Annotated in this window: 54 protein-coding genes and 1 tRNA gene; 35 read left to right on the top strand and 20 right to left on the bottom strand. The window is 69.4% G+C overall.

From position 1 onward, the window contains the following. Positions 1-32: 32 nt before the first annotated feature. The 5 genes from V6V47_RS04545 (at position 33) to V6V47_RS04525 (ending at position 6,797) form a co-directional block, all read left to right on the top strand. Positions 33-1,583, top strand: a complete 1,551-nt coding sequence (locus V6V47_RS04545; protein ID WP_334626687.1) for a hypothetical protein — start codon at positions 33-35, stop codon at positions 1,581-1,583. A gap of 1,001 nt (positions 1,584-2,584) precedes the next feature. Continuing rightward, complete coding sequence (locus tag V6V47_RS04540; protein WP_334626686.1) at positions 2,585-3,751, top strand: protein NO VEIN domain-containing protein; 1,167 nt, start codon at positions 2,585-2,587, stop codon at positions 3,749-3,751. A 75-nt stretch (positions 3,752-3,826) separates the two neighbouring features. Beyond that, positions 3,827-5,260, top strand: a complete 1,434-nt coding sequence (locus V6V47_RS04535) for a DNA cytosine methyltransferase (protein ID WP_334627064.1) — start codon at positions 3,827-3,829, stop codon at positions 5,258-5,260. 106 nt (positions 5,261-5,366) lie between these two features. Then, a complete protein-coding gene (locus tag V6V47_RS04530; protein WP_334626685.1) occupies positions 5,367-6,323 on the top strand; it encodes a hypothetical protein in 957 nt (318 codons plus the stop codon). A gap of 6 nt (positions 6,324-6,329) precedes the next feature. Further along, complete coding sequence (locus V6V47_RS04525) at positions 6,330-6,797, top strand: very short patch repair endonuclease (RefSeq protein WP_334626684.1); 468 nt, start codon at positions 6,330-6,332, stop codon at positions 6,795-6,797. Between the two features lie 5 nt (positions 6,798-6,802). Here the strand turns inward: V6V47_RS04525 and V6V47_RS04520 are convergent, their stop codons facing one another. From V6V47_RS04520 to V6V47_RS04510, 3 genes are all read right to left on the bottom strand, one after another. Beyond that, the gene (locus tag V6V47_RS04520) at positions 6,803-7,300 is read right to left on the bottom strand and encodes a HEPN domain-containing protein (protein ID WP_334627063.1); all 498 of its coding nucleotides are present in this window, start codon (positions 7,298-7,300) and stop codon (positions 6,803-6,805) included. Between the two features lie 52 nt (positions 7,301-7,352). Next, a complete protein-coding gene (locus V6V47_RS04515; RefSeq protein ID WP_334626683.1) occupies positions 7,353-8,516 on the bottom strand; it encodes a DUF262 domain-containing protein in 1,164 nt (387 codons plus the stop codon). A 993-nt stretch (positions 8,517-9,509) separates the two neighbouring features. After that, complete coding sequence (locus V6V47_RS04510) at positions 9,510-10,754, bottom strand: XRE family transcriptional regulator (RefSeq protein ID WP_334626682.1); 1,245 nt, start codon at positions 10,752-10,754, stop codon at positions 9,510-9,512. 220 nt (positions 10,755-10,974) lie between these two features. On the opposite strand from V6V47_RS04510, the gene V6V47_RS04505 reads away from it, so the two are divergent. The 14 genes from V6V47_RS04505 (at position 10,975) to V6V47_RS04440 (ending at position 19,870) form a co-directional block, all read left to right on the top strand. Then, a complete protein-coding gene (locus V6V47_RS04505; protein WP_334626681.1) occupies positions 10,975-11,292 on the top strand; it encodes a hypothetical protein in 318 nt (105 codons plus the stop codon). A 299-nt stretch (positions 11,293-11,591) separates the two neighbouring features. Beyond that, positions 11,592-11,798, top strand: coding sequence for a hypothetical protein (locus V6V47_RS04500; RefSeq protein ID WP_334626680.1), 207 nt, complete (start codon positions 11,592-11,594; stop codon positions 11,796-11,798). A 93-nt stretch (positions 11,799-11,891) separates the two neighbouring features. Continuing rightward, positions 11,892-12,836, top strand: a complete 945-nt coding sequence (locus tag V6V47_RS04495) for a hypothetical protein (RefSeq protein ID WP_334626679.1) — start codon at positions 11,892-11,894, stop codon at positions 12,834-12,836. 88 nt (positions 12,837-12,924) lie between these two features. Further along, complete coding sequence (locus tag V6V47_RS04490; protein WP_334626678.1) at positions 12,925-13,794, top strand: FtsK/SpoIIIE domain-containing protein; 870 nt, start codon at positions 12,925-12,927, stop codon at positions 13,792-13,794. After that, positions 13,791-14,000 (top strand): hypothetical protein, encoded by a 210-nt coding sequence (locus V6V47_RS04485; protein WP_334626677.1) that lies wholly within the window; start codon positions 13,791-13,793, stop codon positions 13,998-14,000. Before V6V47_RS04490 ends, V6V47_RS04485 begins: the two co-directional genes overlap by 4 nt. Positions 14,001-14,088: 88 nt before the next feature. Then, entirely contained in the window at positions 14,089-14,487 is a 399-nt protein-coding gene (locus V6V47_RS04480) for a DUF6197 family protein (protein ID WP_334626676.1), read from the top strand. After that, positions 14,484-14,786: a hypothetical protein gene (locus V6V47_RS04475; RefSeq protein ID WP_334626675.1), complete on the top strand. Its 303-nt coding sequence runs from the start codon at positions 14,484-14,486 to the stop codon at positions 14,784-14,786. Before V6V47_RS04480 ends, V6V47_RS04475 begins: the two co-directional genes overlap by 4 nt. Before the next feature lie 29 nt (positions 14,787-14,815). Beyond that, complete coding sequence (locus V6V47_RS04470; protein WP_442934189.1) at positions 14,816-15,193, top strand: RRQRL motif-containing zinc-binding protein; 378 nt, start codon at positions 14,816-14,818, stop codon at positions 15,191-15,193. Next, positions 15,190-15,486: a hypothetical protein gene (locus V6V47_RS04465; protein WP_334626674.1), complete on the top strand. Its 297-nt coding sequence runs from the start codon at positions 15,190-15,192 to the stop codon at positions 15,484-15,486. Before V6V47_RS04470 ends, V6V47_RS04465 begins: the two co-directional genes overlap by 4 nt. Continuing rightward, positions 15,473-16,285 (top strand): DUF2637 domain-containing protein, encoded by an 813-nt coding sequence (locus V6V47_RS04460; RefSeq protein WP_334626673.1) that lies wholly within the window; start codon positions 15,473-15,475, stop codon positions 16,283-16,285. The genes V6V47_RS04465 and V6V47_RS04460 overlap by 14 nt, the downstream gene beginning before the upstream one ends. Next, complete coding sequence (locus V6V47_RS04455) at positions 16,282-16,548, top strand: hypothetical protein (RefSeq protein WP_334626672.1); 267 nt, start codon at positions 16,282-16,284, stop codon at positions 16,546-16,548. The genes V6V47_RS04460 and V6V47_RS04455 overlap by 4 nt, the downstream gene beginning before the upstream one ends. Continuing rightward, positions 16,548-18,341, top strand: a complete 1,794-nt coding sequence (locus V6V47_RS04450) for a replication initiator (RefSeq protein WP_334626671.1) — start codon at positions 16,548-16,550, stop codon at positions 18,339-18,341. Before V6V47_RS04455 ends, V6V47_RS04450 begins: the two co-directional genes overlap by 1 nt. Before the next feature lie 106 nt (positions 18,342-18,447). Continuing rightward, positions 18,448-18,627 (top strand): helix-turn-helix transcriptional regulator, encoded by a 180-nt coding sequence (locus tag V6V47_RS04445; RefSeq protein ID WP_334627061.1) that lies wholly within the window; start codon positions 18,448-18,450, stop codon positions 18,625-18,627. Between the two features lies 1 nt (position 18,628). Continuing rightward, positions 18,629-19,870, top strand: a complete 1,242-nt coding sequence (locus tag V6V47_RS04440) for a tyrosine-type recombinase/integrase (RefSeq protein WP_334626670.1) — start codon at positions 18,629-18,631, stop codon at positions 19,868-19,870. Between the two features lie 65 nt (positions 19,871-19,935). Here V6V47_RS04440 and V6V47_RS04435 read toward each other — a convergent pair. Further along, positions 19,936-20,007 (bottom strand) — tRNA-Lys (locus V6V47_RS04435). 297 nt (positions 20,008-20,304) lie between these two features. On the opposite strand from V6V47_RS04435, the gene V6V47_RS04430 reads away from it, so the two are divergent. Beyond that, the gene (locus V6V47_RS04430) at positions 20,305-21,387 is read left to right on the top strand and encodes an NAD-dependent epimerase/dehydratase family protein (protein ID WP_334626669.1); all 1,083 of its coding nucleotides are present in this window, start codon (positions 20,305-20,307) and stop codon (positions 21,385-21,387) included. Between the two features lie 250 nt (positions 21,388-21,637). Here the strand turns inward: V6V47_RS04430 and V6V47_RS04425 are convergent, their stop codons facing one another. The 4 genes from V6V47_RS04425 to V6V47_RS04410 all read right to left on the bottom strand — a co-directional run bounded on the left by V6V47_RS04425 (position 21,638) and on the right by V6V47_RS04410 (position 25,703). Then, a complete protein-coding gene (locus V6V47_RS04425) occupies positions 21,638-22,837 on the bottom strand; it encodes a hypothetical protein (RefSeq protein WP_334627060.1) in 1,200 nt (399 codons plus the stop codon). Between the two features lie 89 nt (positions 22,838-22,926). Continuing rightward, positions 22,927-23,676: a ZIP family metal transporter gene (locus tag V6V47_RS04420; RefSeq protein WP_334626668.1), complete on the bottom strand. Its 750-nt coding sequence runs from the start codon at positions 23,674-23,676 to the stop codon at positions 22,927-22,929. Between the two features lie 54 nt (positions 23,677-23,730). Then, a complete protein-coding gene (locus V6V47_RS04415; RefSeq protein WP_334626667.1) occupies positions 23,731-24,921 on the bottom strand; it encodes a GNAT family N-acetyltransferase in 1,191 nt (396 codons plus the stop codon). Positions 24,922-24,983: 62 nt separating this feature from the next. Further along, positions 24,984-25,703, bottom strand: coding sequence for a PP2C family protein-serine/threonine phosphatase (locus V6V47_RS04410; protein ID WP_334626666.1), 720 nt, complete (start codon positions 25,701-25,703; stop codon positions 24,984-24,986). A gap of 63 nt (positions 25,704-25,766) precedes the next feature. Here V6V47_RS04410 and V6V47_RS04405 point away from each other — a divergent pair, with 63 nt between their 5' ends. Then, entirely contained in the window at positions 25,767-26,801 is a 1,035-nt protein-coding gene (locus tag V6V47_RS04405; protein ID WP_334626665.1) for a helix-turn-helix domain-containing protein, read from the top strand. A 28-nt stretch (positions 26,802-26,829) separates the two neighbouring features. On the opposite strand, the gene V6V47_RS04400 is transcribed toward V6V47_RS04405, so the two are convergent. Next, the gene (locus V6V47_RS04400) at positions 26,830-27,390 is read right to left on the bottom strand and encodes a helix-turn-helix domain-containing protein (RefSeq protein ID WP_334626664.1); all 561 of its coding nucleotides are present in this window, start codon (positions 27,388-27,390) and stop codon (positions 26,830-26,832) included. 57 nt (positions 27,391-27,447) lie between these two features. Here V6V47_RS04400 and V6V47_RS04395 point away from each other — a divergent pair, with 57 nt between their 5' ends. After that, positions 27,448-28,713, top strand: a complete 1,266-nt coding sequence (locus V6V47_RS04395; protein WP_334626663.1) for a benzoate/H(+) symporter BenE family transporter — start codon at positions 27,448-27,450, stop codon at positions 28,711-28,713. On the opposite strand, the gene V6V47_RS04390 is transcribed toward V6V47_RS04395, so the two are convergent. The 4 genes from V6V47_RS04390 to V6V47_RS04375 all read right to left on the bottom strand — a co-directional run bounded on the left by V6V47_RS04390 (position 28,626) and on the right by V6V47_RS04375 (position 30,547). Further along, positions 28,626-29,000, bottom strand: a complete 375-nt coding sequence (locus tag V6V47_RS04390; protein ID WP_334626662.1) for a hypothetical protein — start codon at positions 28,998-29,000, stop codon at positions 28,626-28,628. The two genes, V6V47_RS04395 and V6V47_RS04390, sit on opposite strands and share 88 nt — an antisense overlap. Before the next feature lie 29 nt (positions 29,001-29,029). Next, positions 29,030-29,263, bottom strand: a complete 234-nt coding sequence (locus V6V47_RS04385) for a hypothetical protein (RefSeq protein WP_334626661.1) — start codon at positions 29,261-29,263, stop codon at positions 29,030-29,032. Between the two features lie 78 nt (positions 29,264-29,341). Then, a complete protein-coding gene (gene mscL, locus V6V47_RS04380; RefSeq protein ID WP_334626660.1) occupies positions 29,342-29,815 on the bottom strand; it encodes a large conductance mechanosensitive channel protein MscL in 474 nt (157 codons plus the stop codon). A gap of 39 nt (positions 29,816-29,854) precedes the next feature. Further along, positions 29,855-30,547, bottom strand: a complete 693-nt coding sequence (locus tag V6V47_RS04375; protein WP_334626659.1) for a FadR/GntR family transcriptional regulator — start codon at positions 30,545-30,547, stop codon at positions 29,855-29,857. A 50-nt stretch (positions 30,548-30,597) separates the two neighbouring features. Here V6V47_RS04375 and V6V47_RS04370 point away from each other — a divergent pair, with 50 nt between their 5' ends. Further along, the gene (locus V6V47_RS04370; RefSeq protein ID WP_442934183.1) at positions 30,598-31,878 is read left to right on the top strand and encodes an MFS transporter; all 1,281 of its coding nucleotides are present in this window, start codon (positions 30,598-30,600) and stop codon (positions 31,876-31,878) included. Between the two features lie 13 nt (positions 31,879-31,891). Here the strand turns inward: V6V47_RS04370 and V6V47_RS04365 are convergent, their stop codons facing one another. Beyond that, complete coding sequence (locus V6V47_RS04365; RefSeq protein WP_334626658.1) at positions 31,892-32,248, bottom strand: anti-sigma factor antagonist; 357 nt, start codon at positions 32,246-32,248, stop codon at positions 31,892-31,894. Between the two features lie 166 nt (positions 32,249-32,414). Here V6V47_RS04365 and V6V47_RS04360 point away from each other — a divergent pair, with 166 nt between their 5' ends. Genes V6V47_RS04360 through V6V47_RS04335 form a run of 6 tightly spaced genes read left to right on the top strand, consistent with a single transcriptional unit; the run spans position 32,415 to position 38,010 of the window. Then, positions 32,415-33,275: an STAS domain-containing protein gene (locus V6V47_RS04360; protein ID WP_334626657.1), complete on the top strand. Its 861-nt coding sequence runs from the start codon at positions 32,415-32,417 to the stop codon at positions 33,273-33,275. Further along, positions 33,275-33,685, top strand: coding sequence for an STAS domain-containing protein (locus V6V47_RS04355; protein WP_334626655.1), 411 nt, complete (start codon positions 33,275-33,277; stop codon positions 33,683-33,685). The genes V6V47_RS04360 and V6V47_RS04355 overlap by 1 nt, the downstream gene beginning before the upstream one ends. Beyond that, positions 33,682-34,101, top strand: a complete 420-nt coding sequence (locus tag V6V47_RS04350; protein ID WP_334626654.1) for an ATP-binding protein — start codon at positions 33,682-33,684, stop codon at positions 34,099-34,101. Before V6V47_RS04355 ends, V6V47_RS04350 begins: the two co-directional genes overlap by 4 nt. Continuing rightward, on the top strand, positions 34,098-35,111 hold the full coding sequence (locus tag V6V47_RS04345; RefSeq protein ID WP_334626653.1) for a SpoIIE family protein phosphatase: 1,014 nt from the start codon (positions 34,098-34,100) through the stop codon (positions 35,109-35,111). The genes V6V47_RS04350 and V6V47_RS04345 overlap by 4 nt, the downstream gene beginning before the upstream one ends. Further along, positions 35,108-36,469 (top strand): ATP-binding protein, encoded by a 1,362-nt coding sequence (locus tag V6V47_RS04340; protein WP_334626652.1) that lies wholly within the window; start codon positions 35,108-35,110, stop codon positions 36,467-36,469. The genes V6V47_RS04345 and V6V47_RS04340 overlap by 4 nt, the downstream gene beginning before the upstream one ends. A gap of 2 nt (positions 36,470-36,471) precedes the next feature. Further along, positions 36,472-38,010 (top strand): SpoIIE family protein phosphatase, encoded by a 1,539-nt coding sequence (locus V6V47_RS04335; protein WP_442934188.1) that lies wholly within the window; start codon positions 36,472-36,474, stop codon positions 38,008-38,010. A gap of 114 nt (positions 38,011-38,124) precedes the next feature. Here the strand turns inward: V6V47_RS04335 and V6V47_RS04330 are convergent, their stop codons facing one another. Next, entirely contained in the window at positions 38,125-38,961 is an 837-nt protein-coding gene (locus V6V47_RS04330; protein WP_334626650.1) for an AraC family transcriptional regulator, read from the bottom strand. Between the two features lie 31 nt (positions 38,962-38,992). Between V6V47_RS04330 and V6V47_RS04325 the strand changes: the two genes are divergently transcribed. Next, positions 38,993-39,571: a TIGR03086 family metal-binding protein gene (locus V6V47_RS04325; RefSeq protein ID WP_334626649.1), complete on the top strand. Its 579-nt coding sequence runs from the start codon at positions 38,993-38,995 to the stop codon at positions 39,569-39,571. 649 nt (positions 39,572-40,220) lie between these two features. Here V6V47_RS04325 and V6V47_RS04320 read toward each other — a convergent pair. Both V6V47_RS04320 and V6V47_RS04315 read right to left on the bottom strand, forming a co-directional pair. Continuing rightward, positions 40,221-40,403: a hypothetical protein gene (locus tag V6V47_RS04320; RefSeq protein ID WP_334626648.1), complete on the bottom strand. Its 183-nt coding sequence runs from the start codon at positions 40,401-40,403 to the stop codon at positions 40,221-40,223. 158 nt (positions 40,404-40,561) lie between these two features. After that, positions 40,562-42,658, bottom strand: coding sequence for a S9 family peptidase (locus tag V6V47_RS04315; protein WP_334626647.1), 2,097 nt, complete (start codon positions 42,656-42,658; stop codon positions 40,562-40,564). Positions 42,659-42,753: 95 nt separating this feature from the next. Between V6V47_RS04315 and V6V47_RS04310 the strand changes: the two genes are divergently transcribed. After that, positions 42,754-44,112, top strand: coding sequence for an FAD-binding oxidoreductase (locus V6V47_RS04310; RefSeq protein ID WP_334626646.1), 1,359 nt, complete (start codon positions 42,754-42,756; stop codon positions 44,110-44,112). A 55-nt stretch (positions 44,113-44,167) separates the two neighbouring features. Here the strand turns inward: V6V47_RS04310 and V6V47_RS04305 are convergent, their stop codons facing one another. Both V6V47_RS04305 and V6V47_RS04300 read right to left on the bottom strand, forming a co-directional pair. Next, complete coding sequence (locus V6V47_RS04305; protein ID WP_334626645.1) at positions 44,168-44,590, bottom strand: hypothetical protein; 423 nt, start codon at positions 44,588-44,590, stop codon at positions 44,168-44,170. A gap of 50 nt (positions 44,591-44,640) precedes the next feature. Further along, positions 44,641-46,713, bottom strand: coding sequence for a SpoIIE family protein phosphatase (locus V6V47_RS04300; RefSeq protein WP_334626644.1), 2,073 nt, complete (start codon positions 46,711-46,713; stop codon positions 44,641-44,643). 303 nt (positions 46,714-47,016) lie between these two features. On the opposite strand from V6V47_RS04300, the gene V6V47_RS04295 reads away from it, so the two are divergent. Further along, positions 47,017-51,384: a HAMP domain-containing protein gene (locus tag V6V47_RS04295; RefSeq protein WP_334626643.1), complete on the top strand. Its 4,368-nt coding sequence runs from the start codon at positions 47,017-47,019 to the stop codon at positions 51,382-51,384. Further along, on the top strand, positions 51,381-51,935 hold the full coding sequence (locus V6V47_RS04290; protein WP_334626642.1) for a response regulator: 555 nt from the start codon (positions 51,381-51,383) through the stop codon (positions 51,933-51,935). Before V6V47_RS04295 ends, V6V47_RS04290 begins: the two co-directional genes overlap by 4 nt. Positions 51,936-51,938: 3 nt before the next feature. Here V6V47_RS04290 and V6V47_RS04285 read toward each other — a convergent pair whose 3' ends face one another. Next, on the bottom strand, positions 51,939-52,436 hold the full coding sequence (locus V6V47_RS04285; protein WP_334626641.1) for a GbsR/MarR family transcriptional regulator: 498 nt from the start codon (positions 52,434-52,436) through the stop codon (positions 51,939-51,941). A 93-nt stretch (positions 52,437-52,529) separates the two neighbouring features. On the opposite strand from V6V47_RS04285, the gene V6V47_RS04280 reads away from it, so the two are divergent. After that, positions 52,530-53,423 (top strand): ABC transporter ATP-binding protein, encoded by an 894-nt coding sequence (locus V6V47_RS04280; protein ID WP_334626640.1) that lies wholly within the window; start codon positions 52,530-52,532, stop codon positions 53,421-53,423. After that, positions 53,420-55,033 (top strand): ABC transporter permease, encoded by a 1,614-nt coding sequence (locus tag V6V47_RS04275; RefSeq protein WP_334626639.1) that lies wholly within the window; start codon positions 53,420-53,422, stop codon positions 55,031-55,033. The genes V6V47_RS04280 and V6V47_RS04275 overlap by 4 nt, the downstream gene beginning before the upstream one ends. Positions 55,034-55,106 lie beyond the last annotated feature (73 nt).

The following is a 55,106-nucleotide window of genomic DNA, read 5'->3' as shown; positions in this document are numbered from 1 at the left end:
CCTCCGCCGCTCCGGGTCGCGCTGACGTCGTCGTGGGCGTCACGTCGGATCCGGGCGAGGTGGGGCTGGCCGGCGGGCGGGTCCGCCTCACCATCTCGGCACGCAACGCGGGGGGCGCCGCAGCCACCGGCACCACCCTGAAGCTGACCCTGCCGTCCGGTGCCACCCTCGACCTGGGTGGCTCCCTCGGCGGCTGGACCTGCGACGCCGCGGCCGCCAAGTGCAGGTACGGCACGCTCGCGGCCGGCGCCGACACCACCATCGTCCTGGGCGTGACCCTGCCGTCCGGCACGGACGGCCAGAAGACGACGGTGACCGCGACGGCCTCCACGCGAAGCCGCGAATCGTCCACCACGAACAACACCGCCTCGGCGACCATCGAGTACGGCGTCGCCAAGGCGGACCTCGCCTTCTCGTTCGAGTTCGCCAGCGGTGAGATCTCCTACCTGGGCGGCAACGGGGCCCGCGGCTTCGTCCAGGCCCGAGCGACCAACATCGGCACCAGCTCGGCCCCCGGCGCCCGCTTCACCTTCCAGATGCCGCCGGACGCCTTCGCCGGGTCCTGGACGTCGGACCCGGAGTGGAACTGCGACTTCTCCACCTCCACCTGGGTCTGCGAGAACGACCGGGAGATCGCGCCGGGCGAGTCGGCCTACCTGAACTTCTACCCCTACTTCCCGGCCGGGACGGTGGGCGACACCCGGACCGTGAACGCCTCGGTGTCAACCTCGGTCCCCGAGCGATCGCTGGCGAACAACAGCGGCACCACCACGTTCACCTACGCCGTGCCGCCCCCCAGTGACCTGGAGCTGTACGGGATCGCCGTGGTCGGCCGCGACCAACTGCGGGCGAACGAGGAGTTCGAACTTTCGGTCGCCGTCAGCCTCCAGGGCGGCACCCCCGTGGAGAACACCGCCGTCCGGGTGCCGCTCCCGGCGACGGTCGAGCCGACGTCCCTCGACCCCGGTGACACCAACTGGACCTGCCGACTCAACGACGGGGCGGACGGCCGCTTCGTCGAGTGCACCCGGCCCTTCTGGGACATCGGCACGCTGGGCGGTGATTTGCTGCTCAAGCTGAAGGCGAACGTCGGAACTCCCGACGGTCCGCTGGCCTTCACCGCCACCGCCTCCACGTCAACGGCTGAGACGTCGCTGGAGAACAACACCGCCACCGACAGCGTCACCTACGTCGCCCAGGGGGTCATCACCGGCCACGCCTGGATCGACACCGACCGCGACGGCCAGCGCGACGCGGACGAGCCGAACGCGTACGGGAAGATCGGCAAGATCGAGTTCGTGCTGGAGGGCACCGAGCCGGGCTGGGACGTGCCGAGGGGTTACATCAACGACCGCGACGGCACCTACCTGACCCGGCTCACGCCGGGCCGTTACGTAGCGAACGTCTACCTGCAGGACGGGGCGCCGTACGGCTTCACTACCCCCGACGTTGGCGACGACGCCACCGATTCGGACATTGTCGGCAGCACCGGCGGCTACTACAACCGGGGCTGGAGCGCCGTGGTCGAGGTGGACGACGCCGGGGAGGCCGTCGTCGACATCGGTCTCGCCCCGGCCGCGTAACCCTGACGCGTCGAACTGGCCCCGGCGACACATCGTCGCCGGGGCCGTTCGCGTCCAACGTGGTGTCCGTGTGCGGTGGAAGCGCCACTGCTGTGCTGCGTCGTGCCGGCTCCGATCGCGGCGAAGCGACCCCGGTTGGGGTTGCTGGCCTGCGGAGGAGTGGGCCGCCAGGGACTCGAACCCTGAACCCCTCCGGCGGTCGGTGGATCATCCCAGATCGGGCGGATCGGCGTCCTGACCTGCATGAGGGTTCTCGTTGCCTTACAGCGGTTGACAGCCCTTGTCGGCGTCAATTGTGCCCGGCTTGTGCCCGACGATCATGGCCATCCATCGCCTGCCGCCCATGTCCTGGCTCCGGCCTCGACCCCCGTCGGGGGGATGCGGTCTCAAGCTGTCGCCTGCTGCCAGCCGGTGGCGGCCCGCGCCAACGAGCAGGTGCGCGACCTTGTCGGTTGATGTGCGGGACCGACCTGCATCAAGGCCCGCGCTGCCTTGTTGCTGCCTCGCTACCTGACGGAGAGGGTCTTCGCTGCGCGAGAGCATCCCTCGGCTCCCTGACCCGAGGGACGTTCGGTGTCGCCACGCACGACCTCTCGGATCGGATCGCTGACGTCGCCTAACCGCAACGCGGAGGCCCCCGGCACCCTCAAGAGGAGGAAGCCAGGGGCCAAGCGCTAACGCGCTACTTGCGAACCCGGTCTGCAAAGTCAGCAGCCATCTCGCCGACCATCCGGATCAGGTAGGGCTTGGCGTAGTCCCAAGCCTTCGTGACAGGCGACCATCGGAAGAAGCTCTTCATCTTCCGATCCTTTCTCTTCGGTTGGTAGGTGATTTGAGACCCCTACTACCGAAAGGAGATCAACGGCGCGATCGAGCTTCGCCGTCAATCGAGTTGAGTCTAGCGGCCGAGAGCCGCATGCGGGAACGTCCATCGTCGGGATCCCCGTGTCGCGGCTATCCCCCGGACGTCACGCCGACCCCGACCCTGAGGGTCTGCACCGATGGAGGTCGACGAGCAGATGGCAAGCCTTCTCGGTTCGCGTTCGGCATCGCCGCGCACCGACGCTCGCAATGCCATCTTGCTGCCTCGCTGCCAGAGCCCTCGCATACCGTCGAACGTCTGTGCCAGAGTGACCAACGTGCGAATGACCGACGACCACGGCCAGGCGCTCGACGCCGAATACTCTGTCGAGCGCGACGGCGACTACCTTGCCGTCATCCTCGAAAGCATGAGTGGCCGGGCCGACGGCAGACCCCCACGGAACACCCACTACCGGCCTGCGCTTGAGCTGATCTTGAGGCGTCTCAAGGAACGCCGTGCTGTCATCGAGACGGCCATAGTCGATTCGCGGCGAACTCAGCTACTTCCCGAGTCGGGCCGTAGCCTCATCAGCGAGCCCGTCCGTCTGGCTGACGTTCCCGACCCTCATTTGCTACGACGGCGCCTGACCAACGCTCAGACCACGATAGGCCAAGCCCCCGACGCCCGGCGCCCAGGCAACAGCACCAAGCGGATACGGCTACGTCTCAGTGTCCCCGGCTACGACTCTTCCGACGCGGACCGCCTGGCGGTCGACCTCGCCGCGCGGCCATTGCCGGAGGCAGATGGCGAACCCGACCGTCGTCCGCTTCCGGCACGTCAGCCAACTGCTGGCGATGAGGTCACATCCCCAGGCAGAGATGGCCGGTCCGGCGGGTCCGGGTACATGACCGACCAGGTGCTCAAGGTTGCGCTTGAACAGCACGCGGTGCTGATCGCCATGGACCACTACCGCGACGTCGAGGGATATGACGTTGAGAACGTCGGCAACCGGAGAAGCTACGACATCCGGGCAATACGGGGGACCGAGGAACTGCACATCGAGGTGAAAGGCTCGTCAGGGCTAGCGGACAAGGTCGAGCTGACCTCTAATGAGGTCGATCACGCGCACGGTACTGATACTCACCTCGTCATCGTCGACGAGATCCGGTGGCGCAAGCTCCCCGACGGGACCGTCGAGACCAGCGGAGGACGAGCCCGCCGCTGGACCGCGTGGACCCCCGCGGAGGAGCACTTGACGCCAGCCCGTTACTGGTACCGCCCGCCAGCCCATGCCGACGAACTACCGTTGCCGTCGAGATCACAACCTGAACGGTTCGACTCCCCTGAGCCCCGAGGAGCGCGATGAGGTCGCCCGATTCTGGCTGCCAGGGTGCGCGGCAAGGAGACGTTGTCAGTCGGGTCAGCTAAGGTTCACCCGGTGATGGGCGAGATCCCTCCGGTTACCCTACGTGAGGATGGGGCTCACATGACGAGCAGAGCGAGTGAGCAACGCCCAGCGTCCAACGAGCCGCGCCATGCCCGTGCGCTGCGCGTTGTTGATCTATTTGCTGGTGCCGGCGGCTTGTCGCAAGGCTTTCGGCAGGCGGGCTTCGATGTTGTGGCCGGCAGCGATTTTGACCCGGATGCAATGGCGACTTACAGCACCAACTTCCGAGACGCTGCACCCGTGGTAGGCGATATTCGCGACGAGGACATACGGGCGCGGATCCTCGATGCAGCTAGCGGTGTTGATGTCGTAGTCGGCGGGCCACCTTGCCAGGCTTACTCGCAGGTACGTAATCACGCCCGCATCATCGACGACCCCCGCAACAGCCTCTACCGCGAGTTTGTTCGAATCGTGGGAGAAGTTAAGCCGCGCGCATTCCTTATGGAGAACGTCCCGGGTATGGCCCAAATGGGGGTCCGCGAGCAGGTCCAGCAGGATCTATCACTCGAAGGGGAGTACCTTGTACTTCCCCAACTCGTTGATGCTGCGGACTTCGGTGTTCCTCAGACCCGTAAGCGTCTGCTGTTCATTGGCGTTCGACGTGACCTCAACTTGGATCCCCCAACGCTTGCGGGGACCGGCGTCACCACACTCATCCAACTTGCCCGGCGTACAGATAACCCGACGAGGTATCTACTGCAAGCGCGGGAGCAGTTGGGCGTTGACCTCGGAGCCGCACTCGCTGACCCTTTCGATTCAACAGCGGTGACGGCTTATCAGGCGATCAGCGATCTCGCCGACCTCGCTCCAGGCCGTCGTGAGGATGTCCTAGAGTACGAGCTTCCGGAAGCAGACTCTTCCTATCAGAAGCTAATGCGCAGCCATGACTTAAGCAGCTCGGGTCTAACAAATGTAAGCGTCCCTCGGGTGCGCGCCGATACAGTAATGCGGCTAGAGGCCATCCCCGCAGGAGGAAACCATCGAGACCTCCCCGAAGAACTCCTTGAACGGTATCTTACCGGCGAGAAGTGGGGGCCTCATAATGGCTCAGGCCGCATTAGCCGGCGCCACTTCTATGCCTACAGGCGACTCCACCCGGATATCTGGGCTTGGACGCTGAACACAAAGGCTGACTCGGTGTATCACTATTCAGCCCACCGGTGTCTCAGCGTTCGCGAATTCGCACGTCTCCAATCTTTTCCTGATCACTTCCAATTCACGACGGATCAGCGACGCGGGCTAATCCCTGGCAGAATGGACGGCGGAGCCGCCCATTCAAAGTATCGGCAGGTTGGCAACGCTGTGCCTCCCTTGCTTGCATACGCTGCTGCCCAAGCAATGTCGTCCCGTCTACTAGAATCAGCGACGGGAGACACCCCTAGTGATCGACAATCTTCCCGCAAACGTCGAGCCAAGCAAACTAGTTAAATATGCATTCGGGCAGGAGAACCGACGCAGTCTCCTGGACCGCTATTTCGACTCCCAGGAGCCGGTAACACCGAACAACGCTTGGCGACACGTATACCACCTCTTGATGTGGATCGATCCGACGATCGGGCTAGCCCATTGTTATGAGTCGGATAAGTGTCAACCTGGTCGGCCTTGGTATGGCAGGTCGCTAGCTTTTCATGTCTGGCTATCGAAGCAGTTCGAGGCTTCGCCTAGAGAACTGAACGAGAAAATAGATACCTTGTTCACTTGGGCAGCCAGCGACCTTACCGCCTTTGCAGCGAGCCAGCGCGAGAAGTACGCCAGAAATGCTGAGGACCAGCGGAAGGTTTACCTCCCCGAAGACCTTCCACTGCCCGGAGAGGACCCAGAGTTCCTCGACTTGGTCGACCAGTACCTTCGGCCCTGGTTCCGGGAAGCGCCTGATTCCGCGACCCTCAGGGCACTGGCCTCAAGCGTTCGAACGTATGTCGGTCAGGAGAACAAGCGGAAGAATCTCGTCGGCGAAGGATTTGAAGACACCCTTGCCGCAATTCTTCATCGGATACCCGGGATCGCTTCGTCGTACAACATTATGGTAAGGCCAGTCTTGCATGACATTCCCGGCTTCTACCCGCCGCGGGGGGAAGACAAGGCTCAGCAAGTGGATTTGGCGCTAGTTAGAAAGTCTGACAACCACCGTTCTCTTATCACTTGCAAATGGTCGTTCCGCACTGACCGAGAGAAGCAGTTCCCGAATGAGCATGCGGCTTATACCGACCTTCAGTCGGTAAATAAGCCGTTCGACTATGTGCTGCTAACGAATGAGTTCGATCCAGCTCGCCTGGCATCCGTTTGTGAGCGGACTCGCGAAGTGCACCCCTTGTTCAAGACGGTGGTGCATGTCAATCCGGCTGGGCCCTTGGTCGCATATGCTGTCCCTGCTCCAGACAGGAGTAAAGGGGGCATGGCCAGATCAAAGAAGTACATTAGTTCTGGCAGGATCGAGGGCTTGGATGGCTGGCTTGCGAGGTTGGCTGCTGGTGGCCAAGCCACAGGGTAAGGGCCGATGGATACCGCAGCGCTCCAAAGCTCTAGGCAGCAACGACTCTCGCCATCCTCGGCTGGGCGGTCGAGGAACCTCAGCGCGATCCGACGAACGAATACGAAGCCTGAGGTACTGCTCCGATCACTCCTGCATGCTCGTGGACTCCGGTTCAGAAAGGACTTCCTAGTTCGACTTCCACCTAGCCTTAAAGCACGTCCAGACGTCGCCTTCACACGTCTTCGAGTCGCCCTCTTCTATGATTCATGTTTTTGGCATTCGTGTCCCGAACACGGGCGGCAGCCAGGAGTGAATCAGTGGTATTGGCGTCCGAAGTTGGCTCGAACAGCAGAACGGGACCGAATACAGACGCAGGCGCTACGAGGAGCTGGGTGGCTTGTCATTCGAATTTGGGAACACGACGATTTACTAAAAGCCGTGGATGATGTCGTCGAGATTATTGCGGCGCGTAGGCAGGAGCTGGCATCGTGAAAAGACTAGAGAACAGCTTCTTCGGCCTCCTCTTCTTTCAATAGGTCCCCGAGCCTCTCGGGGAAGTACAAGGCACTCTCATACAGTCCGTACACCTCGGCCGCAGTCTTCTCTAGCAGGAACGTGGCATAACCGCGGTGAACCAACTGGTTCCGCAGGTCGCCAATCTCGCAGAAGTCTTTGATAGACGCCGCGAGCACCTCGTCCGCTTCTATAGCGAGCCGCATTTTCGTTCTGAACTTCGGGCCAAACAAGCCAAAGAACTGGTTGGCGTTTCGCTCCTCCCACTTAAAGAAAGTGTGGTACTGACGCTTCAGTGCCTTGTTGGTCACAAAAGAGACCGCAAACTCGGCTCTTTGCGTGCATGTCTGGTAGTAGGTGACCAACGTCTCGTGGGTGCGGTTTTCTAAGTCGCTGGCGGCGGCCAACAGGACTATTTTGGGGATCCCAGATTCAAGCGTGTTGAGGAACGAAATCTCTTGGGCTTCTTGGAGATACTCCATGACTGCCACGTGATCCTGATATAGCCGCTCGACATGCTCTTTTGGCACGGGTCTACCTCGACTCGCTGGCCGCTGCGACGAGTTCCAACGCCCTCCGTAGTCGATTCCTCACATTCCCAGTGTCAGTGGTCTTCTCCTGAGATGACTCCTGCACCACGGGATCGAGCTTGATCTTCTCGACCAACTCCGAAGATAGAGCCACTAGTTGACCCTTGTCCCGAAGAGAACACGACGCAGCGAAAACCGCTTCGAAAATCGGGACGCTAAACTTCGATTGCCGCTGCCAGGCGCTAGGAGCAACGTCACTAGCATTGTCCAAAAACCAATTGAAGTAGCCTTCAATAGTAGCTAGCTCCGCTTCGTCGTAAGCCTGCGCAACCTGCGAAAACTGATTAAGGAAGCGAACCATGGAAGGCTTGTACTGCGGTCCGTCGCGCCACATGGCCACCGCTCTCGCCAATACCTCCACATCCTGCATGTGAAGGTCGGGCTCCGGTCGTCCGAGCAGCTCCCGCCATCGGGTGTCCAGGTTCAATCTCGTTAGAAGATCATAGAACTTCGAGTGATAGAGGCTGAGCCGAATCTCTTGCGGAGTAAGATTTATGCCACCCGTGTTCAGCCGGCTAAACATCTCGTAAATGGACGAGTTGCCGCCGGATGGCTTGACCTGCTTCACCACAACGTTTCGGATTGTACGAAGATCGAACTGTGTTTTGTAGTCGTCTAGATCAGAGTAGGTTAGACCTGAGAATTTGTTGGGCCTGCCGGGGTTGAGATCCGGAAGCTTCAACGCGAAATCTTCGAAGAGGTCGTCATTACCCAGGACCTCATCAGGGATTCCGCCTCGCTCCATGAAGACATTCCGGAGACGCGGCCTGGCTTCCCTTTTCGGAAACCGCTGCTTGATGAAGAAGTAGATGGTCATCAGGCGTTGCTGACCATCAATCACGAGGAACCTGTTCCTTGCCTCTTCGTACAGGAAGACCTGGGGAACAGGGAGGCCGATTATTAGCGACTCAATAAGTTTCGAGGCTCTCTTAATGTCCCAGACATAGTGCCGCTGGAACCCGGGGATTTTGACAGCTCCCGATTCGATGAAGCTGAAGATCGTCAAGGCGTTGAAGTCATTGGGGGTCGAGGTCAGGTCATACTCGTCGACCTGGCCGTCGTCAACGTCCGGTTCGCCAAGAAACAACCAGTCGTCGTCAGGCTTCATGCTGCCCCCTCCGTAGTTTGCGTCGAGGATATCCATACCGCCGGTGCAAGACGTCCCCCCAAGCCGCGGCGCCCTTTGACGGTTTTCGTGCTGGCACTCCTGGACACCCCCAAACTGCCATCCCGTCTGCCGTCGACCCGCCCTCCTGGGGAGCGGGCCGCCGCCCGGCCCGCCACGTCAAGCGAACCTTGACGGCTCGTTCGGACGCTGGCGGGTTGGGCGGGGGCCTGCTCGGCTTGCCCGGGTCGATGGCAGACGGGATGGCTATCGCTACCACACATGGACCTCGACCCGCCGACGGAGCCCCGGCCATCCTGGAGCCGGAGCGCCCCCGCCGGAGGCGCAGTAACCGCAACCCCGGACCGCCGCCAGCTCGCCGACGCGACCGGCGTCCGCTTCCTTCGCCGCGCGGGTCCTGGCCGCGCGGCCCGGCCGACTGCCGGCTCACACACCCACCAACCAACGGCCTGTCGTTCTGCGGCGGCCCCTTGGGCTTCTCGCTTCCGCGCCAGCCGCCGGGCGTGTTGCGTGGCCGGAGTCGGAGCGCCAGCGGAGCGACGGACGCGCGCCCAGGCGGCGGCGCGTGCGGCCCGTCTCGGGCCGCCTTGAAGACGTACAGAAACTTTGCACAACGCCTCCGGTAGGCGGCCGGCGGCTGGGGCAGGGGATCGCTTGCCTGTCGTTGCAGTGGATCCGCAGTACCTTCGCCCGAGCTTCCATTCAGTGGCGAGTGCAAGAATGATGCCGTGGGAACTGGCCCGGACACGACCGCGGAGTGGTGGACGACCTCCGACATAGCCGCTTACCTCGGAGTGAAGGTAGCGACCGTGAGTAACTACCGGAAGCGGGGCCAGATGCCCGAGCCTGATGCGACCGTTGGACGGACTCACATGTGGCGCCCGACCCGGGTGATTTCTTGGCACGAAGCACGCCCCCGCCCTGGCGTTGGTGGTCGGCCGAGCCGAGACGGCATGGATGCCGGCCCGAACGGCGTCAACTCACCCTGAGTGTGCGAACCTCGTCGAGGTAGGCCACGGCCTCCGGCTCGTGGGGATACCTCTCGGCTAGGAGGGTCGCCAATTCCTGCGAGCACATCAGGAGCGATGGGAGCGACTTCCGGTCTCCCTGTAGTGCTTGGCGTCCGTACGCGACTGCGCTTTCCAGGTCGCCGGATCGCGCCGCTGCAACGCCGAGAGTGACGCGTGCTTCGGCGTTGCGCATGGGTTTACGTTCCGTGCCGTCGGGGTCGGTCGATGAACGGATGACCTCCCGCGCGTACATCTCTGCTAGCCGGTCCTCCCCTGCGATGCGGTAGCAGTCCATGGCGTAGAAGTCGAACTTTGCTGGGTCCACCACAAAGTGGTGATCCGTGTCCTCCGGGTATGGAAGGGACTCAAGCAGTGTCCTTCCCCTGTCCAGCGCCGTTTCTACCTGCCGTCTGTCTCCCAGTCTTGCCCACGCCTTGGCTCGTTGCGCCGCGAGCTGCACAGCGACACCTTGGTGTTTGGCGGTGGCCTCGCCGGCTTCTGCAGCAGCGATGACGCCGCGATAGTCGCCTTGAGTCAAGGCGTACCAGGCCCGCATCTCATAGGCCCAGCCAGAGATGGAGGCGTTGCCTGCCTCCTCGCCGAGCGTCAACGCAGCCTTGCGGGTTCCTTCGGCAATCCGGCGATGCCCAAGGTCGTATTCGACACATCCGACGAGAAGCGCCACCCATCCGGCGAGGGTTAGCACCTCCTGGTGCTGAGCGAGGGTCAGCCGTCGATCCATCAAGGCAGTAATACGGCGAAGCCAAGCACGCCCTTCTACGCGTAGCTGATCGGAGGCCATGTATGGGTACTCGCAGCACAGCCGGTCGGCCGTGATCCGTAGCGCCTCCAGCGTGGCGGTAGAGACATCGGAAGTACGCAGGCGGGCGAGGATCTCGACCGTCTCCATCCCGGTGCCCGCGAGCAGCTCGGCATCAGCTTGATTGGGGGTCGACGGCGGGAAGAACGCTGCCGTGACAGTGCCAAATGTTTTTGCGATCAGCGCCCGGTAGAAGCCGTCAGGTTCGGAGCTTCCGGCCTCCCATCGCTTCCAGTTACGAAGGAGCGTGCTGTCGGCCGGCAACGATTCGGCAGCATGAGCCCTCATCGCTCGCACGGCCTCGCCCTGCGACCAACCCCGAGCCGATCGCTCGGCCCTCAACCTGGTAGCCCAGACCGGCCGTTCGAAGTCCGTTGCCTCGTCACCCATGTCGCCAGTATCGCCCCAGCCGGGGGACATGGCGAGGGGACTTTGACCTGTCACCCCAGTGACACCTGTCGTTGTGCCGCGCTCAAGGTGATCGTTGTCTGTGTCAGCAAGACGCCGAACAAAGTTTCGGCACGAGTCTGGCGGAGTACCAACTGAGTTGGTATTTTGATGGTGAGGCAGTCATCCAACAGTGGATGCGCCTAGACACAGGAGGTCTGTTGTGAAGCTGTACGTGGACACCACGAGCAAGCAGGTGACGGCGTCGAAGGACCCGGAGCCGAAGTACGACCAGAACGGCAATCAGAAGTCCGAGAAGAACACGGGCCGGCTCATGTGGTCTACCCAGGTCTTCGTGCTCGACGACAACGGCGGGGACGTCATCACCATCACCACGGCGGGAGAGAAGCCGAGCGTGAAGGTGGGCGACTTCCTGGCTGTCGAGCAGTTGGAGGCCATTCCGTGGGCGACCAACGGGCGTAACGGCGTCGCGTTCCGGGCGGTCTCGCTGAAGCCGAAGACTGGCTCTCCGGCCAAGTAAGTCCTTCGCACGGCGTGCTGTGTGTGCTCCTGCTGTCCTACGGCGACTGGTAGTTCGCTGTTCTGATCACCCTGCGGTCCGGGAGTTTTTCTGGCTCCTATTCTCCCGGCCCGGCAACCCTTCTTCGGGTTGCCTTCGGAAGGCGCGGGGTTCTTTACCGGACCCCCGCCTATACCGGCTCTTAAGCCGGTCCCGAATCGGAAGGCGTGGGGTCGTTTACCCGCCCCCGCCTATACCGGCTCTTAAGTCGGTCCGAACCCGATCGGCCCGTCTTGGTCGATCTCACGAGAGGAACCACCTTGTTCCGTTACTACATCTCGTTCAGCTACCAAACGGCGACGGGATTTGGTATCTCGTCGTTTGACGTCAGCCGGCCGACGCCCATCATGAGCGTCGCCGACCTCGCGCCCACCACGGCGCACCTCACCAGCGAGGGCTACGGCAATGTCGTGATCCTCGGCTTCTCGCGCTACGCACAGCCGAAGCGCACCACCAGCAACAGCTAGTTGCACGAAAAAGCGTGGGGTCGGTACTGGCTCCTACACCTGCCGACCCCACGCTCCCAACCCATCCACCCCAATTACGTGGGAGGACGTGTCATGTCCAAGTCTAGCCCTCGCCGGTTCGCCGGCAGATCCACCGGAACGGTGACGGTCATCGAGGCCAAGGTCCACCGATCTTCCGCACGCAACGCCCGAATGGCGTTCATCCTGACGGCGGTCATCGTCGGCCTCCTCGCGGCCGTGGTGGCCGCTTCTTACATTCACCCGATCCTCGCCGTCTTCGTCGGCGCGCTGATCGGCGTCCCCACCGGCGGCCTGGTCTGGCTGCTCGTGCGGTTGTGGCCGGTGATCCGGCTGCTGTGGTGGTGGACCCCGGAAACGATCCTGGCTGTCCTGCTGCTCACCGCGTGGGTACAGCTCGCCAACCACACCCCGGCCGTGGTGACCCTGCTCGTGGTCGCCCTGGTCGTCGGCGTTCCCGCCGCCATCACCCCGGTTCGCCGGCAGGTCATCGCCTGGACCTGGTGCCTCGTGGTGAGGCATCGGCTGCGCGTGTGCTTCTCGCAGTTCATCATCGCCAACCAGTCCGGCAGCCTGCCCCTGATCCTGTGGGCACGACCCACCCCGGTCGGCGAACGCGTCTGGGTCTACCTCCGGCCCGGCCTGTCCGAGAAGGACTTGGAGGGTCGCCTCGACAAGATCGCGGTGACCTGCCACGCCTCCACCGTGCTCATCGAGCGCGCTTCGGAGAGCAACGCCGCCTACCTGCGGTTCGACATCAAACGCCGCGAGGTGCTGACCGCCACGGTCGGTTCACCGCTGGTCGACGTGATCGACCCGACCGCGCCGGTGTCGGCATCGCCACTGTCGGTGCCCACTGCCCTGGATCTGCCGGACGTCACCGCTCCGACGATCACCCTCCCGGCTCAGGGCAAGCCCTCCGGCAAGAAGCCGGCTCCGGCTACGACGGCCAACGGCAGTAAGCCCGCGGCTTCGTCTGCGTCGTCCGTCGAGGACGACGACACCTCCGACTGGATCTAACCCCCAGCCCAACCCGGGACGCGAGGAGCCGATAGCGGCTCGTTCGTGTGGTTCCTCGCGCCCACCAACGCCCAAGGAGGGCACCCCCATGAGCACCACGTATCCCACCACTACTGAGGCGGTGCCGGTGGGTCCTGGCCTGTCGATGTTCGACCCGATTTTCATCGGGATCGACGAGTTCGGCCAACCCGTCTACCTGGACGTCATCTACCGCAACCTGCTCACCGCAGGCGAACCCGGCGGCGGTAAGTCCGGCCTGATCAACAACATCTGCGGCCACGCCGCCCTGGCCGACAGCACCCGCCTTGTCCTGTTCGACGCCAAGCTCGTCGAACTCGGCCCATGGCGTGACCTGGCCGATGCGTTCATCGGCCCCGACATTGATCAGGGCATCGAGGTGCTGCGTCGCCTCCTGGTCGTCGCCACCAACCGCTACGCGTGGCTGCTGGCGAATCGGCGCCGCAAGCTCGCCGACGGCGACGGCATGTCCGTCATCGTCACCATCATCGACGAACTCGCCATGTTCTCCACCGTGCTCGGCACCAAGCAGCAACAGGAGGAGTTCTCCACCCTCCTGCGGGGCCTCGTCTCGTTGGGTCGTGCCTGCGGCATGCCCGTCGTCGCCGCGACTCAGCGCCCGTCGTGGGACATCATCCCCGCCTCGCTGCGGGACCTGTTCGGCTACCGGGCCGCGTTCCGCTGCACGAGCTTGAACAGCTCGAACATCATCCTCGGTCAAGGCTGGGCCGAGCAGGGCTACACCGCCTCCGACATCTCACCCACCAACCAGGGCGCGGCCTACCTCCTGGCCGAAGGCGGCGTTCCCCGCCGCATCAAAGCGGCCTACCTCACCGACACCGACATCTACAACATCGCCGACTACGCCGCCTGGACCCGCCGACCCACCAGCAGCGGCACCCCGGCGGTCAACCCGACTGAGTGGGAGATGGCGGCATGACCACCCGCGAACGCGCCTACGCCAAGGCCAACAACCAGCGGGCCGCCCAATACACCGAACTGTGGATCATCGGCCGTCCCGAAGACATCGCCGCCATGGTCCAGGTCGCCTCGGCCAGCGGCCGACTCGTCTACCTGTCCCCGCCAACCCTCATGGGCGGCGACGACAACCGCCACCGCCGCTACCTGCGGCTACGCAACACCTGATCGGCCGACAGGACCAGAACCTCGCCTGGCAGCAGAGCTGGTCCTGCCGACCTTCCACCAACAGCCCATTCGAAAGGACGTGGCTGCCATGAAGGCTACCCACAACCCACCCACCGCAACACCGGTCACACCCGCTGACCTGCTGCGGATGGCCGCCCTCTACCTGCGCCGACACGGCTGGACCCAGGGCGACTACTACACGATCGTCTTCGACGCCCTCACCCCCCGGGCCTGCGTCTCCGGCGCAGTCGCCATGGCCGCCTACGGCACCGCCACCGACTTCCCGTTCGGTGTCGACCGGCCCGAACGGCCCGACTTCCGCGCCGCCTTGGGCGTCCTGCGGGACTTCCTCGACCTGGGCTGCACCTCCCGCCTGTTCGGGTGGAACGACAAGCCCGGCCGCACCGCCGACGAGGTCATCACGACGCTCACCGCCGCCGCTGACCGGTGGGACTCCCTCCACAACGAGGGAGGCGACAAGCGATGAGCACCGTCGAGAAGCCCTTGACGCCCAGCGTGCCTCGGCAGAAGCGCCGCACCGTCGTGGAGAACGACGAGTTCGCCGCGTTCGGCCGTCGGATCATCCGCGCTCACGGCCGCCGCGTCGCCACCGGCGATGTGGAAGCCCTCCGCGACCTGGTCGCCCTCTCGTCGGTCATCGACGACGCGATCGGTGAGGCCGTGATCGGCCTTCGGGCGTTCGGCTACTCCTGGTCGGAGATCGGCCAGCGTCTCGGGATCTCCAAGCAAGCCGCCCAACAGCGCTGGGGCGGTGAGAAGCCGTGACCGACCTTCGCAGCGTCGACCTGGACAACCTGGCCGACCGGACCGGTATCCGGGTCGAGTTCTACGACCCGCTCGGCACCCGCTACGGGTTCCCCACCTTCCCCTACCACTGCGCCCCCACCGGGCTAGCCACCGTGCGGCAACTCCGCGCCGCCGGCCTCCGCCCCGGAGGACACGACCCGGTCGCGCAGATCTATTGGCGGCACCGCAAAAACCGGCGGGTCGCCTACCTCTACCGCACCGACCTCGCCAAGGCCAAGCGCACCGCCACACCCGCCCAGCGGGAGGCCATCGCCAAAGCGCTGCTCGCCCGCCGCACCTGCCGGATCTGCGCCCAGGTCAAGCCCTACTACATCCCCCGCCGCTACGGCGAATGCCTCGACTGCCACGAAGGGAACCCGTCGTGAGCTTCCACCTTGCTGACTCCTGCCTGTGGTGCATCGAGGGCAGCTCGCCCGCCGGCATCCACGACATCCTCGGCCCGGTCTACAAGCCCTGCCCCGTCTGCCTCGGTCCCTGCGCTCTCTGCGAGGGCGACGGACTGTTCCCGGCCGACTTCGTCTGCCTGCCCTGCTTCCGCGAGCAGATCGCTGCCCAAGGGTTGGCCCCCATCATGTGCGCCCACTGCTCCGGCGTGGTCGACCTCATCCCCCTTGACGCCATTTCGGCTCCGGAGGTGACTCCCCATGTCGAGCACTGACCCCACTGCTGTCACCGAGCAGTTCGCTACCGAGTACGCCCGTGAGGCCGTGCCCACCATGCTCAAGGCAATCAAATCGATCAAGCGGTACAACCGCTTCGTTCTGCTGGCTGCGTTGCTGACCAGCTATCTGCACCAGGCCCACTACCTGTGGACCCAGAACGCCGGCTACTTCGCCTACCTGGTGCCGCTGATCTTCGACGCCGCAATGGTGTCCATGCTGACCGTCGTCCGCACCTCCGGCATCGCCCGCGATGCGAAACGCGGAGCCCTGATCGTCTTCGCCTGCGCCGCCCTGCTGTCGGCCACCATCAACTTCGCCTCCCCGGGCAGCCTCGGTCTGCGCCTGGTCTTCGCCCTGGTCGTCGTGCTCGTCATCGGCGTTGAACTCGTCGCCGGACGCATCCGACCCGACTTCGCCGCCATCCAAGCCGAAGCCGCCGCCCTCCTCGCCGCCGTCAACCAACTCACCGAAACGGCACCGGCCACCGAGCCGATCGACACCACCCCGGCACCTGAGCCGGTCGTCGACATCCCGCCGGCACCTGAGCCGGTCGTCATCCAGGCACCCGCCTTCACCCCGATTCCGGTCACCCGGCCCGAGGTTCCGGCGCACCTGATGCCCACCGCCCGGTTCGTCATCGGACGACACGAGCAGAGCACCGGCCGACCCATCACCACCGACGAACTCGCCGACCTGCTCTCCGTCGCCCCGGACATCGCCCGGGAACTGCTGCACACCATCACCGGCCACACCCTGGCCGTCAACGGCACCCCCATCGCGGGTGGTGCCCGATGACCATCCACGTCGTCGACATCGAGCAGGTCACCCACACCTGCCCCGCCTACACCGAGGCGCACCCCTACGACACCCGACGCACCGTCATCCACCTCATCCCCGGCGGAGAATGCCGGACCCCGGTCACCATCCGCTGCGGCGACACGACCACCACCATCGCGTGCCACCGGCACGAACCGGCCGACCGCCAGTGCGGCGCCTGCCGCATCATCGTCACCCAACACACCATCACCACCCGGCACCTCGACGAGGTGTCCGTCTGATGGTTTCGACGCTGGACCTCACACCCCGCGCTTCGGCCCGGGGTGTGGGCTCGAACGCCGACACCACCACCCCGTATGTCGGCTACACCGCCGCCGGCTCCGCGTTCACCCGCGCCCAGCAACCCGACTACTACGGCTGGCTCGAACACGTCCGCGCCGCCGCCGGCTGCACCCGCCCCATCCGCCTCGCCGGGCAGCTCCTCACCGTCGAACCCACCACCGGGCGACTCCTCGACGCCCGACACACCGACGCCATGCCCGACGCCGCGATCTACAAGGCGTGCGGCAACCGACGCGCGGCTGTCTGCCCCGCCTGCGCCCAGACCTACCAACGCGACGCCTACCAACTCCTACGCGCCGGCCTCGTCGGCGGCAAAGGCATCCCCGAGACGGTCGCCGCGCACCCAGCGGTGTTCGCCACCTTCACCGCTCCGACCTTCGGCACCGTGCACGCCAGAGTGGTCAAGCGGCACACCTGCGCCAACCGCAAACGCTGCGACTGCCGGGCCGAACCATGCCACGCCCGCCGCACCACCGACCCCACCGCCGGCATCTGCGCACACGGCCGCCCCGCCGTCTGCTGGGCACGCCACGAAACCGGCGACCAGGTGATCGGACGGCCGCTGTGCCTGGACTGCTACGACCACGACCACCAAGTCGTGTGGAACCTGTTCTCCGGCAAGCTGTGGCACCGCACCAAGCAAGCCGCGGAACGCCACCTCGCCCACCTCGCCCGGCAACGCCGGATCCCCTGCGTTGAGGTGGTCACCGCCTCCGGCAACACCCGCAAAGTCCCCCCGGTCCGGCTCTCACCCGGAAAGGTCGCCGAACTCCAAGCCCGCGCGGCGGTCCACTTCCACGCCATCGCCCGCCTCGACGGCATCAACCCCTCCGACCCGGACGCGATCGTCCCCCCGCCGCCCGGGTTCACCGTCGACGACCTGGTCGACGCGCTGCGGCACGCCGCCACGCAGATCGCCTACACCACCCCACCGCACCTCGACCGGGCCGGCGGCTGGCCGATCACCTGGGGCGCACAACTCGACCTAGAACCCATCACCACCAGCGGCACGGGAGAGATCACCGACAGCCTCGTCGCCGGCTACCTTGCCAAGTACGCCACCAAGAGCACCGAGGTAACCGGGCACCGCTCCGTCAGGCTCACCGCCGACAGCATCGGCCAGTACGCCGACCCCGACGGCGACCACACCGCCCGCCTCATCGACGCCTGCTGGCGACTCGGCCGACCCACCACGGCACCCGTCCCGCTCTCACAGCGGCCCCGGGACCACCGGCCCACACCCGGCTTCGTGAAGCGCTGGGAGTGCCCCGACTGCGGCACCCACGCCCGCTACGCCGCCTGCCCCACCTGCGTCGCTGACCGTCAAGCCAGCCTTGACGCCGAACCCACAAAACCAGCGACGACCAACCCTTACGCCCGGCTACGTCGATGGGCACACATGCTCGGGTACGGCGGTCACTTCCTCACCAAAGCCCGCCGCTACTCCGTCACTTTCCAACTCTTGAGGGTTACCCGCGTCGCCTTCCGCCGCCACGAGCACGAGCGCCAAGCCGATGAGCAACCCGTCGCCCTGCGGGCCGTCGACCGCCTCGACGACACCACCCCGCTCATCGTCGGCACCCTTACCTTCGCCGGCGTTGGCTGGCACACCACCGGAGACGCCCTCCTCGCCAACACCGCTGCCGCCATGGCCCGCGCCCGACACGCCACCGGCCGCGAAGAACTCGCCCACGAACTCGCTGTCCAGTCCTCGCTTACGCCCGCCGCATAGACCCAGGAGGCCAACCCCGATGCGCAACACACGAGCCGGCACCGACCGGCGACAGCTGTACTCAGACCACCACCATCAGGAGGGCAGCTCCCCGGCTCAACCTGTCTTGAGCCCATCGCCGGAACTGTGGTCGATCACCGAGACCGCTGCGTTCCTCCGCATCCCCGTCGGCACGCTCTACCAATGGCGGCACCGCCGGACCGGGCCGCGTGCCTCCAAGGTCGGCCGTCACCTCCGCTACAACCCGGCCGATGTTCGCGCATGGCTAAAAGACCAGGCGGCCTGACATGGCAATCGATGACCTGTGGTACCTCAAGAAACGCGACCCGGACACGCGGAAGTACGTTCCCTCGAAGCGGCACGGCCGAGGAAAGCGCTGGCGAGTGCGCTACACCGATGCCGACAACAACGACCGCGAAAGGCTGTTTGACCTCAAACGCGATGCGGAAACCTTCGACCTCGACTGCCGCTCCGGCGGCGCACCCGAGGTGCAGTTGAAGCGGGAAGCGGTCCGGCTGACCTTCGCCGAGTACGCGCAGCGGTGGAGGGAAGCCCGGGAATCGGGCTGGGCGACCGAGACGCGAAGACGTATCCCGCAGAACCTGCGAAAGCATCTCCTGCCCGTCTTCGGCGAGAAGGCCATCCGCTCCATCAACCTGACCGACGTGCTGGCATGGCTGAGCCGTCTACTCGATGACGGCACGCCCAAATCTTCGGTGAGCCTGTACTTCGGCCTGTTCAAGACCATCATGAACGCCGCAGTTGTCGACAAGGTGATTCCCGATAATCCCTGCAACGGCGTGAAACTCGCACAGATCCTGCGCGGCCTGTCGCGGGCACCGAAGTGGGTTCCGACCAGCGATCAGGTGCTCAAGCTCGCTGAGGTGGTCCCGCGCCGCTACCGGGCCGCTATCTGGTTGGGAGCAGGGGAAGGGCTTCGCCTTGGTGAGGTGCTGGGTATGGAAGACGGCCCGCGCTGCGCGGACTTCGACTGTGGAGAGCTGCACGTCGTCCAGCAGTTGCGGCACTCGCCTGAGCACTTCGGCGGCTTCTACCTCTCGACACCCAAGAGCGGTTCCACCGGCACTGTCGACCTGGACGCGGTGGTAGCCGAGGAACTGACGGCGCACATAAGCGAGGTCGGCCCTGTCGAGTTCGAGCTTCCCGACATCACCACGGGGGAGCGGCGGACTCGTCCAGTGGGCGTCCTGTTCACCTCGTCCCGAGGGAAGCTGCTGACCGACACCTACTGGTCGGAGCTGTGGGCGGACTGGCGCGAAGCCGCTGGTTGGCCCAAGGAAGGAACCTTCCACTCACTGCGCCACTTCTTCGCCACCACGCTGATGAGCAACGGCGTCGAGCCGCAGGAGGTGCAGAAGGCGCTACGGCACGCCAACCTGCGGATCACGCTGGAAACCTACGTCCACTGGCTGCCGAAGAAGGACCGTCCGCGCGGCCTGGTGGGCAACCTCCTGCGGCGGGCAGGCGGCAAGCGGCGGGAACCCTCCACCGGCCAAGATCGGATCTAGTTTGTGCCCTGGTTGTGCCCGATGATCTTTGCTTGGCGTTTGTGCAGGTCATAAGAGGTAAAGGGTGGGCCGCCAGGGACTCGAACCCTGAACCTATGGATTAAAAGTCCACAGCTCTGCCATTGAGCTAGCGGCCCGCGCGCTCAGGTTACCGGACACCGCCCGCCGACGGCTCTCGGCTTCCGCCCGGCTGTCGATGCCTGCCCCGGCGTGGCCCATCCTGGTGATCCACTCGGCTTCAGGGACATGGGGGTATCCCACTCGCCCGGATACCCCCACTTCCTGGATGTCGAGTGGATCAAGCCCGCGCGACCCCGCCCGGCCCCGCCCGGCCCCGCCCGATCCCGCCCGGCCCGCGCGAGCCGCGCAAGCCCGCGCATTGCGGGGCGGCGTGGGGCGGGTTGACGGGCGGCTGGGCGGGTACGGGGTCAGACATGCGGATCGTGGTGGTGGGCGCGAGCGGCAACGTCGGTACCGCGGTGCTGCGGCGGCTGCGGCGGGAACGGGACGTGGAGTTGGCCGGGGTCGTCCGGCGGCTGCCCGGCCCGGACGCAGGTGAGCCGTACGACCAGGTGCAGTGGCACTCCTGCGACATCGGTTGCCCGGATGCGGCTGGGAAGCTCGCCGAGGTGTTCGCGGGTGCCGACGCGGTGGTGCACCTGGCGTGGCAGATCCAGCCGAGCCACGACCAGCGGGTGCTGCGCCGGACCAACGTCGAGGGCAGCCGAGCCGTGTTCGACGCGGTGGTCCGGGCGGGCGTGCCGGCGCTGGTGTACGCCTCCTCGGTCGGCACCTACGCGCCCGGCCCGAAGGATCACCCGGTCAGCGAGCGCTGGCCGGCCACCGGAGTGTCCGGCTCGTCGTACAGCGAGCACAAGGCCGAGGTGGAAGCCATGCTGGACCGGATCGAGGCGGACCACCCCGCGGTCCGGGTGGTGCGGCTGCGGCCCGGGTTGATCTTCCAGCGGCACGCCGGGGTGGAGATCACCCGCTACTTCCTCGGCCCACTGGCACCGGTACGGCTGCTCCGTTTCGGCCGGATTCCACTGGTGCCCACCAACCGGCGGCTGCGGATGCAGGCGGTGCACGCCGACGACGTGGCCGACGCGTACGCCCGGGCGGTTCTGGGTGATGCGCGCGGCGCCTTCAACGTCGCCGCGGACCCGGTGCTCACGCCGGAGCTGGTGGCCCAGCACTTCCACGGCTGGACGGTGCCGGTCGCCGCGCCGGTGCTGCGGGTGGCGGCGGCGCTGACCTGGCGGGCGCGGCTGCAACCGGTCGACGCGGGCTGGGTGGAGCTGGGCCTGAACGCGCCGCTCATGTCGAGTGAGCGTGCCGAGACCGAGCTGGGCTGGCGGCCGCAGGTGGACGCGCTCACCGCGCTCAAGGAACTCATCGCCGGGATGGCCGGCGGGCACCACACCGGCAGCCCGCCGATGTCCGGTGCGCCGAACCTGCCCGGCCGCCCGGCCGGCCTGCTCCGCGCCCGCCCCGCCGGCGAAGGCAACCCCTACTGAGGTACGCGCGGCTCAGCACCCGCCCCACCCACGTTCCCGCCCGGCAAGCACCCCGCACTCGGGCTCCCGTCCGGCCCGCACCCACGCTCCCGCCCGGCCCGAACCCACGCTCCCGCCCGGCCAGCACTCGGTGATCAAGAGGTTTCGGTCAATCAGACCCGCTTCCGTGACCGAAACCTCTTGATCACCGAAGCAAAGACGGTGCGGAGCGGGCGGAGCGGTGCGGGCGGTGCGCCAGCGCGGCCTGGGGTCAGCTCAGTTTGGAGCCGGTGACGGTGGGGTTGCGGGCGCCGAGGAAGAAGATGCCGGGGAAGCCGCGCGTCTCGAACTTGCCGCTCGGGTTGCGGCGCAGGGTGGACTTCTCGATCGTCATCGTGCCGGTGCGGTTGTTGCTCACGAAGAAGATCGCGCCACCGCCCTCGTTGGCCTTGTTGTTCTCGATGACGGTGCCGGCGATCCGTACGGTGAACTCGTTGCCGTCGCAGTAGATCGCGCCGCCGCTGCCGCCGCCGGGCGTGCCGGACTTCGCCGGGTTGGCGCCGCTGCCGATCGCCTCGTTGTGGCTGAGCACGCTGTTCAGCACCACCCAGGAGACACCGATGCTGCTCAGCGCGCCCCCGTTGGAGCACGAGCCGCCCTGGCCGGAGGCGCCGCCGAAGGTGCTGCTGACGACGTACACCGGCTTGTTCTCGTACTGGCTCAGCACCCGGATGGCCGCGCCACCCAGGTCGGGACCGGTCCGGTCGCAGCGGTTACGGACGAAGCGTGAGTTGACCACCTTGAGCCGCCCACCGCGGACGAAGATCGCCCCACCGCCCTCCTTGGCCGCGTCCCCGGTCGAGTTGCCGTCGGCGAAGGTCAGGTTCTGCACGGTGAGCTGCGGGTGGTCCTGGTTCTGGCAGTGCGAGGTGGTCCAGCCCTGGGCCTCGTCGCAGGTGTTCATGTAGAGGATGCGGCGCTGCCCCTGACCGCTCAGCGTGACCCGCCCGCCGCCGTCGAGCACGACCTTCGGCCCGTTGGCGTTGCGGACCTTCGCGGTGGCGGCCATCTTGATCGTCACCGGGGCCGGCCCGCAGTTGAACGTGATGATGCCGCCGGCCGCGACGGCCTTCACCACCGCCGCGGAGGTGCAGCTCGCCGGGGTGCCGGTGCCGATGGTCCGGGACGGCTTGGACGTGTCCACCGCCCGTGCCTCCGCCGGCACGGTGGCGTGGCCGTTCGGGTTGCCGGCCGCCAGCGCCTTACCGGCCGGGGTGGTCGGCTTCGGGGTCGCGCTGGCCCCGGGGCCGCCGAGGCCGTCCCGGCCTGCGGGCGTGACGCCCTCATCACCGGTCGGCAGGGCTCCCGGCTCGGCGGACTGCGACGGAGCCGCTGCCGGGTCGTTGGTGCCGCAGGCGGGCAGGGTCGCGGTGGCGACACCGAGGACGAGCAGGGCGACAAGCGACGTCATGCGCACCCCGTGATGCTAGGAGCCGCGACGCCGCGACGACGAATCCGCCATGCCGGCTTAATGCGCTGCTAAGACGCGGTGACCGGTGGTCAGGCGTGGGAGAGGGCGAACGCGGTCAGGAAACCGGCGACCGTGATCAGGCCGACCAGCAGGTGCGCGTCCTCGAACGCCTCGGGAACCATGGTGTCGGTGATCATCGCGAGGATCGCGCCGGCGGCCAGCGCCGTGATGCCGGCCAGCACCTCCGGTGGAGCGCCACCCAGCAGGGTGTTGCCGAGCAGCGCCGCCGCCCCGCTGAGCAGCGCGATCCCGGTCCAGAGCAGGAAGACGTACCGCCGGGTCCGGCCGGCCTGGCGCATGCCGGCCGCGCTGGACAGGCCCTCCGGGACGTTGCTGAGGAAGACCGCTGTCACCGTCACCAAGCTGACCGTGCCGCCGGCGAGCAGGCTCGCGCCGATCACCACCGACTCCGGGATGCCGTCGAGCAGCGCGCCGACGGCGAGCGCCGACCCGGACCCGGGCTGCTCGTCCTCGGAGGGCTGCTGATCGCCGGACCGCTTCCGGTGTCGTGCGCCGTGCCGGGCGAGAGCCACGTTGGCCAGGGTGTAGGCGACCGCGCCACCGGCGGCCCCGAGCGCGGTGGGCAGCAGCCCGCCCTGCGCGTGCGCCTCGGCGATCAACTCGAACGACACGGCGGAGAGCAGCACGCCCGCCCCGAACGCCATGATCGACGCGGTGACGCGCTGTGGCACCCGGGCGAACCAGCCGGCCGCCGCCCCGACCAGCAGGGCCGATCCGGCCAGCAGCCCCCACCCACCCGCCTGCAACCACTCTGGCATTCGCGGAACCGTACCCACCCTCACCGAGGCGACAAACCCGGGCGTGAGGAAGGCTCAGAAGTCGGCGAAGAGGTACGGCACCCGGCGGGGGAAGATGCTGCGGAGCTCCGCCGCGGCGTCCACCGGCACCTCGCCCAGCCCGCGCAGTGGCAGCTCGGCCGGATCCAGCACCCCGTACGCGAGAGCGGACAGCCCGGCGGCGGTGAGCGTGGCGGTCGGCACCCGGTCGCTGGCGCCGGAGGCCAGTTCCAGTGCGCCGGCGGTCCCGTCCAGCAGGTGGTTGCCGGCCAGCCATCGGTCCCCGGTCAGCTCGATCCGCACCCGGCCCGGCCCGGCGGGCAGCCCGTTCAGCGCGTCCAGCGACAGCAGCCGGGCCATCGGGGCGGACCTGCCCGGCCGGCCGACCCGCGCCTCGATGTGGACGTCCAGGTCGGTGAGCCACAGCTCCGGCAGCTCGTCCGGGGGGACCTGGACGGTGACGCGTTCGACCTGGTCGACGTGCCGGGCGAAGAACTGCAACAGCAGCGTCCGGGCGAGCGGGTCGGTGACCAGCAGCTCGTTGCCGAGCAGCGTGCCGCCGTGGTCGTCGATCCGGTACGTCACCGCGCCGGTGACCTCGCCGCCCACCCGGGCGGTGAGCAGCCAGCACTCGTCCCGATCGCGCAGCCCGACCGCCCGGTAGTCCGGGAAGATCGAGAAGCCGTGCCGTTCCTCGAGGCAACCTTCGGTGAACGCACGCCACGTGGGATAGCCGCCGCCGATCCGCTCCCAGCTCACCTCGCCGGGCAGCTCGACCCGGACCAACGACCCCAGGTCGGCCGGGCTGAAGGTGACCGTTCGCGGCTTGGGCAGGCCGACATACCCGAATCGGGCGTAGAAGCTGGGCCGGAACGGGTAGAGCGTGCTGAGCGGATGCCCTTCGTCGCGCATCTCGTCGAGAAGCTGGTGCAGCAGCGTCCGGACATGCCCCTGCCGGCGAGCCAGCGGATGGGTGGCCACCCCGGCGACGCCGGCCATCGGCAGGACGATCCCGCGCAGGTTCTGCCGCATGGGGATCGCCGAGGCGGCGGCCCGGGTGCTGCCGTCCTCCTCGACGATCAGCGTCCGGTTGCCCTCCTGGTAGGGCAGGTAGTCGCGGAACTCCTCCGTCCGCGCGGCACCGAGGGGCGACGACTCGAAGGCGTAGGCGGCCAGCGGAAAGCTGGTGGTCAGGCGTTCGTCGGCGGTCACCTGGCGGATGGTCATCCGCCCATCTCAACCTGCCGTGCTGCGCGGAGCAACCGGATTGGCCGGATCCACGACACCGGTCAGCGGGTGACGACGTCGGAGACGACGACCGTGACGTTGTCCGGCGCGCCGGCGTGGTGGGCGAGCTTGACCAACTGCTCGCCACACTGCTGGCGGTCGGCGTACATGCTGAGCGCCGCCGCGATCGACTCGTCCTCGACGTAGTCGGAGAGCCCGTCGCTGCACAGCAACAGCCGGTCGCCGGGCACCACGGTGAGCACGCCGACCGCCGGCGGGGTGTCGGCGCCCTGCACGGCCCGGGTCACCAGGGACCGCTGCGGGTGGTAGCGGGCCTGCTCCGGCGAGAGCGTGCCCTGGTCGACCAGCGCCTGGACGAAGGTGTCGTCCCGGGTGAGCTGGGTCAACTCCCCGTCGCGCAGCAGGTAGCAGCGGGAGTCGCCGACCTGGGCCAGCACCAGCGTCTCCCCGGCCAACAGCGCCGCGGTGAGCGTGGTGCCCATCCCCTCGCGGGCCGGGTCGACGGTGATGGCGGCGTGGATGCGCTGGTTGGCCGTGCTGACCACGGCACGTAGGGCGTCGGCGGCTCCGTCGGGGTCGGTCGGCGGGGCCAGCTCGTCCAGGATCCGGATCACGATCTCGCTCGCCACCTCACCCGCGGGCAGTCCGCCCATGCCGTCGGCGACGGCGATCAGGCGGTCACCGGCGAGGGCGGAGTCCTCGTTGTTGGTCCGGACCAGTCCGATGTCGTTGAGGATGACCGAGCGGAGGATCAGCGTCATGGGGTCAAGCTTGCCAAGAACACCCTGCCGCCGTCTCTACGCACTACTGCGTAGGGTTGAGGAATGATGCCGGTGTCCATGGTCGGGCGCGTCGGCGAGCTGGCCGAGCTCGACCGGGCCTGGTCCGTCGTGGCGTCCGCCCGCCGCCCGGCACCGACCGTGGCGGTGATCACCGGCGCGGCGGGAGTGGGCAAGAGTCTGCTGGTCGCGGCAGCGGTGGACGCGTTCACACCGCGTCCCGCGGTGATCCTCTCCGGTGCCGCCCGCGTGCACGGCCCCGCACCGTACGACTGGCTGGCCGCCGTGCTCACCGGCCGCGACACGAGCCGCCTGGCCCTACCGCCGGATGCGCTGGCCTGGTTCGCCCAGCAGCCCACCGCGCCCCGCGAGCGGTACGCGCCGGGCACCCTGCTCCGCCTCGCTGTGCGGACCGTCCGCCTGCTGATCGGTGCCGGCCCGGCCGTGCTGGTGGTGGAGGACCTGCACGCGCTCGATCCGGCCAGTATCAACCTGGTCGGCGAGTTGGCCACCGTCACCGATCTGCCTGCCCTGCTGGTGGTCGCCAGCCGTCCGGCCGCGGACGCGGTGGTGCCGGAGCTGACCCACCGTGCGCTGGCCCGGCTCTGCGGGGTCCGCCGCGCCGTCCGCCAGCACCTCGGCCCGCTGCGCCCGGCCGAGGTGGCCGAGGTGCTGACCCAGGTGTACGAGGGCACGAGCCCGTCCGATCGGCTGGTCACCGCGGTCTGGCGGCGCACCGGCGGCAACCCGTACACGTTGACCGAGCTGCTGGCCGCGCACGCCGGTGACGGGCCGGACGCGTTGCTGCGGCGGCTGCCCGGGCCGCGCCCTCCGGCGGCATCGGTCGACCGGGCGTCGGTGGTCGACCCGGAGCTGACGGGTCGGGAGGTCGAGGTGCTCGGCTGCCTGGTCGACGGGATGTCCAACAAGCAGGTTGCGAAGGCGCTCGGCATCTCGGTGCGGACGGTCACCGTGCACGTGTCCAACCTGCTGCGCAAGACCGGCTCAGCGTCGCGGACCGAGGTGGCGCTCTGGGCGGTCCGGCACCGGCCGCCGGTCCCGGCTCCAGTCGACAGCTGAGCGGTTCCGGGCCGCGCCGGGCCGTGGCTCAGGCACGCGGGTAGCGCAGCAGCAGGCTCGCGGCGACCTCCTCGTCGCCGACCGCCGTGTAGCTGTGTGGCACGTCCGAGACCCAGCGGATGTGACCGCCGGCCGGGGCGGTCAGCGGCGCGTCGGCCGGACCGGCGCACAGCACTCCGGCGAAGACGGTGACGTGCTCGGTGACCCCCGGCTGGTGGGCGGGGGAGAGCTGCCCCGGCCCGGGGGCGACCCGCATCCGGTACAGCTCGTAGGTCGCGTCGGCGTCGGTGAACACCTCCAGCAGGGTGGCGCTGACCGCTGCGCCGTGCACGGTGGGCGCGGCGGCGGGCTCGGCCAGTACGGCGGTCAACGGCACGCCGAGCTGCGCGGTGACCGCCCAGAGCGTCTCCAGGGTCGGGTTGCGGGTGCCGTGCTCCAGGCCGGAGAGGGTGGCCTTTCCGATGCCGGCGAGCCGGGCCAGGTTGGACAGCGAGATGCCCCGCTCCTCCCGCAGGGCGCGGACCCGGCGGCCGACGATGGCGGGGTCCACGTCGAGGCCCGGTCGGCGGGCTGGTGGTGGCTGCGGCATCCGGCTATCGTGCTACACGTCGTCGTTCCGTAAACGGAACACATGTGGAGGGCTGGGATGGCCGGACGGGCACAACCGGTGCTGGCCGGCGCGGTGACCGCGCTGGTCGGGTTCGCCAGCTCGTTCACCGTTGTGCTGGCCGGTCTGCGGGCCGTCGGCGCGTCGGACGCGCAGGCGGCGTCCGGCCTGCTCGCGCTCTGCGTGGCGTGCGGCCTCGCCGCCGCCTGGCTGGGCTGGCGGCACCGGGTCCCGATGAGCGTCGCCTGGTCCACACCGGGCGCGGCGCTGCTGGTGGCGACCGGGCCGCCGCCGGGCGGGTGGCCGGTCGCGGTGGGCGCTTTCCTCGTCTCCGGCCTGTTGATCGTGGCCGCCGGGCTGTTCCCGCCACTCAGCCGAGCGGTGGCCGCCATTCCGAAGCCGGTGGCCGGGGCGATGCTCGCCGGGGTGCTGCTGCCGCTGTGCACCGCGCCGGTCCGCGCCCTGGTCGAGTTGCCCGCGGTGGCCGGCCCGGTGGTGCTCGGCTGGCTGTTGCTGCACCGGTTCGCCCGCCGCTGGGCGGTGCCTGGCGCGCTGGTGGTGGCGGTGGCGGCGATCGCGTTGACCGCGCCACCGACCGGCCTGTCCGGTGCGGCGCTGATCCCGTCGGTGACCCTGAGCGCACCGGCGTGGAACGCGTCCGCGCTGCTCGGGCTCGCGGTGCCGCTCTTCCTGGTCACGATGGCCGCGCAGAACGTGCCCGGCATGGCGGTGCTGGTCGGCTACGGCTACCGCCCGCCGTTCGGCGCCGCGCTGCGGGCCACCGGGCTGGCCAGCCTGCTGGCCGCCCCGGCCGGCGGGCATGCGGTGAACCTGGCGGCGATCACCGCCGCACTGGCCGCCGGTCCCGACGCGCACCCGGACCCGGAGCGTCGGTGGGTCGCCTCGGTCACCGCCGGTGTCGGCCTGGCCCTGCTCGGGCTGGGCGCCGGGGTGGCGACCGCGCTGGTCGCGGTCGCCCCGCCGATCCTCATCGAGGCGGTCGCCGGGCTGGCCCTACTGGGCGCGCTGGCCACCGCGCTCGCCTCGGCGGTGACCGACCCGACCACCCGCGAGGCCGCCGTGGTCACCTTCGTGGTGACCGCCTCCGGGGTCGCGCTGATCGGCGTGGGTGGCGCGTTCTGGGGGCTGGTCGCCGGCTGCCTGATGCTGCTGCTCTTCCGCCGACCGGACACCCCGACATCATTGATCGGGAGCGGTCACTCCTCGGGTGGCAGATCCGCGACGCCGACCGCGAGGCGGACCCGGCCGTCGGCCACCGACCCGATCCGGTCGGCCGGTACGTAGACCGCGCCGGTGCGGGTCAGCTCGGTCGAGACCTTCAGGTAGCCGCCGTGCAGCAGCCGCGCCGCCACATCGGCCGGCACCTCGGGCTCGTCGACGGCGGTCGCCTCGATCAGCTCATCCAGACTGCTGCCCGGGTCGGCGGTCGGCGTCTGCACGGTCACCGCGTTCGGGTCACCCCGCTGGACGAGGTCCACGGTCCCGACCTCGGTGCCGGCGGCGTCGATCACCGGCATGCCGGTGGTGACCCGGGAGATGGTCGTCTGCTTGTCGGTGCCCTGCTGCTCCATCCTGGCGCGGTTCCCTGGTCGGCGCCGGATCAAACGCTCCGTGGGCGCGGCGACAGCTCCCGCCAGGTGTCCGGGCCGTCGAGCAGCGCCCGAACCGTCTCCTCGGCGTCGTCCGCACTGCCGTACTCATAGAACCGGGAGATCCCTTCGGCGCCGCCGGCCCGCTGCTCGACGTGCCACCGGTCGGCGTCCACCCGGAGGAAGACGTCCCGCCGGGCCAGCCGCCCCCATTTCCCGTTCCACCAGTGCTTCCGCTGCTCCATGGCGGGACTCTATCGAACACACGTACGAGAGTGCGCGGCCCCTGCGGGAATCCCGCAGGGGCCGATGTGCATCGTCGGTCAGCGCGGCGACGGCGGCTCGGTGCGGCGGCCCAGCACGTCGTCCAGCGCCCCGCGCTGCTGGACCGGGGTGGTGTGGCCGGCGGAGACCAGCGCGTCCCGGATCTCGGTGAGCAGCTTGACCTCCTCGCTCGGCGCCGAGGGCGGCGGCTCCTCGCCCCGCTTGCGCCGCTCGGCCAGCCGGTTCATCGGGTAGACGACCAGGAAGTAGAGCGCCATCGCGGTGAGTAGGAAGGTGATCGTCGCGTTGACGAAGGCCACCCAGTCGAATGGGATCCCGCGAAACTCCGGCGTCGAGCCGCTGAGCCCGTCCTTGTTGCCGGTGATCAGCACGATGATCACGCGAACGAGCGGTTCGAGGAACGACTTGGTGAGTTGGGTGACCACGCCTGTGAACGCGGCGCCGATGACGACACCGACCGCCAGGTCGACGACGTTGCCGCGCATGATGAAGTCTTTGAAACCCTTGAGCATCCGCACTCCCGAGGTGTCCGCTTTTCCGTCCGGCACAACCTATGCCCCGGGAGGGGCCTCCAGAAAAGCCCCGGCCTCGATGGTCGCCAGTGCCGGATCGCCGGCCCGGATCGCCTCGACCAGCCGGGTGTGGTCGACGTACCGCTCGGGCGTGAGCGCGCCCCCCGTCGCCTGGGCGAGCGTGCTGCGCAGTGCGGCGCCGAGCGAGGCGTATAGCTCGGCGAGCATGGGGTTGTGGGCGGCGGCGACCACCGCGGTGTGCAGCGCCGCGTCCGCCTCGACGAACACGGCGACCCCGCCGTCGCGCCAGGCCGCCTCCCGTTCGGCGAGCGCGCCGTCGAGCGCCGCCAGGTCCTCCGGGGTACGCCGCAGCGCGGCGAGCCGGGCCGCCTCCACCTCCAGGGCGCGCCGAACCTCGATGACCTCGGTCATCCGGTCGTCGCCGAGGCGGCGGGCCACCACCGGCGCCAGCTCGTCGGTGGACACCACGTAGGTGCCGGAGCCCTGGCGTGGCTCCAGCACTCCGGCGTGCACCAGAGCGCGGATCGCCTCACGGACGGTGTTCCGCCCGACGCCCAGTGCGGCGACGAGCTGGGGCTCGGTGGGGATGCGCCCGCCGACCGGCCATTCGCCGCCCAGGATCCGGGCCCGGAGCTGCTCAATCGTCTGCCGGACGCGGTGCCCACGGGGTGGCACGGGCGGCGCGGAGGCGGAATTTACCGACGGTGGCATTGGTTACAGGACTCGGCCAGAATTCATCCCATGATTGTAGGTTAGACGTCATGACCCCGCCACCGACCGCCGCTCCGGCGCTGCCCACGCCCTCCGCCGTACCCGTGCCGACCGCCGAGGCCGATTCGCGGCCCACGTCGGGCCGGCCGGCCACCGGTGGCGCGCTGGTGCTGGTCGGAATGCTGCTGGTCGCGCTCAACCTGCGCGCGGTGGTGACGAGCCTCGGCGCCCTGCTCGACGAGGTTCGCGACGGACTGGGGCTCTCCGGAACCACCGCCGGCCTGGTCACCACCCTGCCGACCATCGCGTTCGCGGGCGTCGGCGCGCTCACCCCGTGGCTGGTCCGCCGGGTCGCGCCGGCCCGGCTGCTGCTGGTCGGCATGCTCGCCCTCGCCGCCGGTCAGGTCCTCCGGGTCGTCACCGACTCGACCTGGGTCTTCCTGCTCACCAGCGCGCTGGCGCTGGGCGGCATCGCGGTCGCGAACATCCTGCTGCCGATGCTGGTCAAACAACACTTCCCGCACCGCGCCGGCCTGGTCACCGGGGCGTACACGATGGCGTTGACCGCAGGCACGACGGTGGCTGCCGCCACCGCGGTGCCGATCGCGCACGCCTTCGGGTCCTGGCGTGCCGGGCTCGGCATCTGGGCCGTGATGGCCGCGGTGGCCGTACTCCCGTGGGTGCCGCTGGCTCTGCGGACCCGGGCGGCCGCGCGGCGGGCGACCCCGACGGTGGCCGTCGCCGCGCCCGCACGGGTCCGGCCGGCGCGGACCCGGCTGGGGTGGGCGATGGCGGTCTACTTCGGGGCGCAGTCGCTCAGCGGGTACGCGATCATGGGGTGGCTGGCCCAACTGTTCCGGGACGCCGGCTACCAGCCGGAGTCGGCCGGGCTCCTGCTTGCCGGGGTGACCGCGCTCGGTGTGCCGATCGCGCTGCTGATGCCCACCCTGGCCAGCCGACTGCCCAGCCTGCGTCCGTTGGTGCTCGGGCTGACCACCTCGTCGACGCTGGCCTACCTGGGGTTGGCGTTCGCCCCGCGCGGCGCCGCGCTGCTGTGGGTGCTGCTGTTGGCGATCGGCCAGGGCGCCTTCCCGCTGATCCTGCTGGCCATCGGCCTGCGCGCCCGCACCGCCGAGGGGACCGTCGCGCTCTCCGCGTTCGCGCAGAGCACCGGGTACCTGATCGCTGCCCTCGGGCCGATGCTGGTCGGCATCCTCTACGAGGCGACCGGCGGCTGGACCGCGCCGATCGGATTCCTGCTGGTCGCGCTGGCCGTGCAGACGGCGGCGGGCATGGCGATCGCTCGCCCCCGCTTCGTGGAGGACGAGTGACGAGCGCCTGCGGTCAGGAGGAGGCCGGAGTCGGTTCGCCGGCGACGGCCTGATCCACCGTCGGGTAGGTGTGCAGCACCTCGACGAGGCCACTCACCTCGAGGATGCGCAGCACCCCCCGCTGCGGGGCGGCCAACCGCACCACGCCGCCGGCCTCGTCGCAGCTGTTCTTGGCGCGGACGAAGACCGACAGACCGGTCGAGTCGCAGAACGAGACGTCCGCCAGATCGAACACCAGCCGGCAACGGCCCTTGTCGAGCAGGTCGGTGATCTGGTCCTGCAACTGCGGTGCGGTCGCCATATCCAGCTCGCCCGCGACCGACACGACGACCACGTCGCCGCGCTGTTCCGTGTGCACCGTCAAGGACATTCGCCAGACCTCCTGTTATCGGGGGAACGGTATCCCACTATCGGGCTCGTGCGTGGAACGGGAGCCGGGATCCGGTGGCCACCGTCATTCCGTTGCTCTGCGGCAAGTAGTTGGTCGGTCCCCGGTGATAGAGTCCGGCCCGGTCCAGGTCGAGGGGGGTTTGGCAATGGCGTTGAGCGCCGAGGAAAGTGGTCGACTCGCTGCGCTGCTGAGCGGGCACGCCGAACGGGTCACCCAGCGGTGGACCGAGATCGTCGCCAGTTCGTTGCGTGGCCGGCTGAGTCAGGCGGAGCTGCGCCGGCAGGTTCAGGATCTGCACAACGCCATCGTCACCGCCGGTGAGCAAGGCATCATCGACCTGCCCGCCGAGAACGCCGTCGAACTGCGCGCCGCGCTCTCCGATCTGTCCCGGGGCCGGGCCCGACAGGGCTTCTCCGCCACCGAGACCGCGATCAGTGTCTTCGCGCTCAAAGAGGTGCTGGCCGAGCTGGTGCAGGAGGCCGGCGGCGCCACCGCGCTGCCCGACTACGTCGCGTTCTCCAGGCTGGTCGACGAGATGGGCCTGTTCACCTTCGAGAGCTTCGTACGCACCCGGGAGAGCCTGATCGCCGACCAGGCCGAGCAGTTGCTCGAGCTCTCCACCCCGGTGGTCAAGCTCTGGGACGGCGTGGTCGCGGTCCCGCTGGTCGGCACCCTGGACTCGGCGCGGGCCCAGGTGGTGATGGAGCGGCTGCTGCAGACGCTGGTCGACACCGGCTCGCCGTACGCGATCATCGACATCACCGGCGTTCCGGCGGTGGACACCCAGGTCGCCCAGCACATCCTCAAGACCGTGGTGGCAGCCCGGCTGATGGGCGCCGACTGCATCATCTCCGGCATCCGCCCGCAGATCGCCCAGACCATCGTCGCCCTCGGCATCGAGTTCGGCGACATCGCCACGAAGGCCAGCCTCGCCGACGCCCTGCGTCACGTGCTGCGGCTGACCGGGGTGGAGACCGCCCGCCGGCAACCCCGTCGGGACGTCTGATGGAACGGGTGCCGATTCTCAAGATCGGCGACATCCTGCTCGTCTCCATCCAGCTCGACATGTCCGACCAGACCGCGGTCCAGCTCCAGGACGACCTCGCCGAGCGGATCGTCGACACCGGCTGCCACGGCGTCATCATCGACATCACCGCGTTGGACATCGTCGACTCGTTCGTCGGGCGGATGCTCTCCACCATCGCGTCGATCTCCAAGGTGCTCGACGCGGAGACGGTGGTGGTCGGGATGCGTCCAGCCGTCGCCATCACCCTGGTCGAGCTGGGGTTGTCGCTGAACGGCATCCGTACCGCGCTGAACGTCGAGCGCGGCATGGAGCTCATCGCCGCGAGCCGCGGCAACGAGCTCGACGACCAGCTCGACGACGATCCGGACGCCGAGACGGCCACGTCATGACCGCGGGTATCGACCTGGGCCAGCCACAGGCGCAGGCGATCCGGAGCGACCAGGACGTGGTGCGGGTCCGGCAGATGGTCCGTACGGTGGCGGTCGCCGTCAAACTCTCCCTGGTCGACCAGACCAAGGTGGTCACTGCCGCGAGTGAGCTGGCCCGCAACACCCTGGTGTACGGCGGTGGCGGCGCGGTGGAGGTGGCGACCGTGGACAACGGTCGGCGCAAGGGCCTACGGATCGTCTTCGCCGACTCCGGGCCCGGCATCCCCGACCTCGACCTGGCTCTCACCGACGGCTACACCACCGGCGGTGGGCTCGGCCTCGGGCTCAGCGGTGCCCGGCGACTCGTCGACGAGTTCGAGATCGAGACATCGGCGGAGAGCGGCACCCGGATCACGGTCACCAAGTGGTCCCGGTGAACGGGGACGCGGTCACCGACAGCGGTATCTGGTTCCGGGTGGAGGCCGGCAGCGCGGCCAGCGCCGTCCGGCGCGCCGCCGAACGCCTCGGCGAGCAGTTGGGGTTGGGTGAGCCCCGCACGGCTGACCTGGCTATCGTCGCCGCCGAGCTGGCCAGCAACCTGGTCAAGCACGCCGACGAGGGCGTCCTGCTGCTCCGCCCGGTACGCCGCGCCGGTGAGGCCGGCGTGGAGCTGGTGGCCATCGACTCGGGGCCCGGCATGGCCGACCTGACGGTCTCCTCGCAGGACGGTCACTCCACGGCTGGCACGCTCGGCATCGGCCTGGGCGCCATCGTCCGCCAGGCCAGCTGGTTCGACGGATACTCGCTCTCCGGCCGGGGCACCGTCCTCGCCGTGCAGGTCTGGCCGGACGCGCCGGCTGCGCCGTCCTGGGCCGGTGCCCTCACCCGGCCGCTGGCCGGTGAGACGGTCAGCGGTGACGGGTACGCCGTCCGGGTCATCGAGGGGCGGCACCAGCTGCTGGTCAGCGATGGCCTGGGGCACGGCCCGCTGGCCGCCGCCGCCACCGAGGCTGCGCTGGCCGCGTTCCGTTCCGCACCGGCCGGTCCACCGGCGACGGTGGTCGGCCACCTGCACAGGTCCATGTCGCATACCCGTGGCGCCGCGCTGGCGGTCGCTGAGCTGGTGCCAGCGGACGGTGTGCTGCGCTATGCCGGTCTGGGCAACATTTCCGGCGTGGTGGTCGAGGGTGATGGAAAGCGCCGAGGGCTGGTGTCGCTGCCGGGCATCGCCGGGCACCATCGCCCGACGGTCCGGGAGTACGACTACCCGTTCGGCCCGGGCGCCCGGCTGGTGATGCACAGCGACGGAGTGGTCGACCGCTGGAAGCTGACCGACTATCCGGGCCTGCTCGAACGGTCCCCGCTGGTGATGGCGGCGACCTTACTGCGCGACGCCGGGATACGCCGCGACGACGCCTGCGTGCTGGTTGCGAGGTCCTGGGAATGACCGGCGGGCCGGGCGAGCTGCCGTTGCTGCAGATGGCGCTGCGGGTCGAGCAGGACATCTTCGTGATCCGTCAGCGGGGCCGCGAGGTGGCCGCGGTGGTCGGTCTGGAACATCAGGACCAGATCCGGATCGCCACCGCGCTCAGTGAGGTGGCCCGCGATCTGTTGAGACTGGCCGGCGGCGCGGACATTTCCTTCCACGTCCACACGGGCATCGACGGCCGCTTCCACCTGCGCGCCGACCTGGCGCCGGTGGCCGCCCTGCCGGACGGCCGATACGAGCCGCAGTCCGGCGCGGTGTCCCGACTGGTCGACACACTGAGCGCGTCGACCGTTGAGGGGGTTACGGTCGTAAGGATGTCCCGACGAGTCCCGGCCAACGCGCCGACGCCGACCCCGGAGCGGCTCGCCGAGTTCCGTGCTGAACTCGGCCGCATCGCGCCGTCCAGCGCCTTGGACGAGCTGACCGCGCAGAACGGGCAGCTCATCGCGGCGCTCGACGAGGCGCGCAGCCACCGCGACGAGCTGGCCGTGCTGAACGAGGAACTGGCCGAGACCAACCACGGGGTGCTGGCGCTCTACAACCAGCTCACCGAGGAGTTGGAGGAGACCAACCGGGGTGTGGTCGCCCTCTACGCCGAGCTGGACGAGAAGTCGGCCCAGCTGCGCGCGGCGAGCGAATCCAAGAGCCGGTTCCTGGCCAATGTGAGCCATGAGTTGCGCGCCCCGGTCACCGCGATCATCGGGTTGGGGCGGCTGCTCACCGACCCCGCCTCCGACCCGCTGACCGACGAGCAGAGTCAACAGGTCGATCTGATCCGCTCCTCGGCGACGGATCTGCTCGGTCTGGTCAACGACCTGCTGGACCTCGCCAAGGCGGAGTCGGGCCGGATCGAACCAGACTGGGCCGAGGTCGACCTGCGCCCGGTCTTCGGTCAGCTGCGCGGCACGCTGCGCGCGCTGGCCACCGGCTCTGAGGTGGCGCTGGTGGTGGAGGAGCCGCCCGCGCCGGCCGTGCTGCGCACCGATGAGGTGCTGCTCGGCCAGGTGCTGCGCAACCTGCTGCACAACGGGTTGAAGTTCACCGAGCGCGGCGAGGTGCGGCTGGCGGCCCGGCAGCGGGACGACCGGTGGAGCTTCACGGTGAGCGACACCGGGCCGGGCATCGCACCCGAGCTGCACGAACGGATCTTCGAGGAGTTCTACCAGGTGCCGGGAGCCACCCGGGTCGGCGGCACCGGCCTCGGCCTGCCGTACGCCCAGCGTCTCGTGACGCTGCTCGGCGGGACGCTCGAGCTGTCCAGCGAGCCGGGCCAGGGCAGTACGTTCACAATCACCCTGCCGGTGGGCGGTGGATGACGATGGATCATGGCCCGGCGACCATCCTGGTGGTCGATGACAGTCGCACCAAGCGCTACCTGCTGGTCAGCTGGCTGACCCGGGCGGGGTTCACCGTGCTGGAGGCGGAGAGCGGCGCCGAGGCGCTGGCCCGGGTCGAGGTGGACCGCATCGACCTGGTGGTGCTCGACGTCCGCCTGCCCGACATGAGCGGCTTCGAGGTATGCGAACGGATCAAGACGGCGCACCCGGCGATGCCGGTGATCCACGTGTCTGCGCACGCCGTGGACGTTGCCGACCGTGCCCAGGGGCTGACCCGGGGCGCGGACGCCTACCTGGCTGAGCCCATCGAGCCGGAGGAGCTGATCGCCACCACCCGGGCGGTGCTGCGCTACTACCAGGCCCGGCAGCGCGCCGAGTTGCTCGCCGAACGGCTGCTCGTGCTGGCCGACACGACGGTGGCCGTGCACGCCGCACCGACCTTCGCCCGGCTGTTGGAGGCCGCTGCGGAGGGTGCCGCGCAGATCTTCAAGAGCCCGGTGGCGGTGGTCGCCGAGACCTTCGACGGCGACTGCCTCGCGGGGATCTGCACCGGGCCGGGCGCGCAGGCCGCCGTGGTGCCGTGGGTGGTGGACGACACCGGGGTGCCGACCGGCGCCACGGTCCGGGTGGAGGAGCCTGCGCGCTGGGGGCTGGTCGACTGGCCGGCCGGCGACTCGGTGACGGTGGCCGCCGCCAAGTTGCGGGAGGACCGCGCCCCGCTGTACGTGGTGGTCCCGACCGCCACCCAGACCGCCCGGACCCCGGTGCTGAAGCAGTTGGCCCAGGCGGTGGCGGCGGCGGTGGAGGCCCAGCGCTCGTTCGACGAGGAGCACCGGATCGCGGTCACCCTCCAGCGCAGCCTGCTCCCGCGCCGGCTACCCGAGGTGGCCGGTCTGGATCTCGCGGTGCGCTACGAGCCGGCCAGCGCGCAGACCGAGGTGGGTGGCGACTTCTACGAGCTGGTGATGCTCGACGGGCACCTGCTGCTGGCGATCGGCGACGTGGCCGGCCACTCGCTGCACGCGGCGACGGTGATGGCCGAGCTACGGCACGCGGTGCGGGCGTACGCGGTCGAGGGGCACCAACCCGGCGAGATCCTGCACCGGGTCAACGAGCTGATGCGGACCCTGCTGCCGGCCGAGATCGCCACGCTCTGCGTGCTGCTGCTGCACCCGCCGACCGGGCGGATCCGGTTGGCCAGCGCAGGTCACCTGCCGCCGCTGCTCAGCCTCGACGGCAAGGTGGAGTTCGTGCAGCACTCGGCACCGCTGCTCGGTGTCCGTGCGCCCCGCCCGGCCGATCTGGAGTTCGTCCTGCCGGCCGGCGCCACGCTGGTGTTCTACACCGACGGGCTGATCGAGCGCCGGGACGCCACCATCGACGAAGGGCTGGCCGCCATCGCCGCGGTGTGCGGCACGGTGGACCAGGATCTGGAGCAGTTCTGCTCCCGGCTGCTCATGGAGCTGGCCCCGCCGGAGATCCAGGACGACGTGGCCGTGGTCGTGCTGCGCCGCCGCTGAGCGGGGCCGCTTGGCCGCCTGCCGCGGCCTCAATCCACTCGAGATCGGGGATGTCGCGGTTTCCGCCGCGCTGGGATGCCCCGACATCAGCGATACCGGGTCGATCATCGGACCTCAGTGGACCGATCGGGCGTACGCGGCGGGCGACACTCCAGCGACCGCGGTGAAGTCGCGGACGAGATGGGCCTGGTCGCTGTAGCCGAGGTCGGCGGCGAGGTCCGCCCAGGCCAGCGGGCCTCCGGCGGCCTGCTCGACGGCCTCCTGGAGCCGGTAGCGGCGGATCACCCACTTCGGGCCGACCCCTACGTACTCGGTGAAGAGCCGTTGCAGGCGGCGCACCGTGAGGTCATGCTGCGCGGCGAAGTCGTCGACCCGTAGCACCGTACGGTCGGTTCGGATCGCCTCGGCCAGCCGGACGGCTTCGTCGACCACCGGGTCCGGCTCGGGTGCCATGGCGGTGAGCAGGGCATCCAGCGCGAGGCGACGGTCGTCGTCGGTGCCCGCGCAGATCCGATGGTCGAATTGTGGGAGCCGGCCGGCGGGCAGCGGCAGCCGGCGACCGGTCAGTTCGGCGACGGATCGGCCCCAGAACGGGTGGAAGCCGCCCGGGCGGAACTGGATCCCGCAGACCCGGCCGGTGCCGGTCAGCGTGATCCGAAACAGGTGGCGGCCCACGCCGGCAACCTCGCCGGTCCCCTGCCCGCCGCCGCCGCCGCTGCCGCCGTCGTCGTCTCGGCTCTCGTCGCCGTCGCGCCGGAACACCAGGTTGACCGCGGGGTGCGGCACGATCCGCTGCTCGAAGGGTGCGCTCAACGCCCAGTCGATCAGCCAGTAGTGCTCGACCCAGGGGCGTAGCGACTCCGCCGGCAGGTGCCGACGGAACCTGACCTCGCGCAGCAGTCGCCCGGGGTCCAGGATTCCCCGGCTGTCGCCACGCGGTCGCTGTCGCATTTCTTCAAGACCACCCTCATACGCTGGCCCTATGACCACACAGACTAGCGATCTGCTGGCGGCGGCCGCGCCGCGAACCGTCGACGTGGTGCGCGGCATCGCCGACGACCAGCTCGACCTGCCCACGCCGTGCCGCGACTACGCGGTCCGCGACCTGCTCAACCACCTGTTCGAGGTGGTGGTGAACTTCCAGGATCTGGCCGAGAAGCGGTCGGTCGAGTGGTCCGAGAAGCCCGACCACCTCGTCGACGGCTGGCGGGACCGATTCGAGGCGGAGACCGACCGGTTGATCACCGCCTGGTCCGACCCCTCCACCCTGGAGGGTGTGTCGCCCGGCATGGGCATGCCACAGACCGTCATCGGTGGCATGGCACTGTTGGACCTCACCGTGCACGGCTGGGATCTCGCCGTCGCCACGGACCAGCCGTACCGGCCCGCGCCGGAGGCGGTGGCCGAGTTGCACGGGCTGGTCGAGCAGCTGGCGCCGACCGCCCGGAAAATGGGCGTCTTCGCCGACCCGGCCCCGACTCCCACCACCGAGGACCCTCGGGACCTGCATCACCTCCTGGCCTACACCGGCCGTAATCCCACCTGGCCCCCCGCCTCATGACCACCTTCGGCGGTCATGACGTGATCATGGCCGTGCGGGTCCCTCGACGACCGGGACTCAGACATGGCTCGACTTTCTCGACATTCATCCGTAATTGACGGTCTTGACTGCCTCCTGGCGATCGGATACATTCCCGTAATCGCTCGTTAATAGCTGTCTCAATACGGGGGTAGGGAAAGATGAAAAAGCGTGCGTTATTGCTTTCGGTTGCCGCTGTGGCATCGGTCCTCGTGGGCGTGTCAGGGCCAGCCCAAGCCGCACCGACGGGTTGTTCGGCGACCGCCGTCGGCTACGGCTCTGGCGCCTACTGCAGTGGCGGCACCGGGCAGTTCAGGGCAAAGACGCGTTGTGACAAGCCGTGGGCCCCGGATTACGACCGGTACGGCGAGTGGATGGGTGTCGGCACCTGGTCGTCTTTCGCCAAGTGCGACAACGGGCACGTCGCTTTCAATGCGACCTGGCAGACGCGGTAGTCAGTTCCTCAGTTCGTGGGGCGTCGGACGTGACGTGTCCGGCGCCCATGCGAATTGGCGGTGCCACCCAGGTCGTGCAATCAGTGGTGAATGCTAACCGCAATTGACGAGTCGTCGCTCGAAAGAAGCGTGCCGCGTCGTGGGGTGAATTGCGCCGGCGGATTGACGACGGGCGGTCAGCTCGCGGCGTGAAAGAGGCCGGCGGACCAGGCGATCACCAGGCCGACGGCCGCTGAACAGCAACAGACGAGCAGGGCGGCAGTCACCACCGCGAGGATCATCCAGGCGGACATGCGGCGGGCTGCCCCCGGCGGCGCGTCGATCCCCGACCCGTCCCGGTCTCCGCCCACGTCATCCACCCCGGAAGTCTAGGCGGCCCGGCCGGCCAGACGCGTGCCGCCTGGTGATCGAGCAACGGTCAGGAAGCGCCGACAACCAGGAAGTAGTGGCCTCGACGACGGCCGAGACTACTACTTCCTGGTTTCAGTGCCGGTCACCCCGACACGCGGCCCGCGCGTCAGGCGCGGTTGAAGCGATCCAGGATCCAGGCGTTGATGAACGCTTCCTCGCGCCAGGCGTCGTAGCGGCCGCTCGGACCGCCGTGCCCGGCACCCATCTCGGTCTTGAGCAGGTAGTCGCCCGTCGGGGCGACCGACCGCAGCCGGGCGATCCACTTCGCCGGCTCGGAGTAGAGCACGCGGGTGTCGTTGAGGCTGGTCACCGCGAGGATCGCCGGGTAGTCCACCGATGCCACGTTCTCGTACGGCGTGTAGGACTTCATGTACGCGTACACCTCGGGGTCCTCCAGCGGGTTGCCCCACTCCTCCCACTCGGTGACGGTGAGCGGCAACGACGGGTCGAGGATCGAGGTGAGCGCGTCCACGAACGGCACCTGCGCCACGATCCCGGTGAACGCGTCCGGCGCGAGGTTGGCCACCGCACCCATCAGCAGGCCACCGGCCGAGGCGCCCCGGGCGACCAGCCGGTCGCTGGCCGTCCAGCCGGCCTTGACGAGGTGCTGGGCGCACGCCACGAAGTCGGTGAAGGTGTTCTTCTTGGCCAGCATCTTGCCCTGGTCGTACCAGCGCCGGCCCAACTCGCCACCGCCGCGGGTGTGGGCCACCGCGAAGACCACGCCCCGGTCCAGCAGGGACAGTCGGGCCACCGAGAACCACGGGTCCATGCTGGCCTCGTACGAGCCGTAGCCGTACAGCTCGCAGGGGGCCGAGCCGTCCCGGGGGGTGCCCACCCGGCAGACCAGCGAGATCGGCACCCGAGTGCCGTCGTCGGCGAGAGCCCAGTCGCGGTGCTGCTCGTACTCGGCCGGGTCGTACGGCCGCCCGTCCGGCCCGGGCAGCACCGGCTTCTGCTTGCGCAGCACCATCTGCCGGGTCACCAGGTCGTAGTCGTAGATCGAATCGGGGGTGACCAGCGAGGAGTAGCGCAGCCGGACCTGCCGGGTGCGGTACTCGGGGTTGGCGTCCAGCCCGACGCTGTACAGCGGTTCGGGAAAGTCGATGTCGTACGCGTCGCCGCCGCCGACCGGCAGCACCCGCAGCCCGGTGAGTCCGTCGGTACGCAGCGACACCACCAGGTGGTCCGCGAAGGCGTCCACCGCCTCCAGTCGGGTGCCCGCGCTGTGCTCGATCAGCGGCACCCAGTCGCCCGGCAGGTCGGCCGAGGTGTACGCGAGCGCGAAGTCCTCCGCGCCGTCGTTGTGCAGGATCAGGAAGCGGTGGCCGTGGTGCTCCACGGCGTACTCGACGCCCTGCCGGCGGGGCGCGATCACGGCCGGGGCGCCGGTCGGGTTGCCGGCCGGGATCACCAGCACCTCGCTGGTGACCTTGCTGTGGATGTCGATCAGGATGAACTTCTCCGACCGGGTCAGCTCCACGCCGACCCAGAACCGCTCGTCGTCCTCCTGGTGCACCACGACGTCGTCGGCGGCGGCCGAGCCGACCGTGTGCCGCCAGACCCGGTTCGGCCGCCAGGCGTCGTCCACGGTCACGTAGAACAGCACCGACGCGTCGGCCGACCAGGCGGTGCCGTAGAACGTGTCCGGAATTTCGTCCGGCAGCAGCTCACCTGTGGTCAGGTCCTTCACCCGCAGGGTGAACCGCTCGTCGCCGGAGAAGTCGGTGGAGTAGGCCAGCCAGCGCCCGTCCGGGCTCACGTCGAAGGCGCCCAGGGAGAAGAAATCGTGCCCCTCGGCCAGCAGGTTGCCGTCGAGCAGCACCTCCTCGCCGTCGAGCGGGGCGCCGTCGGCGCTCACCGGCGGGTCGGTCTCGGAGTCGCGGACCGCGCGCCGGCAGTGCACGCCGTACTGCTGGCCCTCGACCGTGCGGGTGTAGTACCAGTGCCCGTCCTTGCGGGTCGGCACGGACAGGTCGGTCTCCTGGGTGCGCCGACGGGTCTCTTCGAACAGCTCCGCGCGCAGCTCCTCCAGGTGCGCCGTGCGCTCCTCGGTGTACGCGTTCTCGGCGGTCAGGTAGGCGATCGTCTCCGGGTCGTCCTTGGCGGCGAGCCAGGTGTACTCGTCGATGACGGTGTCGCCGTGGTGGGTGCGCTCGGTGGGCACCCGCTTCGCCGCGGGCGGGGCAGTCTCGGTGGTCACGCGGCCACGTTACCGGCCGGCCCCCGTCGCGCGCCGGACCAGCGTCATCCCGATCTGCGCCGCCACATCGTTCGAACACATGTACGATAACCGCCATGGCGGCAGCAGCGCGTTACCTCGGCCGGTCCGGAGCCCTCGAGATCACCCGGCGGTTGACGGCGATCTGCGGTCCGCCGTTCGCCCGCCTCGCCGGGCCGGCCGACGAGGTGGCCGGCCGGTCGGCACGCTGGGTGGCGGTGCCGGGCAGCCCGCGTGCCGCAGCCGAGGTGCTGCGTTTGGCCGCAGCGAACGACCTGGCGGTGGTGCCCCGGGGCGCCGGCACGAAGATCGACTGGGGCGCCACGCCAGCGCAGGTCGACATCCTGCTCGACACCGGCCGGCTGGCCGGCATCGGCCACGAGCCGGTCGGCGCCTCGGTGGTCGAGGTTGGCGCCGGCACGCCGGTGCGGGCCGTGCAGGCCACTCTGGAGCGCACCGGGCAACGGCTGGCGATGGACGCGCCGTCTCCCGGGGCGACCCTGGGCGGGGTGCTCGCCGCCGGTGAGTCCGGCCCGTTGCGGCACCGCCACGGCAGCCCGTGCGACCAACTCCTCGGCGTTCGCTACCTGGGCGCCGACGGCGAGTTGGTCAGCGCGGGCGGCGGCGCACCCGGGCTCGACCTGGCCCGACTGCTCTGCGGCTCGCAGGGCGCGCTCGGCGTGCTGGTCTCGGCCAGCCTGCGGGTGCAACCGGTGCCGGCCAGCCGGCTGTGGATCTCCCGGCCAGTGTGGACGCCGCTGGAGGTGCACGAGCTGATCCAGACGATCCTCGCCGCCCGGCTGGAGCCGGCCGCCATCGAGTTGGACCTCCCGGGCGGCACGCCGCGGCCGCGCACTCCATACCCGCCGGGGCACCCGGCCGCCACCGCGCGGGAGCGCCACCCGTCGATGGCCGGGCGGGCCAGCGCTCCGTCGCGAGCGGGCAGCCTGGTGGTGCTGCTCGAGGGCGGCCCGGCCGACGTCACGGAGCGCGCCGAGCGCCTGGTCGGCCTGCTGCACGGGGAGGCCATGGTGACCGACTCCGCGCCACAGTGGTGGCGCCGCTATCCGTTCGCGCCCGGCGACACGGCGCTGCGCCTGGAGGTGCCGATCAGCGACCTGCACGCCGCCGTCTACGCGCTGCGGGACGCGGCCGGTGCCCCGGTGCCGGTGCGGGGCTCGGCCGGGCTGGGCGTGGTGCACGCGGCGCTGCCAGGCGCGCTGGCCCCCGACCGGGTGGCGTCCATCCTGGCCGCCGTCCGGGGGGTGCTGCTGGCTCGGCAAGGCCGCTGCGTGGTGGTCTCCGCTCCCGCGCCGGTCCGGCAGGCCGTCGACCTCTGGGGTGAGCTGGCCGGTCTGGCCCAGTTGAGGGCCGCGAAGGAGCATCTCGACCCGCAGCACCGACTCGCCCCCGGGCGCCTTCCCGGCGGCCTGTGACCGCGCCAGGCAGGCTGCCGCCGGTCGGTCAGTCCGCCGGGCTGCCGCCGGTCGATCAGTCGAGCCACCACCGGTGCATGTCCAGAAGTGGTGGGGTAAGCCGTGCGACCAGCACCAGCACCGTGCCCACCGCGCCGGCCAGCAGGAGCGTCCGGGTCGACCGGGGGAGGGTGTCGCGCTCCCGGGCGAGCAGCGCCACCGCGACGAGCGCCAGCGGCGGCCCGACCAGTGCGCCCACCAGGTAGAGCAGCGACACCACGCCGTAGACCCAGTAGAACGCGTCCACGCCGGACGGGATCAGGTCCTTGGGGTCGTACGCGCCGGTCAGCATCTCGGCCGGGCCGACGCCGGCGGTCGCCATCCGGCCCAGGTAGAGCAGCAGCACGGTGAGGAACGCACCGATGGCCACCAGTTGCCCGACGATCAGCGCCCGGACGACCGGTCGGGAGGACGGCGCAATCTGCGCGACGCTCGACATGAGCGTCAATCTAAGGCGTCCATCGAGATCAGGTGGCCCGTGTGCGGCGGTCAGGTCGCGTCGTTGCGGAGCACCAGGACGGCGATGTCGTCCCGGGGCGGTTCGACCGAGAAGTTGATCGCGGCGGCACGCAGCCGGGCGGCCACCACGTCGGCCGAGTAGCCGGCCAGTGGCGCGGCCGCGTCGCGCAGCCGGTCGGTGCCGAACAGCTCCCGGCCGCGCCGCCGCTCGGTGACCCCGTCGGTGTAGAAGATCAGGGAGTCACCCGGGGCGAGCGTGATCTGCGCCGTCGGCGAGGTGATCGTGTCGAGCAGGCCCAGCGCCGTGCCTCCGATGCCGACGAACCCGGCACCGCCCGCGCCGGCCAGCAGCACCGGTCGGTCGTGCCCGGCCAGGTGCAGCGAGACATCCAGGTGGTCACCGTCGCCCGGCCCGACCGCCGCCAGGGCCAACGTGCAGTACCGGCCACCGCCCCGCTCGACCAGCGTCTCGTTCAGCCGGGCCAGCGCCTCCGGCAACGGCTTGCCATCGCCGACCAGCACCCGGATCACGTCCCGTACGAGGCCGGTGACGGCGGCAGCCTGGACGCCCTTGCCCGAAACGTCCCCGATCACCACCAGCCAACGCCCGTCGGGTAGCGGCACCACGTCGTAGAAATCGCCGCCCACCTCCGCGTCGTCCCCGGTCGGGACGTACTCGGCGGCGAAGCCGATCCCGTCCACCACCGGCAGCACCGGAGGCAGCAGGGACTGTTGGAGCGTCTGGGCCACCCGGCGGCGTTCGGCGTGGATCCGGGCGTTCTCGATGGCCAGCGCGGCCCGGCGGGCCACGTCCTCCAGTACGGCCACCTCGTCCGGGTCGTGCCGGTGCCGCTGATGCCGCCCCACCGCCAGGGTGCCGAGCCGCTGCCCTCGGGCGATCAGCGGGACCGCGAACCCCTCCATCGGCCCGCCGAGCGGGATCTGCGCCGCACTGCGGGACGCCTCACGCAGCCGGGCCTGGATCGAGTCCGGGCCGGTCTCCGCCAGCACCTTGTGCAGCTGCGGCAGCATCGACTCGTCGGCGTGGCTGGCCGCCGCCAGCTTGAGCCGGCCCCATTCGTCGGCGGTGTGCACCGCGCACCACTGGCCCAGCCGGGGCACCACCAGTTGCGGGATCAGCGCCATCGTCAGCTCGACGTCCAGTGACTGGGCCAGCAGCTCGCTCGCCTCGGCCAGGAAGGTCAGCCAGACCTGTCGGCGGACGTCGACCCGGCGAAGCCGGTCGTTCTCCAGGTGCAGCGACAGCCGTTCGGCGGTGAGCACCGCCAGCGGTCGGGCGTACGCCGACGGCGCGGCGTCCAGCTCGAGCTCCCCGGCGTACGGGCGGTGCACCGTCAACGGCACCCGGAGCAGCTCGCCGCCGGGGCGGGCCGGCCGGCCGAAGCGGGCCAGCACCTGGCGGCCCTGCCCGTCGCCCCGGTCCAGTCGGATCGTGCCGCCGGCCGCGCCCACCATCTCGGCGACCCGGCTCAGCAGGTTGGTGGCGAAGTCGGGCAGCGGATCGTCCGCGTACACGTCGGGGCTGGTTTGCATGAGTTCGCTCATCGCGCCGGCGCTCGGCGCGGAGTTGTCGACGGCCGCCCCGGTGCCGTTGCTGGCCGGTGTCGAGTCGCCGAGGGCCTCGCCGTCGGATGGGTCGGTGCCGGGGCGGTCCAGCCGGAACCAGACGCCCTTGCCGGTGGGCAGGTACGTGGTGCCCCAGCGGCTGGCGAAGTGGTCGACCAGCAGCAGCCCTCGACCCCGCTCGGAGACCTCGTTGATCTCGGTGGCGTCGTTGCGGGTGCCGACGGTCAGCTCGTCGCCCGAGCCGGGAGCGAAGTCGGAGACGGTCACGGACAGCCCGAACTCGTCCGCGACCACCTCGATGTCCAGTTCGGTGCGGGCGTGCTCGACGGCGTTGGTGGTCAACTCGGTGGTGAGCAGCAACGCCTCGTTGACCAACTCGTCCAGGTGCGCCTCGGTCAACACCGAACGGACCACCGCGCGGGCGGCGGCGGGCGTACGGCGGTCGGCGGGCAGCCGGACACGCCGGGCAGCCCCGTTCCGGGCTCCGGCCGTCGCGGGCCCCGCCTCGGCTGACACCCTCGTATCCTCCACCGTCGCCCCACCAGGTGCCAAGCCGACCGCCCCGCCGGGGGGAAAGGGCACCCTGTGGTGGAGCAGGGGGGCGACGATCCCCGACGAGTCCGGTGCGCCCACCGGGCGCGTACGGGCTCGGGGCGAGGTGTCCGACCCGGCGTGTCGGATCGGCCGCATCGAGCGGATCGGTTGTGTCGGTCGGGCCGCTGGCGGGTCGCGCACCCTGGCACTGCGGCGCGCGCGGGCACAATATGGGGTGGCCGGCGTGTCCGTACGGGCCGGCGCCCCCGAGTTGAGCGAGGAATGATGACCACGGCGAAGCAGGCGGTCGCGGATCCGTCCGCGCCCGACCACGAGGCGCTCCTCGGTGAGCTGATCGAGGCGCTGCGACAGGTCCGCCGCGGCGACCTGAAGGTCCGGCTGCCCCGACGGGCGGGCCGGGCCGGTGAGGTGGCGGACGCCTTCAACGAGGTGGTGTCGAGCCAGGAGCGGCAGTACCTCGACCTGCGGCGGATCAGCCGGATCGTCGGTCGGGACGGCCGGCTCACCGAGCGGCTGGACGACGAAGGGCTGGACGGCTCCTGGGCGGAGGGGCAGCGGGCGATCAACTCGCTGATCGACGACCTGGGCCGCCCGACCACCGAGATCGCCCGGGTGATCGTGGCGGTCGCCGACGGTGATCTCTCCCAGCACATGGCGCTGGAGATCGACGGCCGGCCGCTGCGCGGTGAGTACCTGCGCATCGGGCGCACCGTGAACACGATGGTCGACCAGCTCTCGTCGTTCTCCAACGAGGTGACCCGGGTGGCCCGCGAGGTGGGCACCGAGGGCAAGCTCGGCGGCCAGGCTGACGTCCGGGGCGTCGCCGGCACCTGGAAGGACCTCACCGACTCGGTGAACACCATGGCGTCGAACCTCACCTACCAGGTGCGGTCGATCTCCCAGGTGTCCACGGCGGTGGCCAAGGGCGACCTGTCGCAGAAGATCACCGTCTCGGCCAAGGGTGAGGTCGCCGAGCTGGCGCACACCATCAACTACCTCACCGACACGCTGCGGCTCTTCGCGGAGCAGGTGACCCGGGTGGCCCGCGAGGTGGGCACCGAGGGCAAGCTCGGCGGCCAGGCCGAGGTGCCGAACGTGGCCGGCACCTGGAAGGACCTGACCGACAGCGTCAACTCGATGGCGTCGAACCTGACCGCCCAGGTCCGCAACATCGCCCAGGTCTCCACGGCGGTGGCCCGCGGTGACCTGTCGCAGAAGATCACCGTGGCGGCGCAGGGCGAGATCCTGGAGCTGAAGGACACCGTCAACACGATGGTGGACCAGTTGTCGTCGTTCGCCGACGAGGTGACCCGCGTGGCCCGTGAGGTGGGCATCGAGGGCAAGTTGGGCGGTCAGGCCCAGGTCCGTGGCGTCTCCGGCACCTGGCGCGACCTCACCGAGAACGTCAACCAGTTGGCCGGCAACCTGACCAGCCAGGTCCGCAACATCTCCCAGGTGTCCACGGCGGTGGCGCGCGGTGACCTGTCGCAGAAGATCACGGTCGACGCACAGGGCGAGATCCTGGAGCTGAAGAACACCGTCAACACCATGGTCGACCAGTTGTCGTCGTTCGCCGACGAGGTGACGCGCGTCGCGCGCGAGGTGGGCACCGAGGGCAACCTGGGTGGTCAGGCGCAGGTCAAGGGCGTCAGCGGTACGTGGCGGGACCTGACCGACAACGTGAACTCGATGGCGTCGAACCTGACCAGCCAGGTCCGCAACATCGCCTCGGTTACGACGGCGGTGGCGAAGGGTGACCTGTCGCAAAAGATCACGGTGGACGCCCGGGGCGAGATCCTGGAGCTGAAGTCCACGGTCAACACGATGGTGGATCAGCTGTCGTCGTTCGCCGACGAGGTGACGCGCGTCGCGCGCGAGGTGGGCACCGAGGGCAAGCTCGGCGGTCAGGCCCAGGTCCGCGGCGTCGCCGGCACCTGGCGGGACCTGACCGACAACGTGAACTCGATGGCGTCGAACCTGACTGCCCAGGTGCGGAACATCGCACAGGTCTCCACGGCGGTGGCGAAGGGTGACCTGTCGCAGAAGATCACGGTGGACGCCCGGGGCGAGATCCTGGAGCTGAAGTCCACGGTCAACACGATGGTGGATCAGCTCTCGTCGTTCGCCGACGAGGTGACGCGCGTCGCGCGCGAGGTGGGCACCGAGGGCAAGCTCGGCGGTCAGGCCCAGGTCAAGGGCGTCAGCGGTACGTGGCGGGACCTGACCGACAACGTGAACTCGATGGCGTCGAACCTGACCAGCCAGGTCCGGAACATCGCCTCGGTCACCACGGCGGTGGCCAAGGGTGACCTGTCGCAGAAGATCACGGTGGACGCGCAGGGCGAGATCCTGGAGCTGAAGTCCACGGTCAACACGATGGTGGACCAGCTCTCGTCGTTCGCCGACGAGGTGACCCGGGTGGCCCGCGAGGTCGGCATCGAGGGCAAGCTCGGTGGCCAGGCGCAGGTCAAGGGCGTCTCCGGCACCTGGCGGGACCTCACCGAGAACGTCAACCAGCTCGCCTCGACCCTCACCACCCAGCTGCGGGCCATCGCCCAGGTGTCCACGTCGGTGACCCGGGGCGACCTGACCCAGCGGATCGCGGTCAAGGCCCAGGGCGAGGTCGCCGAGCTCAAGGACAACATCAACCAGATGATCGTCACCCTCCGGGAGACGACCAAGAAGAACGCCGAACAGGGCTGGCTGGATTCGAACCTGGCCCGGATCGGCGGCCTGTTGCAGGGCCAGCGGGACCTGGTCGAGGTCTGCCGCATGATCATGACGGAGGTGACTCCGCTGGTGGACGCCCAGCTCGGCGCCTTCTTCCTGGCCGACGACACCGACGGCAGCATGCGGCTGAGGCTGACCTCCTCCTACGGGTACGTGGCGCGGGGGCACGACGTCACCTTCGGGCCGGGTGAGGGGCTGGTCGGCCAGACCGCGCTCTCCCGCCGGACGATCCGGGTCAGCGCCTCCCCGAACAGCCGGCTGACCCTGCGCTCCGGCCTGGCCGAGACACCACCGTCCGATCTGGTGGTGCTCCCCGTGCTGTTCGAGGGGGAGCTGCTCGGGGTGATCGAGTTCGCCAGCGTGGTCTCCTTCTCCGAGCTGCACCTGTCGTTCCTGGAGCGGCTGGTGCTCACCATCGGCATCGCGGTCAACACCATCCAGGCCAACCGGCGTACGGAGGAGCTGCTGGCCCAGTCGCAGCGGCTGGCGCACGAGCTCCAGGAGCAGTCGGCGGAGTTGCAGCGCACCAACGCCGAGCTGGAGGAGAAGGCCACGCTGCTCTCCGAGCAGAAGGGCAACATCGAGACGAAGAACCGGGAGATCGAGCTGGCCCGGCTCGGCCTGGAGGAGAAGGCGCAGCAGCTCACCCGGGCTTCGGCGTACAAGTCGGAGTTCCTGGCCAACATGAGCCACGAGCTGCGTACGCCGCTGAACTCGTTGCTGCTGCTGGCCCGCCTGCTGGCCGAGAACTCGGAGCAGAACCTCAACCCGAAGCAGATCGAGTTCGCCAAGACCATCCACAGCGCGGGCTCGGATCTGCTCTCGCTGATCGACGACATCCTCGACCTGTCCAAGATCGAGGCTGGTCGGATGGACGTCGAGCCGACCGAGATCCGGTTCGCGGAGATCCGCGGCTACGTCGAGCAGGCGTTCGCGCCGCAGGCCGAGGAGAAGAGCCTGGACTTCCAGGTACGGGTGAGCAAGGATCTGCCGGCCGCGCTGGTCACCGACGCGCAGCGGCTGCAGCAGATCCTGCGCAACCTGCTCTCCAACGCGGTGAAGTTCACCGACAACGGTGCGGTGACGCTGCGGATCGCCCCGGCGGCGGAGAACGTGGTCTTCGACGTGCCGGCGTTGACCAACGCCCAGCAGGTGATCGCCTTCACGGTGATCGACACGGGAATCGGCATCTCCGACGACAAGCTCTCGATCATCTTCGAGGCGTTCCAGCAGGCGGACGGCACCACCAGCCGTCGCTACGGTGGCACCGGCCTGGGCCTGTCGATCAGTCGTGACCTGGCCCGGCTGATCGGCGGCACGATCACCGTGTCGTCGGCACCCGGGCAGGGGTCGACCTTCACCCTGTTCGTGCCGCACGTGCTGGCCCCGGACGCGGTGGTCGCGCCTCAGCCGCCGTCCCCGCAGCGCGCCGGCCTGCCGTCGTCGCTGCTGATGCCGCCGCTGGAGCTGCTGCCGGAACGGCCGGAAGCGCCGGCCACCCGCCAGCTGGACGGTTCCACCGTGCTGATCGTGGACGACGACGTGCGCAACGTCTTCGCCCTCACCAGCGCGTTGGAGTTGCACGGGATGACCGTGCTGTACTCGGACAACGGGGCGGACGGTGTCCGCCTGCTGGCCGAGCACCCGGAGGTGGACATCGTGCTGATGGACGCCATGATGCCGGACCAGGACGGGTACGAGACCACCCGCCAGATTCGTCGCAACCACCGGTTCGCCGACCTGCCGGTCGTCTTCCTGACCGCGAAGGCGATGCCGGGTGACCGTGAGTCGGCGCTCGCGGCCGGGGGCAGCGACTACATCACCAAGCCGGTCGACCTGGACGATCTGATCGAGCTGATGTCGTCCTGGATCAGCGGCAGCCGGACCGAGGAGACTTCGTGACCCAGTTGGCCAAGGCGCTGCTCGTGGACGACCGGCGCGAGAACCTGATGGCCCTGGAGGCGATCCTCCAGGGCCTGCCGGTCCAGTCGGTGGCGGTGGAGAGCGGCGAGGCTGCCCTCAAGCAACTGCTGGTGGACGACTTCGCGGTGATCCTGCTGGACGCGCAGATGCCGGACATGGACGGCTTTGAGACGGCCAGTCACATCAAGCGCCGGGAACGCACCCGGCACCTGCCGATCATCTTCCTCACCGCCGCCGACCGGGACGCCCAGCTCGCCCTCCGGGGCTACCAGGTGGGCGCGGTGGATTACCTGACGAAGCCGTTCGACCCGTGGGTGCTGCGGGCCAAGGTGTCGGTCTTCGTGGAGCTGTGGGTGAAGACCCGGCAGTTGGCCGCCCAGTCGGACCTGGTCCGGGAGCGCGACACGCAGTGGCGGCGGCTCACCGATGCCGTCGACGAGGCCACCACTCTGCTGCGCTCCGACGATCCGGAGGCTCGGGACCGGGCGGTGCAGCTCCTTGAGCAGGCTCGTTGGGGCAACTCCGGCTGACGCTCAGGCCTCGCCGAGGCGGGCGTGGCCGGTGGCGGCCCGCCGTTCCCGCCAGCGCTGGCCCAGCGCGTCGATCTCCTCCTGGACGAAGATGAAGAAGTCACGCATCTCGGCCACCCGTTCGCCGGCCGGTGTCTCGGGTCCGTTGAGGGCGGCCACCCCGCCGTCGGCCACGTCGATGAACGTCTTGTAGAGCGCGGTCTTGGTGATGGTCGCCTCGTACCAGGGGTTGGTCGGCATCCGGTAGCGGTCCCGCCGGGACCGGGGGACCGGCTCGCGGATCAGCATGCCGAACTGGGTGAGGTAGCGGACCGCGCCGCTGACCGCCGCCGCGCTCACCCCGAGCCGCTCGCCGATCTCGGCGGCGGTCAACGGGTCGTCCGCGCTCATCACGGTGAACAGCACCCGGGCGGCCATCCGCGGAAATCCGACCTCGGCGAAGGTCAACGCCATCCGCTCGACGAAGAGATGCACCGGGTCGTGGCTGTCGGCGGCTGCCATCGTGGTGGTCCCTCCTGCGTGCTCGTGGGCCCCGATGGTGCCCCGGATCTCACAGTCTTCACAACTTTGTGAAACGAGTGTAGCTTCCGATACATGGAAACTCCCATTGAGGTGTCCGGCCTGGTCAAGACCTTCGGCCGGACCCGGGCGCTCGACGGTCTGAACCTGACCGTCCGTGCCGGTGAGGTGCACGGCTTCCTCGGCCCGAACGGCTCCGGGAAGTCGACCACCATCCGTGCGCTGCTCGGGCTCCTCCGGACGGACGCGGGGACGGTTCGCCTCCTCGGTGGCGACCCCTGGCGCGACGCCGTGGCCCTGCACCGCCGGCTGGCGTACGTGCCGGGCGACGTGACGCTCTGGCCCAACCTCTCCGGCGGCGAGGTCATCGACCTGCTCGGTCGGATGCGTGGCGGCCTCGACCCGGCCCGTCGGGCCGAGCTGCTCGACTCCTTCGAGCTGGACCCCCGCAAGAAGGGGCGGGCGTACTCCAAGGGCAACCGGCAGAAGGTCGGCCTGGTCGCCGCGCTTGCGTCCGACGTCGAGCTGCTCATCCTGGACGAGCCCACCTCCGGCCTGGACCCGCTCATGGAGGAGGTGTTCCAGCAGTGGGTACGCCGGGCCAAGGCCGACGGCCGCACCGTGCTGCTCTCCAGCCACATCCTGGCCGAGGTGGAAGCGCTCTGCGACCGGGTGACGATCATCCGCAACGGTCGGGACGTCGAGACCGGCACCCTGACCGAGCTGCGGCACCTGCGCCGGACCTCCATCGAGGCCGAGCTGACCGGTCCGACGGACGGGCTGGGCCAACTGGCGGGCGTGCACGACCTGCGGGTCGAGGGCGCGCGGGTGCGCTTCGACGTGGACAACGCCGCGCTGGACGCCGCGCTGCGCCGACTCACCGAGATCGGCGTACGCAGCCTGATCAGCCAGCCGCCGACGCTGGAGGAGCTGTTCCTGCGGCACTACCAGGCCGAGGTGCCGGCATGAGCGCGTTCACCGGCACCTGGCACCTGACGCGGCTGATCCTGCGCCGCGACCGGATCGTGCTGCCGATCTGGATCCTGCTGCTCGCAGTGCTGCCGGCCAGCTACGCGGGCACGTACGCCGAGCTGTACCCGACCGACGCCGAGCGGGCCGCCTACCTGGCCGGCACGGCGAGCAACCCCTCGATCGTCGCCCTGCTCGGCCCGGTCTACGGCTCCAGCGTGGGCGCGCTCGCCGTCCAGCGGGCGGGCCTGCTCGCGGTGATCGTCGCGCTGGTCAGCGTGCTCACCGTGATCCGGCACACCCGCACCGAGGAGGAGGCCGGGCGGCGGGAGCTGCTGGGTGCCACCGTGCTCGGCCGGTACGCCGGGCTGACCGCCGCGCTGCTGGTCACGTACGCCGCCGATCTGCTGGTTGGCCTCCTCACGGCCGGCGGCCTGGTCGCCGCTGGCCTGCCCGGCGCGGGCTCGGTGCTCTTCGGCGCCGGGGTGGCGCTCACCGGCATCGTCTTCGCCACGGTCGGCGGCCTGGCCGCGCAGCTCACCGAGAGCGCGGGTGGCGCGCGTGGGATCGGTCTGGGCGCGCTCGGGCTGGCCTTCGTACTGCGGCTGGGCGGCGACGCGGGCGGCTCCGGCGGCACCGGTGGGAGTGCGGAGTGGCTGAGCTGGCTCTCGCCGCTCGGCTGGGCGGCCCGTGGTCGGGCCTTCGCCGACGAACGCTGGTGGGTGCTGCTGCTGCCGGTGCTGCTCAGCGTGGTGATCGCGCTCGTCGCGTACCCCGTCTCGGTGCGCCGGGACCTCGGCGCCGGTGTGTTCCCACCCCGGCTCGGGCCGGCCACCGCCGGCGCGGGGCTCACCGGCCCGTTCGGCCTGGCGTGGCGGCTGCACCGGGGCCAACTGCTCGGCTGGACCGTCGGCTTCGGGCTGCTCGGTCTGGTGCTCGGCGGTGCGGCGGACGCCGCTGGCGAAGCGGTGGAGGGCAACCAGCAGATCGCCGAGATCCTCTCCCGGCTCGGCGGCAGCTCCGCGCTCGCCGAGGCGTACCTCGGGGGGACGTTGAGCCTGACCGCGCTGGCCGCCGCCGGCTACGGCATCCAGGCCGCGCTGCGGGCGCGGGCCGAGGAGGCCGCCGGGCGGGCCGAGCCGCTGCTCGCCGCAGCGGTGAGCCGGACCCACTGGCTGGCGGCGCACCTGTTCTTCGCGCTGCTCGGCCCGGTGGTCGTGCTGGCCGTGGCGGGGCTCGCCACCGGGCTGGCCTACGGCCTCAGCGTGGGCGACGTCGGCGGTGAGCTGCCCCGGCTGCTCGGTGCCGGCCTGGCGCAGGTGCCGGCCGCCTGGGTGCTGGCCGGGTTGGCGGCGCTGCTGGTCGGCTGGCTGCCCCGGTTCTCCGCGGGCGCCTGGGCGGTGCTCGCCGGCTGCCTGCTGCTCGGTCAGCTCGGCGCGGTGCTCGAGCTGAACCAGTGGGCGCTGGACCTCTCCCCGTTCACCCACACCCCGCAGGTCCTCAGCCCCACCTGGACCGCGACGCCGCTGGCCGCCCTGACCGCCCTGGCAGCGGCCCTGATCGCCCTGGCCCTCAGCACCTTCCGAACCCGAGACGTCCCCGTCCCCTGACCGACCCCCACCCCCAGCCCTCGCCCGACGCCCCCTGCCCCGCCCGCACGCCCCCAGCCCCCGCCCGACGCCC

The organism is Micromonospora sp. CPCC 205539, assembly GCF_036906815.1.
Classification (GTDB): domain Bacteria; phylum Actinomycetota; class Actinomycetes; order Mycobacteriales; family Micromonosporaceae; genus Micromonospora.
The sequence above is the reverse complement of the archived record's forward strand: the minus strand, read 5'-3'. Positions and strand labels throughout refer to the sequence as shown.

What these genes read in the sequence shown, in the direction of transcription:
- V6V47_RS04455 (WP_334626672.1), top strand. Translation starts at nt 16,282, where the DNA reads ATGACCATCCACGTCGTCGACATCGAGCAGGTCACCCACACCTGCCCC.
- V6V47_RS04510 (WP_334626682.1), bottom strand. Translation starts at nt 10,754, where the DNA reads ATGGGTGACGAGGCAACGGACTTCGAACGGCCGGTCTGGGCTACCAGG.
- V6V47_RS04535 (WP_334627064.1), top strand. Translation starts at nt 3,827, where the DNA reads ATGGGCGAGATCCCTCCGGTTACCCTACGTGAGGATGGGGCTCACATG.
- V6V47_RS04355 (WP_334626655.1), top strand. Translation starts at nt 33,275, where the DNA reads ATGGAACGGGTGCCGATTCTCAAGATCGGCGACATCCTGCTCGTCTCC.
- V6V47_RS04360 (WP_334626657.1), top strand. Translation starts at nt 32,415, where the DNA reads ATGGCGTTGAGCGCCGAGGAAAGTGGTCGACTCGCTGCGCTGCTGAGC.
- V6V47_RS04530 (WP_334626685.1), top strand. Translation starts at nt 5,367, where the DNA reads ATGTGGATCGATCCGACGATCGGGCTAGCCCATTGTTATGAGTCGGAT.
- V6V47_RS04285 (WP_334626641.1), bottom strand. Translation starts at nt 52,436, where the DNA reads ATGGCAGCCGCCGACAGCCACGACCCGGTGCATCTCTTCGTCGAGCGG.
- V6V47_RS04540 (WP_334626686.1), top strand. Translation starts at nt 2,585, where the DNA reads ATGGAGGTCGACGAGCAGATGGCAAGCCTTCTCGGTTCGCGTTCGGCA.
- V6V47_RS04325 (WP_334626649.1), top strand. Translation starts at nt 38,993, where the DNA reads ATGACCACACAGACTAGCGATCTGCTGGCGGCGGCCGCGCCGCGAACC.
- V6V47_RS04375 (WP_334626659.1), bottom strand. Translation starts at nt 30,547, where the DNA reads ATGCCACCGTCGGTAAATTCCGCCTCCGCGCCGCCCGTGCCACCCCGT.
- V6V47_RS04385 (WP_334626661.1), bottom strand. Translation starts at nt 29,263, where the DNA reads ATGGAGCAGCGGAAGCACTGGTGGAACGGGAAATGGGGGCGGCTGGCC.
- V6V47_RS04480 (WP_334626676.1), top strand. Translation starts at nt 14,089, where the DNA reads ATGAAGGCTACCCACAACCCACCCACCGCAACACCGGTCACACCCGCT.
- V6V47_RS04330 (WP_334626650.1), bottom strand. Translation starts at nt 38,961, where the DNA reads ATGCGACAGCGACCGCGTGGCGACAGCCGGGGAATCCTGGACCCCGGG.
- V6V47_RS04350 (WP_334626654.1), top strand. Translation starts at nt 33,682, where the DNA reads ATGACCGCGGGTATCGACCTGGGCCAGCCACAGGCGCAGGCGATCCGG.
- V6V47_RS04425 (WP_334627060.1), bottom strand. Translation starts at nt 22,837, where the DNA reads ATGACGTCGCTTGTCGCCCTGCTCGTCCTCGGTGTCGCCACCGCGACC.
- V6V47_RS04305 (WP_334626645.1), bottom strand. Translation starts at nt 44,590, where the DNA reads ATGTCGAGCGTCGCGCAGATTGCGCCGTCCTCCCGACCGGTCGTCCGG.
- V6V47_RS04440 (WP_334626670.1), top strand. Translation starts at nt 18,629, where the DNA reads ATGGCAATCGATGACCTGTGGTACCTCAAGAAACGCGACCCGGACACG.
- V6V47_RS04310 (WP_334626646.1), top strand. Translation starts at nt 42,754, where the DNA reads ATGGCGGCAGCAGCGCGTTACCTCGGCCGGTCCGGAGCCCTCGAGATC.
- V6V47_RS04280 (WP_334626640.1), top strand. Translation starts at nt 52,530, where the DNA reads ATGGAAACTCCCATTGAGGTGTCCGGCCTGGTCAAGACCTTCGGCCGG.
- V6V47_RS04520 (WP_334627063.1), bottom strand. Translation starts at nt 7,300, where the DNA reads ATGGAGTATCTCCAAGAAGCCCAAGAGATTTCGTTCCTCAACACGCTT.
- V6V47_RS04275 (WP_334626639.1), top strand. Translation starts at nt 53,420, where the DNA reads ATGAGCGCGTTCACCGGCACCTGGCACCTGACGCGGCTGATCCTGCGC.
- V6V47_RS04485 (WP_334626677.1), top strand. Translation starts at nt 13,791, where the DNA reads ATGACCACCCGCGAACGCGCCTACGCCAAGGCCAACAACCAGCGGGCC.
- V6V47_RS04340 (WP_334626652.1), top strand. Translation starts at nt 35,108, where the DNA reads ATGACCGGCGGGCCGGGCGAGCTGCCGTTGCTGCAGATGGCGCTGCGG.
- V6V47_RS04295 (WP_334626643.1), top strand. Translation starts at nt 47,017, where the DNA reads ATGACCACGGCGAAGCAGGCGGTCGCGGATCCGTCCGCGCCCGACCAC.
- V6V47_RS04430 (WP_334626669.1), top strand. Translation starts at nt 20,305, where the DNA reads ATGCGGATCGTGGTGGTGGGCGCGAGCGGCAACGTCGGTACCGCGGTG.
- V6V47_RS04460 (WP_334626673.1), top strand. Translation starts at nt 15,473, where the DNA reads ATGTCGAGCACTGACCCCACTGCTGTCACCGAGCAGTTCGCTACCGAG.
- V6V47_RS04395 (WP_334626663.1), top strand. Translation starts at nt 27,448, where the DNA reads ATGGCCGGACGGGCACAACCGGTGCTGGCCGGCGCGGTGACCGCGCTG.
- V6V47_RS04370 (WP_442934183.1), top strand. Translation starts at nt 30,598, where the DNA reads ATGACCCCGCCACCGACCGCCGCTCCGGCGCTGCCCACGCCCTCCGCC.
- V6V47_RS04420 (WP_334626668.1), bottom strand. Translation starts at nt 23,676, where the DNA reads ATGCCAGAGTGGTTGCAGGCGGGTGGGTGGGGGCTGCTGGCCGGATCG.
- V6V47_RS04365 (WP_334626658.1), bottom strand. Translation starts at nt 32,248, where the DNA reads ATGTCCTTGACGGTGCACACGGAACAGCGCGGCGACGTGGTCGTCGTG.
- V6V47_RS04415 (WP_334626667.1), bottom strand. Translation starts at nt 24,921, where the DNA reads ATGACCATCCGCCAGGTGACCGCCGACGAACGCCTGACCACCAGCTTT.
- V6V47_RS04410 (WP_334626666.1), bottom strand. Translation starts at nt 25,703, where the DNA reads ATGACGCTGATCCTCCGCTCGGTCATCCTCAACGACATCGGACTGGTC.
- V6V47_RS04490 (WP_334626678.1), top strand. Translation starts at nt 12,925, where the DNA reads ATGAGCACCACGTATCCCACCACTACTGAGGCGGTGCCGGTGGGTCCT.
- V6V47_RS04495 (WP_334626679.1), top strand. Translation starts at nt 11,892, where the DNA reads ATGTCCAAGTCTAGCCCTCGCCGGTTCGCCGGCAGATCCACCGGAACG.
- mscL (WP_334626660.1), bottom strand. Translation starts at nt 29,815, where the DNA reads ATGCTCAAGGGTTTCAAAGACTTCATCATGCGCGGCAACGTCGTCGAC.
- V6V47_RS04400 (WP_334626664.1), bottom strand. Translation starts at nt 27,390, where the DNA reads ATGCCGCAGCCACCACCAGCCCGCCGACCGGGCCTCGACGTGGACCCC.
- V6V47_RS04525 (WP_334626684.1), top strand. Translation starts at nt 6,330, where the DNA reads ATGGATACCGCAGCGCTCCAAAGCTCTAGGCAGCAACGACTCTCGCCA.
- V6V47_RS04405 (WP_334626665.1), top strand. Translation starts at nt 25,767, where the DNA reads ATGATGCCGGTGTCCATGGTCGGGCGCGTCGGCGAGCTGGCCGAGCTC.
- V6V47_RS04390 (WP_334626662.1), bottom strand. Translation starts at nt 29,000, where the DNA reads ATGGAGCAGCAGGGCACCGACAAGCAGACGACCATCTCCCGGGTCACC.
- V6V47_RS04515 (WP_334626683.1), bottom strand. Translation starts at nt 8,516, where the DNA reads ATGAAGCCTGACGACGACTGGTTGTTTCTTGGCGAACCGGACGTTGAC.
- V6V47_RS04475 (WP_334626675.1), top strand. Translation starts at nt 14,484, where the DNA reads ATGAGCACCGTCGAGAAGCCCTTGACGCCCAGCGTGCCTCGGCAGAAG.
- V6V47_RS04450 (WP_334626671.1), top strand. Translation starts at nt 16,548, where the DNA reads ATGGTTTCGACGCTGGACCTCACACCCCGCGCTTCGGCCCGGGGTGTG.
- V6V47_RS04335 (WP_442934188.1), top strand. Translation starts at nt 36,472, where the DNA reads ATGGATCATGGCCCGGCGACCATCCTGGTGGTCGATGACAGTCGCACC.